The following is a 56,209-nucleotide window of genomic DNA, read 5'->3' as shown; positions in this document are numbered from 1 at the left end:
ACGCGGTCGTCGCGGGTCGAGGTGGTAAACAGCGCGCGCGGATAGTTGCGACCCGCCTTCACGTTGTGGTACGGCGAGTATTTGCCGATGTAGGCCCATTGCGCCGGGTCGTCCGGGTCGCCGTATTCGTCCATCCACGAGGCGCCGGCCAGCAGCTTGCTGTAGCGCCGCATGTCGAGCAGTGGCACCTGGCACACCACGGCGTTGAACAAGTCGGGCCGCTGCACCATCACGGCGCCGACCAGCAGGCCGCCGTTGCTGCCGCCCATGATGCCGAGGTGGCGGGGACTGGAGAGCCGGCGCGCGATCAGGTCCTGCGCCACCGCGATGAAGTCGTCGTAGGCGCGCTGGCGCTGCTCCTTCAACGCCGCCTGGTGCCAGCGCGGGCCGAATTCGCCGCCGCCGCGGATGTTGGCCAGCACGTAGACGCCGCCGTTGTTCAGCCAGGCTTCGCCGGTAACGCCGCTATAGAACGGCTTCATCGACACCTCGAAGCCGCCGTAGCCGTACAGCACGGTTGGGTTCTTGCCGTCGAGCTTGGTATCCCTGGCCATGATGACGAAGTAGGGCACGCCGACGCCGTCCGCCGAGCGCGCTTCGAACTGCTGCACCGTGTAGGGCCGGGCGTCGAAGAACGCCGGCAGCGCCTTCAGACTGGCGCGCGCGTCGTCGCCGGCTTGCGCCAGGTACATCGTGGTCGGGTTGAGGAAGTCCGTCACCGTCAGGAAGTATTGGTCCGAGTCGATCGGGTCGAGCGCGCTCAGCTCCAGCGTGCCGAAGGCCGGCGCATCGACCGCGCGGCGTTGCCACCGGCCATCGATCCGGCGCAGTTCGACGATGCGGTTCCTGACGTTTTCCAGTTCGTTCAGCAGCAGCGCGCCGCGGGTGGCGGTAAGGCCGTCGAGCGACTTGGTCGGCGTCGGCGTAAACAGCTGCTCGAAGTCGCGCCCGCCCGCCAGGAAGTCGACGAAGTCGGTCGCCAGCAGCGCGCCCTGCGGATAGGTCTTGCCGCCGACCTGCCAGTCCGAGCGCAGGTCAATAATCAACTGGTCGCGCACCGTGTAGGCGTTGGCGTCGTCGGGCTTGGCGATCCGGGTCAGCGTGTCGCCGCTGCGCAGGAACAGTTCGCTGCTGTAGAAGCCGCTTTGGCGCTCGATGAACTGGCGCTCGTAGCCGGGCGTGAAGTCGCGGTAGGCGCCCACGCCGAGGTCGTCGGGCGTGGCCTCGTACAGCGTACGCGCCTGCGCCAGCGGGGTGCCGCGGCGCCATTCCTTGACCATGCGCGGGTAGCCGGAGTTGGTCAGCGAGCCGGCGCCGAAGTCGGTCGACACCAGCAGCGTGTCCAGGTCGATCCAGGACGCGCCGCCCTTGGCCTCGGCCAGCATGAAGCCGTCCTCGACGAAGGCGCGCCGCTCGATGTCGTATTCGCGCACGACGTGGGCGTCGCCGCCGCCGCGCGAGAGCGAGACCAGGCAGCGCTGGCCCAGCGGGTAGAGGCAGGACGCGCCGCCCCAGACCCAGTTTTCGCGTTCGGCCTCGGCCAGCTGGTCGAGGTCGATCACGGTTTCCCAGTCCGGCTGCGCCAGCTGGAACTGCGCCAGCGTGGTGCGGCGCCAGATGCCGCGCACATGCCCGGCGTCGCGCCAGAAATTGTAGTAGTGCGCGCCGTTCTTGCTGACGTAGGGGATGCGCTCGCTGGAATTGAGCACCGTTTTCAGGCGCGCGTGCATGGGCGCGAACTGGGCCCGGCCCTCGATTTCATGCCGGGTCGCGGCGTTGTGCCGGCGCACCCAGGCCAGCGGCTTGTCGCCGGTGACATCTTCCAGCCACTGGTAGGGGTCGGCGTCCGCGCCGGCGTGCCCGCCGCCGACGGCGGCCTGTGCCCGCGGGGCGTCGCCAGCCAGTTTTCGATATGCTCGCATTCGGATGTCTCTCATGTGTGGCCAAGCCGCGCGGAGTGGGCGACAGTAAGCACACTGTGACATGAATTGCTCCAGAGCACCAGCGCGCGTGGTTGGCGGGCGCACATCGACGTCGCCATGTTCATTTGGAAAAGTAGCGGGCGGTAAGAATCGACGCCAAGGGCGTAGCCCTGGGGCCGGACCGGGGTGGGGGGCGAGTCCCGCCGCAGCGGCGTCTGCTATTCGCAGCCGCGCTGGTTGACCCACACCGGCGCCGACCACAACACGTTGCCGTCGTCCTGCGTTACTTTGGCGTAATAGTAATGCTCGCCGTCGGCCGGCGTGATGGTGGTGGCGGCCTCGCGGGAGAGTTGCGTGACCGCCCCGTTGCGCCCGGGAACGCCTTCGAAGACGGCGACCGTGGCCACGCCGCGCCCCGCCGAGTTGGCGTGGTTGACGAGCAAATGCAGCGGGCCGCTGTTGCTGAAGCGTTCGCCCATCAGGTGGCCGTTGGCGGTCAGCACCAGTTGCGACGCCTTGTCCATCGTCGCGAACACGCGCCGCGCCTTCAGCGCCTCGAACACGCTGGCCTGCGACAGCGCGACGCCGTTGGGGATTAGGATGCCGGTGCGGTTGGTGTAGGACGCGCCCCAGTTGGCGCAGTGGTTGTCCTGGTTGCTGCTGAAGGCGACGTGGTAGCCCGCTTCGAGCGCCTTGTTGCAGGCCAGTTCGTAATTGCTGCGGTGGCTCTCGGTCTCCGTGAGGTTGGTCGAGAAGGCCGAGCTGTTCATGATTTCGCACAGGGCCATGGCCTCGTCGCCGTCGGGGCTGTAGCCGAACGGCACGCCGCCGACACGGAACTGGCCGCTTAGCGCCGGGTGGTTGAATTGGCCGATCCAACCGCGCTCGCGCATCAGCGCGTACAGGGCGGCGTACTCGTTCTTGGGCGTCAGCGTGTCGGCCAGCAGTTGCTGGCGGTCGTTGCGTTCCCAGCCCAGCAGTTCCTGGCTGTTGAAAATGTTCAGGTGGCCGCCGTTGTTGATGACGCCCCATTCCTGGCCGTAGATGGCGGCGAAGTCGGGATGGCCGGTGTTGAATTCGCGCGCCTGCGCCAGGCCGGCGCGGTACAGCGCTTGCGCGCTGACCGGATCGGCGTTGCCGTTGGTGCCGTCGGAGCCGTCGTACATGTGGTTGTGCTCGGACGTGACCAGGATGTCGAGTCCGCGCCCGCGGGCGAACGCGTAGGCGTCGCCCGGACCGAACGCGCCGCTTTGCGGATGCTGGGCGCCGGCGCAGTGCGCCACGTCGGCGCCGCCGTCGCTGTGGTTGGTCTGGCTGTGCAGATTGCCATAGTAGACGGTGAAGGGCAGGGCGGCCGGCGCCGGTGCGGCCGCGGCGCCGGCTGCGACGTCGGCGCGCCCGGGCAGCGCCCGGAAGGCGGGCATGGCGCGCGGCGCCGGGTTGCCGACGATAATGTCCCAGCGTTGCTCGATCAGGTCGGGCTGGTCGCCGGCCAGCGTGCGTTCGACCGCCGCCAGGGCGGCGTCGGCCGCCGGCCCGGCGCGCCGCGACGCCATCCGCGCCGGTGCGCCCGCGGCGCGGTCGCGCGACAGCGCGCGCAGGCGCAATTGATAGACGCCGTCGGGCAGGGCCGCGGCATTGGCCCGGCCGGCCCACGGGATGCGCAGGGTGACGGGACCCTCGAGCAGGCGTTCGACGCCGAACCAGCGCTGCACCGGCCGCCCGGATGGACCGAGCAGCTCCAAGCGCCAGGTGACGGCCTGTTCGCGCGGCGCGCCCGGATAGTTGAAGTGCAGCGCGAAGCTGCGCCCGCCGCCCGGCGCCGCGCGGTACGCCGCCTCCAGGGTGGCGTCGAACTCGCGGTGCTCGAACGGGGCTTGCGCGCGCGCGTTCCCGGCCGCCATCGCCGCCAGCATGCCCAACAGCACCGTTGCCGCCGCTTTCGTGCGCATAGATCCTCCCGCCAAGCCGTGTTAGCTCGACAGTTAGACACCGCGCCGCGCCGGAAAGTTCGGCCGGCGCGGCTTGCCGCTTGATGCCAGCGGAGTGGCGCCATGGCGCCGCGCGAAACGTGTCATTTCCGCAGGGAAATGAAATTGTGTTGTTTTCCGTCCACTTGTTTCTGTACGATGTTTGCGTTGCATCAAAAACATGAAAGATTCTATTTTTATATTGCCATCCGAGTATTTTGTGTTACATTAGCGGCATGAAACAACGTTAACGGAAATAAAACTTGTAGTTGAGTTTAAAACGTTGATACAGAGCATGTTTTTACCTCCCAATTTAAGCACAACAATAGGAAATATCTTAATGAACACATCTTTTTTCGCTAAAGTAGCCGGCTCCGCACTGATCGCCGTATCCATGTTCGCAGCCGCTTCGGCCAGCGCCGCTACCACCGTGCTGAACTTCAACGGCGAAAGCGCCAGCTTCAGCGCGACCTACGGTCCAGGCGTGGCGAGCTTCTCGGACGACTTCCTGTTCAACGTGCCAGCGGCGAGCACCAGCGATCCAGTTGGCACCATCACCCTGAGCGCCACCAAAGTCGGCAAATTCCTGGTTCCTACGATCAACAACACCTCGTTGTCGTTCTTCAAAATCAACGCCGACAACAGCCACACCGCGCTGGACACGACCTACGACGCTAACGGTTTCTACCTGGCGTCGGTCCTGCCAACCGGCATGTACGGCTTCAACTTCGCCGGTAACATCAAAAACGTCGCCAAGGGCGGTTCGTACGGCGGCACGCTGACCATGAACGTGTCGGCAGTACCAGAGCCAGGCACCTACGCCATGCTGGTTGCCGGTCTGGGCCTGTTGGCTTTCACCGCTCGCCGCAAAGCCAGCAAATAAGTCGGCTACCCGCCTTCTTGTTGTGGAAAACCCGCCGCGTGCGGGTTTTTTTACGTCCGCCGCGCGGCGCCGCCGCCGCGCGCCGCCTTTGACGCGCGTCCGCGCGAAGGGGTGGTCGTCCACCGCCTTTGATAGTATCCTGCTGGAATGAAGTCTCCTGGCAACGCGATCGGCTGCCGGTTCCACCGGCGCTGCATGGCAAGACGATAAAGCGATTGACGATGCGGATTTTTGGCAAGTTTGGCAAGGGTTGGATGGTTTCAAAATTGCCGCTGTGGGGCGCCGGCCTGTCGCTGGCGCTGCTGATCGGCGCGGCCCTGTACGCGGCGGCGGCCAAGACGGTCGAAGACGACGCGCGCCAGCGCTTCGACAACGTTGCCCGCAGCACCCAGTACGGCTTGTCGGCGCGGGTCAAGGCCTATTCCGACCTGGTGCGCGGGCTGGTGGCGCTGTTTCGCACCGCCGACTCGCTGAGCCGCGGCCAATTCCACGAATACGTCACCGGCCTGGACCTGCCGCGGCATTTTCCGGCCATCGAGGCGCTGACGTACGCGCAGTCGCTCGACGACGCCCAGCGCGACGCCTTCGAAAAGGAGGTGCGCGCCGACACCAGCCTCCAGCCGGGCGGCTATCCCGACTTCGCCATCAGGCCGGCCGGGCGGCGTTCGTGGTATTCGGTGCTGACCTATATGGAACCGATGGCGACGCTGAAGGAGAAGTTCGGCGTCGATATCGCCGCCACGCCGGCGGTGCGGCGCGTGCTCGAGCATTCGCGCGACTCCGGCCTGGTCAGCTCGTCGGGCCAGCCGATTATCGTCCAGGGGCCGCCGCGCCACATCGCGCTGGGCATGCGCCTGCCGGTGTACCGCCGCGGCATGCCGCTGCTCGACACGGCGACGCGCCGCGCCGCCTACCTGGGCGCGGTCGGTATCGGTTTCAGTATTCCCAAGCTGGTGCAGGGCGCGCTCGACGAGATGGCGCTGCGCCAGGTGCGCCTGTCGCTGTTCGCCGACAACGCCACCGAGCCGGAGCTGCGCCGCCTGGTGCTGGAGAAAACCGACCGCCTGTTGTTCAACGACAACGGCAGCACCGAGGCCGACCCGACCCCGGCCGCCGAGGCCGCCGACTTCTTCGAGACGGTGCTGCCGATCGACTTCAACGGCAGCCTGTGGAAGGCCCAGTTCCGCGTCCGCAAGACCGACCTGTACACCGGCTTCGACCGCCTGTTCCCGTGGCTGGCGCTGTTTACCGGCTTCGCCGGCAGCATGCTGATCTATGGTTACTTTTTCACGCTGTACTCGTCGCGCCGCAACGCCATCGAGCAGCGCGTGCTGCTCGACACGGTGCTCAACAACATCGACGCCCACGTTTACATGAAAGACCAGGACCGCCGCTACATTTACGCCAACGCCAAGATGGCCGAGGTGCTGGGGCGGCCGGTGGCGGACATTATCGGCAAGCTCGACCGCGAGCTGATGCCGGCCGCGCGCGCCGACGCCGCCTGGGAGTTCGACAAGCAGGTGTTCGAGGATTGCGTCAAGCACACCACCGAGGAGCAGTACGTCGACCGCGACGGCGAGGCGCGCCACCTGTGGACGGTCAAGGTGCCGTTGCTGCACGAGGAGCGCATCGACGCCGTCATCGGCCTGTCGACCGACGTCACCGAGCTGCACAACCTGAAGGTGCAGGCCGACGCCGCCAACCAGGCCAAGAGCGACTTCCTGTCCAACATGAGCCACGAGATCCGCACGCCGATGAACAGCATCATCGGCATGGCCCACCTGGCGTTGAAGTCGGTGGCCGACCCGAAGCAGCGCGACTACCTGCAAAAGATCTACCACTCCGGCCAGCACCTGCTGGGGCTGATCAACGACATCCTCGACTTTTCCAAGATCGAGGCCGGCAAGCTGGAACTGGAGGAACTCGACTTCACGCTCGACACGCTGCTGGCGAACATTTCAAGCCAGCTTGGCCAGAGCGCCGCGGCCAAGGGCTTGACCTTGGTGTTCGAGATCTGGCCGGGCCTGGCGCACCAGTTGCGCGGCGACCCGCTGCGGCTCGAACAGGTGCTGTTGAACCTGACCAGCAACGCCATCAAGTTCTCCGGGAACGGCCAGATCTTCATCCGCGCCCGCCCGCTTGAAGACCTCGAGCGGCACACCATGGTGCGCTTCGAGGTGCAGGATCCTGGCATCGGCATGAGCGCCGAGCAGGTCTCGCAGCTGTTCCAATCCTTCCACCAGGGCGACCCGTCGACCACGCGCAAATACGGCGGCACCGGGCTGGGGCTGGTGATCAGCAAGCAACTGGCCGAACTGATGGGCGGCGGCGTCGGCGTCGAAAGCGCGCCCGGCGCCGGCAGCACCTTCTGGTTCGCCGCGCGGCTGGAGAAGGGCACCGAGTTCTTCGCCGTCAGCGAGGAACTGGTGCGCGCCGACGTGCTCGACATCATCAAGGGCGCGGCCATCCTGCTGGTCGAGGACAACATCTTCAGCCAGCAGGTCGGCCAGGAATTGCTGGAGGACGCCGGCGCCACCGTCTGCGTCGCCAACAACGGCAAGGAGGCGATCGACCTGATGCTCAAGGAACGCTTCGACTGCGTGCTGATGGACGTGCAGATGCCGCTGATGGACGGCTTCGAGACCACCCGCATGATCCGCGCCCATCCAAAGCTGAGCGGCGCGCTGGTGGTGGCGATGACGGCCAACGCCGGCAGCGAGGACAAGGCGCGCTGCCTGGCCGCCGGCATGGATGAGTTCATCACCAAACCGATCGCGCCGAAGCTGCTGTTTACCGTGCTGGCGAAATGGATGGCGCAGCGCGGCAGCGGCCGCGCGCGGGCGCCACTGCCGGCGCCGGCGGTCGCGCTGGCCACGCACGCGCCGGCGCCCGAGGACGACGACGAGGACGCGCCGCTGATGGGCGAGGCGGCCCTGCTCGACATCGCCGCGCTGGGGCAAACCTTCGGCAACCGGCCCGACAAGATGCGCAAGTTCGCGCTGATGTTCCTGGACGCGGCGCGCGACGCCCTGGTTGAAATGAACCAGGCGATGGCGCAGGGCGACCTGGTGCGCCTGTCGGAGCTGGGGCACCGCACCAAATCGTCGGCGCGGGCGGTCGGCGCGATGAGCTTTGCCGCGCTGTGCCGCACCATCGAGGCGATCCAGGCCGACGGCGACCCGGTCCAGGCCCGCCGCGTCCTCGACCAGATGCAGCCGCTGCTGGAGCGCCTGAAACTGCAAATCGGCCGGGACCTGATGGCGGAAGACGCCGGTTAACAGCGTTGAGGGGGCGCCGGCGCGGGGGCAGGCCCGCGGCGCCAAGGCGAGCGGGTCTGGCCCCAGCCTTTCGCCCTTGCTTTTGATGCGACAACATCAACCCTCCGCATGTTCGACCCCGCTTTCCCGCATTTTTTCCGTCGCACAAGCTTGCCACAGGCGATAATATCGGATTGTCCGCGCGCGCTTTTCCCTCTTGCAACAACGACAGCGCCGCCGCGCGTTTCCCCCTTATCGGAGCAGCATGCTTTCACCCGTCACGCCAGGCCTGCTCATCTTGCATGGCAACCAGCTCGAACAACTGCGCGCCGCCGTCTTCCAGTGGCTGCGCAACAACCCGCTGGCGCCGCTCGAGTCGGACATCTTCCTGGTGCAGTCGAACGGCGTGGCCGAATGGCTGAAGATCGCGCTGGCCGAGGAAATGGGCGTGTGCGCCGCCACCCGCATCGCGCTGCCGGCGCGGCTGCTGTGGGAGGGCTACCGCGGCATGCTGGGACGCGAGCGGGTGCCGAGCCGCTCGCCGTTCGACAAGGGGCCGCTGACCTGGCGCCTGATGCGCCTGCTGCCGACGCTGCTGGCCGAGCCGGCCTTCGCGCCGCTGCGCTACTTCCTCGCCGACGGCGAGGCCGAACGGCGATTGCAACTGGCCGAGCGCCTGGCCGACTTGTTCGACCAATATCAGGTGTACCGGGCCGACTGGCTGGAAGACTGGGCGCTCGGGCGCGACCAGCTGCGCAACGCCGCCGGCCAAGCCGCGCCGATGGCCGCCGACCAGCGCTGGCAGGCGCAACTGTGGCGCGCCGTCACGGCCAGCGTGCCGGAGCAGCAGCGCGCCTCCGGCCGCGCCACCATCCACCAGCAATTCCTCGACGCCATCGCCCGCGGCGACGCGCCCGCCGGGCGGCTGCCGCGGCGCATCGTGCTGTTCGGCGTCTCGGCCTTGCCCTACCAAAGCCTGCAGGCGCTGGCGGCGCTGGCGCAGCACACCCAGGTACTGCTGGCGGTGCCCAACCCCTGCCAATACTACTGGGGCGACATCATCGAGGGCCGCGACCTGCTGCGCAGCGCGCACAAGCGCCAACAGGCGCGCGGCGGCCGCGACCTCGGCGACCTGCCGATGGAAGAGCTGCACGCCTTCAGCCACCCGCTGCTGGCCAGTTGGGGCCGGCAGGGCCGCGACTTCATCCGCCTGCTCGACGAATTCGACGCCCACCGCGCCGCCTGGCTGCCGGAAAGCATGCGCGTCGACCTCTTCAGCGAAGAGGACGGCGACAGCCTGCTGGCCCAGGTGCAGGGCGCCATCCGCGAACTGCGCCCGCTCAGCGAGCACGCGCAGGCGGCGCCGCCGGCGGCGGACCGCTCGGTCGAATTCCACCTGGCCCACAGCGTCCAGCGCGAAGTCGAGGTGCTGCACGACCAGCTGCTGGCGATGCTCGGCGCCGGCAACGGCCTGCGCCCGCGCGAAGTGGTGGTGATGGTGCCCGACATCGACACCTTCACCGCCGCCATCCACGCGGTGTTCGGCCAGCACAAGCGCGGCGACCCGCGCTTCATCCCGTTTGAAATCGGCGACGTCAACGAGCGCAGCGTCAACCCGCTGCTGGTGGCGCTGGAATGGCTGCTGCGCCTGCCGCAGCAGCGCTGCCGCCAGAGCGAGGTGCGCGACTTGCTCGACGTGCCGGCGCTGGCCGCGCGCTTCGGCCTGGACGGTGAAGACCTGGCCACGCTGGGCGCGTGGATCGACGGCGCCGGCGTGCGCTGGGGCTTGGACCAGGCCCACCGCGACGGCCTCGGCCTGGGCGCCGCGCGCGAGCAAAACAGCTGGATCTTCGGCGTGCGGCGCATGCTGCTGGGCTACGCCAGCGGCAACGGCGCCAGTTTCGCCGGCATCGAACCGTACGCCGAAGTGGGCGGGCTGGACGCCGCGCTGGCCGGCTCGCTGGCGCAGCTGGTGGAGGCGCTGCTGCACTGGCGCGCCGCGCTGGCGCAGCCGCGCACCCCGGCCGAGTGGGGCGCGCAGGCGCGCGCGCTGCTGGCGGCCTTCTTCAAGGCCGGCGAGGAGGGCGACCGCCTGACGCTGGCGCTGCTGGAACAGGCGCTGCAAGGCTGGCTGGAAACCTGCGACGGCGCCGAATTCACCGAGTCGGTGCCGCTGGCGGTGCTGCGCGAAGCCTGGCTGGGCCTGCTCGACGAACCGACCCTGAACCACCAGTTCGTCTCCGGCGGCGTGACCTTCTGCACCCTGATGCCGATGCGCGCGGTGCCGTTTCGCGTGGTCTGCCTGCTGGGCATGAACGACGGCGACTTCCCGCGCCGCGCGCCGAAGGCCGACTTCGACCTGCTGACGCTGCCCGGCATGGCGCGCCCGGGCGACCGCTCGCGCCGCGACGACGACCGCTACCTGATGCTGGAGGCGCTGCTGGCCGCGCGCGACAAGCTATATATTAGTTGGGTCGGCCGCAACGTGCGCGACAACAGCGAACAGCCGCCGTCGGTGCTGGTGTCGCAACTGCGCGACTACCTGGAGGCCGGTTGGGGTTTAAACCCGGCCAGCCTGACCACCGAACACGCGCTGCAACCGTTCAGCCGCAAATACTTCGAGAGCGGCGGCCTGCTGACCTACGCAGGCGAATGGCGCGCCGCCCACGGCGCGGCGGCGGCGCCGGACGACGAGCGCGCCGCCGAACGCCTGCCGCCGTTCGAGCTGGACCCGAACTTCCGCCTGAAGCTCAACGACCTGGCCAACTTCATGCGCCAGCCGGTCAAATACTTCTTCCGGCGCCGCCTCAGCGTGGCCTTCGCCGACGCCGACCTGATCGGCGACGACGAGGAACCGTTCGCGCTGAACGCGCTGGAACGCTATCTGTTGGAAGACACGCTGCTGGACGACGCCGACGCCCCCGAGCCGCAGTCCGAGGTGCGCGCCAGCCTGACGCTGCGCGCCAAACGGCTGGAGCGCGAGGGCGTGCTGCCGATCGGCCTGATCGGCGAACAGTGGCAGCGCCAGCTGGTCGACGCGCTGGTGCCGGTGCGCAGCGCCTGGCTGGCGCTGTGCCAGCGCTTCCCGCGCCCGGCCGACAAGCTGGCCATCGACCTGCGCTACGGTGAGCTGCGCATCGACGACTGGCTCGACCGGCTGCGCCGCCAGGACGAGTCGGCCGGCGGTAAGACCGCCTGGCTGATGCAAATCTCCTCGAAAGTGCTGGACAAGGGCGGCAAGGCGCGCGGCGACAAACTCATCGCCATGTGGTTGCGCCAGCTGGCGGCGGCCGCGCAAAACGTGCCGGTGACCGGCTACCTGCTGGCGCGCGACGCCGTCGTGACGATGGCGCCGCTGGAGCCGGCCGCGGCGCGCGACGCGCTGGCGGCGCTGCTGGCGCTGTGGCGCGAAAACATGAACCACCCGCTGCCGACCGCCTGCAAGACCGCGCTGGCGCTGGCCCAGGACGGCGACCCGCGCGCGGTCTACGACGGCGGCTTCGACATGGCCGGCGAGCGCGCCGACCTGTGCCTGGCGCGACTATGGCCCGACTTCGCCGCGCTGGCGGCCGAGGAGGCCTGGGCCGACTGCTCGCTGGAGCTGTACGGGCCGCTGGCGGCCTGGCTGGACAACCACATCACCATCGCCGCCATCGACGCCGGCGCGGACGGCACGGAAGCCCCATGAGCAGCCAACTGTTACAACCCTTGACCTTCCCGCTGCACGGCACCCGCCTGATCGAGGCCAGCGCCGGCACCGGCAAAACCTGGACCATCGCCGCGCTGTACGTGCGCCTGGTGCTGGGCCACGGCGGCGCGGCCGGCTTCGGCCGCGCGCTGCAACCGGCCGACATCCTGGTGATGACTTTTACCCGCGCCGCCACGCGCGAACTGTCGAACCGCGTGCGCGAGCGCTTGATCGAAGCGGCCGCCTACTTCCGCGACCCCGGCGCCGGCCAGCCCGACGCCTACCTCGACGCGCTGCTGGACGACTACCCCGACCACGCCGAGCGGCAGCGCGCCGCGCACCGCCTGACGCTGGCCGCCGAAACCATGGACGAGGCGGCGATTTTCACCATCGACGCCTGGTGCCAGCGCATGCTGCGCGAACACGCCTTCGACAGCGGCAGCCTGTTCGACGAGGAACTGGTCAGCGACGAAAACGCGCTGTTCGAGGACGCCGCCCACGACTACTGGCGCCAGCACATCTATCCGCTGAACGCCGGCGCGCTGGAACCGCTGCTGGAGGCCTGGGGCGACGTGGTGGTGCTGAAAAAAACCGTGCGCGAACTGGTCAAGCGCGCCGGCGCCATCGGCGCGGCGGGCGAGCCGACGCTGGGCGGCCTGATCGCCCGCGTGCAAAAAGAACAGCGGGCGCAACTGGCCGGGCTGAAGCGCGGCTGGGCCGAGCGCGCCGACCGCATGGAGCAATGGATAGGGCGGCAGCGCGACGCCGCGCCGAAGTGCTTCAACGGCAACAAGATGAAACCCGAATCGCTGGTCAAATGGTTCGCCGGCCTGCGCGCCTGGGCGCTCGACGCCGCCGCCGTGCAGCCGGCCGGCGTCAACGACACCGCCTGGCGCCGCCTGACGCCGGACGGCATCGCCGACGCCTTCTCGAAAGGCCACAGCGCCGAGGTGCCGGACGACTTCGACGCCACCGAGGCGCTGGCCGCGGCGCTGGCGCGGATCGCGCCGCTGTCGCACGAACTGTACCGCCACGCCGCCGCCACCATCGCCGCGCGCATGGACGAACTGAAGCGGCGCGCCCGCCAGTTCGGCTTCGCCGACCTGCTGGAACGCCTGCAGGCGGCGCTGGAGGGCGAGAACGGCGCCGCGCTGCGCCAGCGCATCACCGACCAGTACCCGCTGGCGATGGTCGACGAATTCCAGGACACCGCGCCCGGCCAATACCAGATCTTCAACCTGCTGTACCGGGTCGCCGACAGCGACCCGGCGCGCGGCCTGTTCCTGATCGGCGACCCGAAACAATCGATCTACGGCTTCCGCGGCGCCGACATCCACAGCTACCTGTCGGCGCGCGCCGCCACCGAGGGGCGCCACTACCAGCTGGGCACCAACTACCGCTCGACGGGCGCGCTGGTGGACGCCGTCAACCAGCTGTTCCTGCACGCCGAGGGCCACGGCGAAGGCGAGTCACGGCGCGACGGTTTCCCGTCCGGCGCGTTCCGCTTCCGCAAGGGCGGCGCCAACCCGCTGCCGTTCGACGCCGTCGGCGCCATGGGCCGCGCCGAACAACTGGTGCGCGGCGACGGCCCGGAAGCGCCGTTGACGGTGGCCCTGAGCCACGCCGACGGACTGAAGGGCGACGCCTACCGCGAATTCTTCGCGCACCACTGCGCCGAGCACATCGTCGGCCTGCTCAACGACCCCTGCGCCGGTTTCGAAGGCAAAACCGGCTTTAGGCGTTTGCAACCGGCCGACATCGCCATCCTGGTGCGCGACCGCAAGGAGGCGGCGGCGATCCGCAAGGCGCTGCAAAAACGCCAAGTGGCCAGCGTCTACCTGTCCGACAAGGACTCCGTCATTAACAGCGACGAGGCGGCCGACGTGCTGCGCTGGCTGCGCGCGCTGGCCAACCCGCTCGACGGCGCGCTGGCGCGGGCCGCCTTCGCCACCGGCACGGTCGGCATGACGCTGAGCGAACTGGCGCAACTGTCGAACGACGAAATCGAATCGGAAAAACGCGCCGAACAACTCAAGGGCCTGCACCTGGTGTGGCAGCGCCAGGGCGTGCTGGCGATGCTGCGGCGCTTCATCCACGAACTAAAACTGCCGGCGGCGATGCTGCGCCAGGCCGGCGGCGAACGACGCCTGACCAACCTGCTGCACCTGGCCGAACTGCTGCAAACGGCCAGCCGCCAGCTCGACGGCGAACAGGCGCTGATCCGTTGGCTGGCCGAGCAAATCGCCGGCGAGGGCGGCGGCGGCGACGAACGCGTGCTGCGCCTGGAAAGCGACGCCGAACTGGTCAAGGTCGTCACCGTCCACAAGTCGAAGGGCCTGGAATACCCGCTGGTCTACCTGCCGTTCGCCGTCACCGCGCGCAAGGTCGACAAGCGCAACCGCAGCTTCTTCGAATACACCGACGGCGACGGCGTGCGCCACCTCGACATGACGCTGTCGGAGCCGGCGCAGGAAGCGGTGGAGGCGGCGCGCATCGAAGAAGACCTGCGCCTGCTGTACGTGGCGTTGACGCGCGCCTGCCATTTCCTGTGGCTGGGCGTGGCGGCGCTGGCCGGGCGCAAGGCCGGCGAGAATACGCTGCACGACTCGGCGCTGGGCTACCTGCTGACCGGCGGCGAGAAGCTGCCGGCGGAAGACCTGCTGGCGCGCTGGCAGCGGCTGCGCGGCGACTGCGCCGGCATCGCCATCGCCGAACTGGTCCAGCCGGGCCGCGCCACCATGCTCGACCGCGTCGAACTGCTGCCCGAGCTGAGCGACGCCGCCGTGTTCGACGGCAGCTTCGAGCGCGACTGGACCGTCGGCAGCTTCACCTCGCTGACGCGGCAAGTGGGGCCGCTGGTCGCCAGCGTCCACGTGCCGCAGCGGGCCAAGGAGGAAACCCTGCTCGAAGACGAGGACGACGCGCAGGCGTCGGCGCGCGGCGACGACGCGCCGTGGCACCGCTTCCCGCGCGGCTCCGTGCCCGGCAACTTCCTGCACGAGCAACTCGAATGGATCGGCAGCGAAGGCTTCGGCATCGTCGACGACGCCGGCTTCGCCGCCCGCCTGGGCGCGCGCTGCGAACGGGCCGGCTGGGGCCACCGCCAGGAAGACGCGGTGGCCTGGCTGCGCACCGTGGCGACGACGCCGCTGCCGATGCTGGGCGCGCCGCTGGTCGCCATCGAAGCGCTGCTGCCCGAGATGGAATTCTGGTTCCCCAGCGAGCGCCTGGGCACCGACGGGTTGGACCGCCTGTGCTCGCGCCACCTGCTGGGCGACGCGCCGCGCCCGGCGCTGCCGAAACGCCAGCTGCACGGCATGTTGAAAGGCTTCGCCGACCTGGTGTTCGAACACCAGGGGCGCTATTGGGTACTCGACTACAAATCCAACGCGCTCGGCGCCGGCGACGCCGCCTACCACAAGCAGGCGCTGGCGGCCGGCATGGCGGCGCACCGCTACGACATCCAGGGCGCCATCTACATGCTGGCGCTGCACCGCCTGCTGCGCAGCCGCCTGGGCGAACACTACGACCCGGCGCGGCAACTGGGCGGCGCCATTTTCCTGTTCTTGCGCGGCATCGCCAACCCGCACACGCACGGCTGCTACTGGCTGGAGCCGCAGATGGCGCTGCTCGACGGCCTCGACACGCTACTCGACGCAACGCCACAGATGGAACACCACCATGAAGACTGACCCGCGCAGCGCCGCCACCACCACCGCCGCGCTGCTGGCGCACGTCGACGCCCTGACCGAGGACGGCCAGCTGCGGCGCCTGAGCGGCGCCTTCGCCCGCTTCATCGGCTCGGTTGGCGCCGGTTCCGCGCAACTGACGCTGGCCTGCGTGCTGCTGTCCGAACTGGAAGGGCGCGGCCACAGCTGCCTGATGCTTGACGAACTGGTCAACGACCCCGGCCTGCTGATGGGCTGGACCGACGAGCAATGGCGCGCGCTGGTGGCCGCCTCCGGCGCGCTGCCGAAAAGCGTGGCCGCGTGGCGCGCGCTGCTGGCGCAGGCGGACCAGGTGTGGCAAATCGGCGACCTCGACTTCGACCAGCCGCTGGCGCTGGACGGCGACCGCCTGTACCTGCGGCGCTACTGGCGCGACGAAAAACTGGTGGCCGACGCCATCGGCGCGCGCGCCCGCGACAGCGCGCGCACGCCGGACCTGCCGGCGGTGCGGCGTTGGCTCGACATCCTGTTCGACCAGCCGACCCCGGACGGCGGCCCGGACTGGCAAAAAATCGCCTGCGCGGTGGCGCTGCGCGGCAGCGTCGCCATCATCACCGGCGGCCCCGGCACCGGTAAAACCTACACCGTCGCCAGCCTGCTGACGCTGCTGTTCGCCGTCTCCGAGCACCCCGAGCGGCTGCGGATCGCCCTGGCGGCGCCGACCGGCAAAGCGGCGGCGCGGCTGAAACAATCGATCGACAAAGCCCTCGACAGCCTGGCCGCCAAAGTGGGCGGCGAGCTGCCGGAACTGAAGGAACTGGCGCAGCGCATGGGCGCGGCGCGCACCCTGCACAGCCTGCTGGGCGCGCGCCCCGACACGCGCGCCTTCCAGCACCACGCCGGCAACCCGCTCGACGTCGACGTGCTGATCGTCGACGAAGCCTCGATGGTCCACCTGGAGATGATGGCGTCGCTGCTGGACGCGTTGCCGCCGGGCGCCATCCTGGTCCTGCTGGGCGACAAAGACCAGCTGGCGTCGGTCGAGGCGGGCGCCGTGCTGGGCGACCTGTGCCACGACGCCCAGGCCGGCGGCTACACGGCCGCCACGCTGGCGTACGCGCAGGCGGCCACGGGGGAGCGCATCGGCGCCGAATTCCAGGGCGGCGCCGGCGCGCTGGCGCAGCAAACCGTGATGCTGCGCCACAGCCACCGCTTCAGCGGCCCGATCGGCGCGCTGGCGCTGGCCGTCAACGCCGGCATGAGCAAGGAGGCGCTGGCCTGCCTGGGCGGCGACCGCGGCGGCAAAGTCGCCTGGATCGAACCGGCGCAGCAGAGCGACGTGCTGCAACTGGCGTTGGCCGGGCGCGCCGGCGCCGGCGGCGGCTATCAGCCCTATTTGACCATGGTGCGCGACGGCGCCGACGGCCGCGAACACGAAGCCTGGGTGCGCGACGTGTTGCACAGCTTCGAAGCCTTCCGCATCCTGTGCGCGGTGCGCGACGGCGAGTGGGGCGTGAGCGGGCTGAACGCCGCCATCGAACAACGCCTCGAGCGGGCGGGCCTGATCAAACGCAGCGAGTGGTATGTCGGCCGGCCGGTCATGGTGACGCGCAACGACTACGGCACCGGCGTCTTCAACGGCGACATCGGCCTGACGCTGCGCGACCCGGCGCGGCCAACCTCGCTGCGCGTGTATTTTCTGGAAGGCGAAACCGTGCGCAGCGTACTGGCGACGCGCCTGCGCCACGTCGACACCGCGTTCGCCATGACGGTGCACAAATCGCAGGGTTCGGAGTTCCGCCACACCGTGCTGGTGCTGCCGAAGGAGGGCGGGGCGATGCTGGCGCGCGAGCTGATCTACACCGGCATCACGCGGGCGCGCGATTACTTCACGCTGGTGTCGCCGACGCAGACGGTGCTGCTGGACGCGATTATGCGGCGCACGCAGCGGGCCAGCGGGTTGCGGGGCTTGATTGGCGGGTAGCTCGCCCCAGTGCCAATAAGGCGTCAACGATGTGGCGCGTAACGGCAACGACGCCGGCCGCGAGAAGAACCGCCGCGTGGAATTTCGTCAGCTAGCCTTACAGTTCCACGCGGTTGCGCCCGGAATGCTTGGCCTTGTACAAGGCCGTGTCGGCCGACGAGAGCATGGTTTCGATGGGTGTACCGCTGCCCGGCAAACAGCACACGCCGATGCTGACGGTGGAATTGAGCGACTGGCTGTCGCCCACCGCCACCGCGTGCCGCGCGAACGCGTCGCAGATGCGCTGCGCGATGAGGCGCGCGTCCTCCGCGCCGCAGCCGGGTAGCAGCACGGCGAATTCCTCGCCGCCCAGCCGTCCCAGCAGGTCGCCGCTGCGCAGGCCCGCTTCGGCAACGCGTGCGAAGTTGGTCAACACCACGTCGCCGGCGGCGTGGCCGTAGCTGTCGTTGACCTTCTTGAAGAAATCGATATCCATCATCATCACCGCCACCGGCCGGCGATGCAGTTGCGGCGTGGCGAGGAGCGCTTCGGCGCATGTCAAGAAGCCGCCCCGGTTCAGCACCTGCGTCAGCACGTCGTGCGACGCGGCGTATTTCAGGCGCGCCAGCAGTTCGTCGCGCGCCACCATCACGCTGGCCACCGTCAGCGGCGCCAGCGCCGTCAATGTCACGCCGACGCGCAAGGACATGATGGCTTGCTGGCTGTCGAAATTGGCGCCGATCACCAACGTGCCGCTGGAGATGGCCAGTAGCGTCCACAGGGAAAAGAACAGCGTGATGCCGGCCGTCGCGAACAGGCTGTACGTCAGCGCGCACCACAGCATGGCGGGGATGGGGTAGGGGATCACGCCCGGCCCGCCCAGCTGCGTACCCAGCCACAGGCTGGCGGCGAAGGCGGCCAGCGGCGCCAGTTGCTCCACGCGCCAGCTGGACCAGTCGGCGCGGCGCTTGTGCTCCGTCAACCAGCGCCGCACGTCGGGCATGGTCAGCATCACCGGGAGTATCGCGATGTAGTTCACCAGTTCGGTCGAAAACCAGAATGCGAAGCCGTGGGAGGGGCTGCCGCCGAACAGCACCGGATGGATGAAGATGCCCACCGCGCCGGCCGCGGCCGCGCCGCTGACCACCACCAGCACGAAACGCAGCATGGAGCGCGGGTGGCGTAGGCTCTGGTACTCCGGGTTCATGCGCGACAGCAGGAAATAGCAGACCGATACACCCATCAGGTTGGTGGCGGTGAGCATGGCGCTCTTGGGCCAGCCGTGTTGCATGTAGAGGTCGGCCAGCATGTAGGCGCCGGCGGCCACCAGCCAGTGCAGCGGTGTTGGCGGATGGCGGGGGCGCAGCATTAGGCCGACCAGCACCGCGTTGGCGGGCCAGAAAGCGGCAAGCACGCCCGGCGGCGCGGTGTAGATGCCGAAAATGGAGCAGGCGAAGACGATTACGCCGATAAACAGCACGTCTTGCAGGTCGAAGCCGTCGACTGGCCGCGCGTCGTCGGCGGCCTGGTTGATGCCCATGAAGGCCCTCCACCTAAATCAATCAGTCCATTGTGCGCAAGTCGGTAGCTCAAGTCAATCGGCGTGGCAAGGATGTGGCGGCGGGGCGCGGCGCCTCAGTCGTCTTTTCCGCCCTTGCCATGATTGAACTCACCAGCCACTGCCAGGTCGACCGCGGCGTGCCCGCCCAGCTTCCGCTTGGCGTTAAACGTGTATTATCCGTATTTTAACAAGGACATAACAATACAATGAAGGCAACAATAAAGACCGTCAGCCTCTGCTTGGGCGTCGTCTTCGCTCTTAGTGGGTGCAGGCATTTTTCACCATTCGTGTATGTCGGGGGCGACTCATGCACTATCGATCCCAGAAACACGCCTGTAAAACTTTGTGAGGTGGTCGAAACGGAGCGGCAAAAACGAGGATGGGGATATACGGATGCCGAAGCGAAGTTGAAGCGGAAACAGGCTCTGGCGGAATGTAAAGGTATTGACTGGAAAATTCGTGATGGCTTCCACCCCGAAAAGGGCTTGTATTGCGATTGACGGCGTGGTCAAACCGGGGCCGCGTCCCGCATGCGACCCCGATCGGTGCAAGCCCGGCGCGTGTCAGCTTGGACTGCCCAGGCGCGCGATGATGGCGGCCTGCGCCGGGAATTGCGCCTGCAGCGCGCTGATCTGCGCCGCGCTCGGACGCGACGAGTCGCGCTTGTCCCAGGCCGGGGCCAGGCTGCAACTGACCAGCGCGTACCCGGGGCCCAGCAGTTCGGCGCCAAACCACTGCTGGCCGCGCGCGACGCCGTGAAACGACTGGCCCTGCTCGAGATCGGCGCCGATATCGCAACTGGTGTAGAGCCCGGTGTCGGCAAACGCGTGCAGCCGGATGGCGCTACCCTGGTGGAAGAACCACTGCTCGTCCTGGTTGAGGCCGTGCAGTTGGAGCACCGTGCTGGCTTTGAGCAGGAAGTAGTTGCTCGAGTAAATCGGGCGGTCGCCGTCGAAGCGCTCGGGCAGGGTCGCGCGCAGTAGCGTGGCCGCGCCGCCCGGTCCCGGCGCCACGTAGCCGCCGATGCCGGTCGGCTGCAGTCGCAGTCGCGCGATCAGCCGGTCGGCCGGGTCGCCGGTGGCGGCAAAGGACTCGGCGCCGCCGATGTTGTTGGCGTTGCTGGCGCCGCCGTCGGCGGCGCAAAAGGTGTTGGGCGTGTGCATCCGGGCGTCCTCAGGCGCGCGGGCCGGTTGGTTCAAGCAGTTGGTCGGCCAAGTCCTGGGCCAGCGCCACCATGGTCATGGTCGGGTTCCACGAGCCGCTGGCCGGCCACAGCGCGCCGCCGGTGACGTAGACGTTCTGCACGCCATGGGGGCGGTAGTCGAGGCCGACGACGCCCTCGCCGTTGTCGCCCAGCCACAGGCTGGAGCCTTCGTGCACCAGGCCGCCGACGCGGCGCTGCGCGACGGCGGGGCGCGCGTCCGACCACTCGCCTTGGTTCGGCTCGCCGTGCCAGTACTGGACGCGGCCAGCCTTCGGCGCCAACGCCCGTTCCAGCATTTCAAAGGTGGCGTGGTCCATCGTGTCCCAGGTCGCGCGGTCGGTGTCGTTCGCCAGCACTTGCAGCGTGACGTTGCTGGTCGGATCGTCCTGGCCGTTCAGGCGCAGGTGGTTGTCCGGGTTCCTGAAGTCGGTTTCGCCCAGCACCGCGCAGACGAACACCAGATAGTCCTGCGAGCTTTCCAGCTGGGCCAGCGAGGCGGTGGCGACGACGTCGGGCATGTAACGCGCCGCTTTTGGCGCGTTCTCGGCGGGATTGAGGTCGGACAGCACCGACAGCTGGACGTGGTATTGCATGCCGCTGTCGGGATTTTTCCCGGCCAGGTAGATCGCCGCCAGCTCGAGTTCGGCCAGTTTGTCGGCGAACGGGTAGTCGCTGCGCGGGATGCGCGCCACGATCGAGGTGATGAAGTGGGCGGTGAAGCGCGCGCCGGCGTTCTTTACTTGCGGGAAGGAGTTCATCAGCAGGGTCGCCGGCGGCAGCGTGCCCATGGCCAGCACCAGTTTGGCGCTGCCGATGCTGACCGTGCCGCGCGAGGTGTCGAGCGCGGTGGCGACGCCGTCCTGTTCGAAGATTTGCTTGACGACGCAGTTGGTGACGATTTTCAGCGGCGCGCCCTGGTTGGCGGCGCTCAGCCGGGCCTGTTTGGCGGCCAGCTCGAGCATCACCGACGGGGTGGAGAATTTGGCGAAATCGAGGCCTTTCTGCTGGCCCGCGCCGGCCGCCAACGGCGCGGCCATGCAGCGGGTCGCCGTTTCGATTTTATGCAGGTTGTCCTGCAACATGGTTTGCAGGCTCAGTTGCAGCGTGCCGTAGACGGGGCGTTGCTGCGCGACGTGGGCCAGTACGGCGGGCGGCAGGCCGGCGTCGATCTGGTCGGCCGGCACCACGTTGAGCAGTTTTTCAGCCGACTCGAAGTTTTTTTGCGCGGCCGCGATCGCCTGTTTCGGCCAGTACTGCATTTCGTCGGCGGTCGGCCGCGGGCACCAGGCGCTCCACATGATGCTGCGGCCGCCGAAGAACGGCACCATGCCGTGCTGGAAGTTGATGTTGCCCGCCGGCTGTTGCGCGGTGCTGCGCGCCAGCGTCCACGGGAACGTTTCCGACAGGCCGCCCAAGGTGCTCTGGTAAGGCAGCGGCAGGTTCTGGAAATGCTCGGGCAGGAAGAACGGGCCGCGCTCGACGATCAGGATCTTGCTGTGCGGTTTGGCGCCGAGGATGCGCTCGGCGAACGCCAGCGAGCAAAAGCCGCTGCCGACAATGATGTAGTCAAACTGGTCTTGCTCGCGCGCCTCCTTCCAGCCGCCTTCGGAGAGGAAGAAGACGTGGTCCATGACGTTTTGCGGGGTCGGATGCTGCGGCCCGGGAGTGGGGTAGCCATTGGCGAACTGCTTGCTGGACGAGTATGTTTTCATTGTAGTTTTAGCCAGAAGAAAAGAACGTTGAATGGCACGGCAGCGTAAGCCCCATTCGGTAACGACAAGGCTCGGGGCCTGCAACATACCGTGGCTGAGATGGATAGTATTTCAATAAATTTTCGCAACTCTATTCAATTGTCACGTTTGCCGCACGGTAGAGGGCGCCCGGCGCCGCCTCCCGCCGGTCGCGCCGGTTGCGCGCGCCGACTATTCTCGCCAGGAAATTCTGTTTGCTGCTGTTCAAGTCACAATCTTGTCATTTTTCATCTCTAGAATGAGCGCGGTCAGTTCCCTTACCCCTCACTAGAAAAGCTCATGAACAGCAAAGACCGCGTACCAGCAGCCATTGATCCGGATGACATCGGCTACAACGACACCCCGAATGAACACTTCAGCGACATCCTCGACAAGCGGGTGAGCCGGCGCAATCTGCTGCGCGGCGGCGCCGCGTCGGCCGCCAGCGTCATGTTGGGTTCGTTGGGACTGAGCGCCTGCGGCGGCGACAGCACCGCCGCGCCGGTGGCGCCGGTGGTGCCGCCGGTGGTCGTGCCGGTCGAGAAACTGCTCAGCTTTACCGCCGTCGGCAAGAGCCTGGCCGACGCCGTCGTGGTGCCGGCCGGTTACACTGCCAGCATTATTTATGCGCTGGGCGATCCGCTTAACGCCGCCACGCCGGCCTACAAGAACGACGGCACTGACACCGATTTCGAGAACCGCGCCGGCGACCACCACGACGGTATGGAGTTCTTCGGGCTGGGCGCCGACGGCAAAGCGTCGAGCAGCAGCGTCGGGCGCGGCCTGCTGGGCGTCAACCACGAGGCCACCACCAACGAGTCGCGCGCGTCGTTCTTCATCCACGCCAACGGCGGCACCAACACGCTGCCGCGCCCGGCCGCCGAAATCGACAAGGAAACCGCGCTGCACGGCGTCTCCTTCGTCGAAGTGCGCAAGGCCGGCGGCAAGTGGGAATACGTCAAGGATTCCAGCTTCAACCGCCGCATCACCTGCCTGACCGAGTGCGAGCTGTCCGGCCCGGTACGCGGCAACGCGCTGGCGGTGACCAAGTATTCGGGCAACGGCACCAAGATCCGCGGCACGCTGAACAACTGCGGCACCGGCAAAACGCCTTGGGGCAGCTTTGTCAGCGGCGAGGAAAACTGGTCCGGCTACTTCACCCGCGGCGCCGCCGACGATGCCGCGCGCGGCAACGATAAGAGCGTGGCCTCGCTCAAGCGCTACGGCCGCAACCAGGGCGCGTCCTCGCGCCACGGCTGGGAAAGCGGCGGCGCCGACGACAAGTACGCGCGCTGGAACATCGGCAAGCTGGGCGCGTCGAGCAACGGCAGCGACGACTACCGCAACGAAATGAACGGCATGGGTTACATCCTCGAAGCCGATCCGTACAACAAGACCAAGGCCGCCAAGAAGCGCACCGCGCTGGGCCGTTACGCGCACGAAAGCGCGGCCTTCGGCAAGCTGGTCGCGGGCCAGCCGCTGGCGGTCTACATGGGCGACGACTCGCGCAACGAATACATCTACAAGTATGTGTCGGGCGCGGTGTGGAACGCGGCCGACGCGACCCCGTCGGACCTGCTGGCAACCGGCGACAAGTACCTCGATTCCGGCAAGCTGTACGTGGCCAAGTTCGCCGCCGACGGCAGCGGTTCGTGGATCGAACTGGCGATCGGCAATCCGAAGATCGCCGCCTACGCCGGTTACGCCTTCGCCGACCAGGCCGACGTGCTGGTCAACGCCCGCCTTGCCGGCGACGCCGTCGGCGCCACCAAGATGGACCGTCCGGAGTGGTGCTCGGTGAATCCGGCCAACGGCGAAGTGTATTTCTCGTTGACCAACAACAGCAACCGCAACGTCAACGCCAGCGGTTCCTCGCAACTGGTGCCGGACAGCGCCAATCCGCGCGCCTACACCGATTTGAAGGGGAGTAGCGAGCAAAAAGGCAATCCGAACGGTCACATTCTGCGCGTCAAGGAAGGCGCCGCCGGCGCCACCGCCCTGGCGTTCACATGGGACGTGTATCTGTTTGGCGCCGAGTCGGGCGCCGCCGCCGACAAGGTCAACCTGTCGAGCCTGACCTCGGACCAGGACTTCTCCAGCCCGGACGGCCTGGCGTTCAGCCCGTCGACCGGCATCATCTGGATCCAGACCGACGACGGCGCCTATACCGACGTGACCAACTGCATGATGTTGGCGGGTTTGCCCGGCCAGGTCGGCGACGGCAAGAAAGTGTCGCTGAGCTACCCGACCACCGCCGGCGCGCCGCTGCTGGTCGATACCTACGTCGGCAAGGCGCCGAGCACCGATACGCTGAAGCGTTTCCTGGTCGGCCCGGTCGACAGCGAAATCACCGGCATTTGCGAAACGCCGGACGGCAAGGCGCTGTTCATCAATATCCAGCATCCGGGCGAAGGAACCAGCCAGGCCAACATCGGCGATACGACGAAGTACAGCAGCTTGTGGCCGAGCAACGCCGGCTATGGCGCCGGCAAGCGTCCGCGTTCGGCCACTATTGTCATTACCAAGAACGACGGCGGCCGCATCGGTAGTTAAGCGGCCTTAGGCGATGCGAAGGGCGGGGTCGGTGGAGAACCGGTCCCGCCCTTTTTTTATGCCGGGTCGCCCCGATATGTCGATGAATAGGAGGTCTATACTATGGATTTGGCACAGCCGAGGCTGCCGCCGCGGTATCGCGGCATCGCTCGCATTGATAGAGAATGCAACTTAGGGAGGTGACATGGGTGCGTTGTTAGCTTTAGCGTTGTTGGTGCTTCCGCTGTGGAAAATCTGCGGGCGCGCCGGCTTTCCTCCGGCTTTGGCGCTCGTTGCCATTGTTCCGGTGCTCGGTTTGCTGGTCGTCGCCGGTATCCTGGCGTTCGCCGAATGGCCGGCGGCGGCGCGGCGGCGTCTGTCGTCGCCGGGGGGCTAAGCCATGGGCATGTTTCCAATGAAGTACTGGCTACTGTTCATGCTGGCGCTGGTGGTGCCGGCGCTGCTGTTTTCACGCATACTGCCGAAGGCTGGGTATCCGTCCTGGTGGGCGCTACTGGCCATGGTGCCGGGCGTGAATCTGATCGCGCTGTATTTGCTTGCCTTCTCGGCCTGGCCGAAGTGCGAGCAAAGTCCGAACTAGAAAAGCGCCCCGGAAGACGTTTAGTTGAGGCCGGCCAGGCGCTGCTGGCGCATCAGCGACGACGCATGGTCCGACGCCTGCATGTTCAGGCGGGCGGCGCGCAGTGTCGCCGCGTCCGCCGACATCGTTGGCATGGCGGCGCGCTTGGCCAATACGACGCGCGGGCGCCCTTGGGTGGTGGCGGCGAAGCGCTCCAGCGTTACCGTTCTGACCGCGCTGGCCGGCGCGACTGGCGCCTCCGCCGCGGCCTCGACCGGCGCCGCCGCCGGCGTCAATGCGATTTGCGTGCCGCCCTGGCATGGTTGGTCGGTCAAGACGACATGGCCGGCCACGTCTACGCATTTAACGATCTCGGAGCCGGCCATTGCGGCCGATGCGGCCATCATGCAGCTCAAAAAAAGTGTGGTGGTGAAGGCGGGGCGGTTCATGGTCGTACTCCTGTTTGGTTGATGAATCCATTTTGCTGGAGTACGGCTACGGCATCCGTTCGGTGGCACACGTTGGCGCTGGCAAATCGACATTAAAGTTAACCAAAACCAACGACGCAAACCGGGGGCGGACCCCGAGGGCCTTTGCTATGTTTTAAGCGCTGCCGGCCGGCTCACTTAACGGCGGGACGCGAACACGAGCGTGGGCGCCACTTCCTTGGCGACGTCGAGGAAGGCGATGGTGGCGGGGCTGTTTTGGCGCCGGTCGCGCACCGCCAGTCCGACCCGGCGCGTGGCGGGCGGGTCGAGCGGCACCTTGACCAGGCCGGGGTAGTTGCCCGCCAGCCGGTCCGGCAGCGCCAGTTCGGCCACGATGCTCACGCCGATGCCGCGCTCGACCATGCCGAGGATGGTGATGACCTGGGCGATCCGGTAGCGCACCTGCGGCGCCAGGCCGGCCGCCGTGAACAAGGGTTCGATCAACGCGGCGCAGCCGGCCTCGGACATGATGAAGGGCGCGTCGCACAGCCGCGCCAGCGCGACCGAGGGCCGGGTCGCCAACGGGTGCGTACGCGGCAGCAACGCCACCAGTTGGTCCTGCGCCAGCGCGACGGTGTGGAAGCGTTCCTGCGGCAGGACGACGAAGCCGACGTCGACGCGCCGCTCGAGTATCCACTGGGTCACTTCGTCGTCGCCGCCCTCGTCGACCCGCACTTCGATGCCGGGGTAGCGGCGCTGGTATTCGTCGAGGATGGCCGGCAGCAGTTTGAGCGAGGAGGTCGGTCCGAACGAGCCGATGCGCAGCGAGCCGCGGCGCTGGCCGCGCGCGTCGGCCACTTCCTGGCGCATGGCCTCGGACAGGCCGAGGATTTCGCGCGCCCGCAGCAGCAGTTGGCGGCCGATGTCGGTGAGTTCGACGCTGGCTTGGTGGCGCACCAGCAGTTCGACGCCGAGTTCGCGTTCGAGCCCCTTGAGCGCGTGCGACACCGCCGACTGGCTGATCGACAGCTTGGCGGCGGCGGCGGTGAAGCCGCGCAGTTCCGCGACCAGCGCGAAGATTTCCAGTTGGGTAAAAGTCATGGGGGGGGTATGAGCTTTCGCTCATTTTTCTATGAGTTGGGATTAGCATTAATATATAGCGACGCGACTCCCCGCGCAAGCCAGCAGCACCGTCCAGGATACCGTATGCCGACACCCGCCTCGCCCGCCACCGCCACCGCCACCGCCACCGCCACCGCCACCGCCACCGCCGCATCGGCGTTCCCGCCGCCCAGCCAGCGCGCCGCCGCCGCGCCGACCGCCGCGCTGGTCTACATCAAGCTGGTGCTGGTGGCGCTGTTCTGGGGCGGCACCTTCATCGCCGGGCGCGTGGTGGCCCAGGCGCTGCCGGCGATGACGGCGGCCACCGGGCGTTTCGCGGTGGCGGTGGCGCTGCTGTTGCTGCTGGCCTGGAAGGTCGAGGGCGGCCTGCCGCGCCTGAACAAGACCCAGCTGGCGACGACGGCGGCGCTCGGCTTCACCGGCATCTTCCTGTACAACCTGTGTTTTCTGGCGGCGCTGGCGCGCATGCCGGCCGGCCGCACCGCGTTGTTCGTGGCGCTGAATCCGATCGTGACGGCGCTGGCCTCGGCCTGGCTGTTGCGCGAACGCCTGGGCGGCATCAAATGGCTGGGCATCGCGGTGGCCTTCGCCGGCACCGCCGTCGTCATCACCCGCGGCGACCCGCTCGGCGCCCTGGACGACCTGGGCCAGTCGATCGGGGCGGGGGAGTTGCTGATGTTCTGCGCCATTTGCAGCTGGGCCGCCTACACGATGATCGGCCGCTCGGCCTTGAAGGGGCTGACGCCGATCGCCGCCACCACTTATGCCGCGATGTGGGGGCTGGCGCTGCTGGCCGGCGGCGCCGCGCTGGAGTTCTCGTCGATCGCCTGGTCGGCGCTGGGCTGGCGGGCGTGGGCATCGATCGCCTATCTCGGCGTGTTCGGCACGGTACTGGGTTTTGTCTGGTACTACGAGGGCGTGAAGGCGATCGGACCGTCGCGCACGGCCGTGTTCAACAATCTGGTGCCGGTGTTCGGCATCGCGCTGGCCGCCGTCTTGCTCGACGAGCCGGTGCTGGTATCGATGCTGGTGGGCGGCGCCATGGCCATCGTCGGGGTGTTCCTGACCAATCGCCCGGGCGGCAGGTAGCGCCGCGCCGGCCCGCCACAGGATCCCTCGTTGGATTAAGTAAACATCTTAGTTTACTTAATCAACACTCATCGGTATATTCGTGGCTATCCCGACTCTTGAAGATGTCCATGAAAACCGCGCTGTTGATTACCGCCGCCTGCCTGCTGGCCCTGCTGTCGACGACCGGGGCATCGCTGCCGTTCCCTATCCTGCCGCCGCTGTTCGCCGCCGGCGCCGCCAACGACTTCAATCATTTCCTCGGGCTGCCACCGAAGTTCCTGTTTGGCCTGGCGCTGATGATCAACCCGCTCGGCCTGCTGATCGGTTCGGCGCTGCTGGGGCCGCTGTCGGACCGTTACGGCCGCGGTCCCGTGCTGCTGGTCACGGCGTTTGGCGCCGCCGCCGGCCACGCCATCACGGCGCTGGCGCTGATGCTGCAATCGTATCCCTTGTTCATCGTCGCGCGCTTCGTGACGGGTCTGCTCGAAGGCAACGGCTCGGTGGCGCGCGCCCTCCTGGCCGACCGCCTGCAGGGACCGCTGCGGCTGCGCGCAATGTCGTGGCTGAACGGCGCCTTCTATATGGGCTGGCTGGTCGGCCCGCTACTGGCCGGCTTTACGCTGGACTGGGGCTTGACGACGCCGTTCTGGATCGCTGTCGGCGCGCTGTTGCTGGCGGCGCTGCTGGTGCTGGTGGCGCTGCCGCGCGAGGCGTCGTCGCTGGCGACGACGTCGTGGTGGCAGGTGGCGCGCGAGCGCCACTCGCTGAACCTGCTGCGCCACACGGAGCTGCGCAAGTTGTTCGGCGTGCAACTGGCCTACACCTGCGGCGTCACCGCGTTCTACGAGTTTTACCCGCTGTGGCTGGTGGAGGTGGCGCGCTACGACAGCCGCGGCATCGCCTGGGTCAACATGGCGCTGTGCGGCCTGATGACGCTGGCGTCGCTGTTCGGCGGCGGCCCGAGCGCGGCCGAACCGCTGCGCCGCGCGGCCCGCTTCGCCTTCGGCGGCGCGCTGGCGGTGGCGCTGGTGGCGGTCGGCAACGTCTGGATCGGGCTGCTGGCGATCGCCCTGTTCGGCATCCCGAACGCGCTCTACAACTCGGTGGTGCAGGGCTGGTGCGCCGAACGCTTCGGCGGCTACGGCCAGGGCGCGGTGATGGGCTTGCTGTCGACGACGTTCTGCGTGGCGAATATTTTGATGGCCTTGATCGGCGCCGTGCTGACGCTGATCGACACGCGCCTGATCCTGCTGCTGGGGGCGGCGCTGAGCGCCTGGGCCGGCTGGCGCATGCTGGGCTGGCGGGTGGCGCCGGCGGCGGTGGGCGGGGTGGCGCCATGAACACCGCCGAACGCATGCTGTACCTGCTCAAGACGCGCGGCCCGCAAACCGCGCAGCAACTGGCGCAATTGCTGGAACTGACGTCGATGGGCGCGCGGCGCCAGCTCGAGGCGGCCGGGGAAAAGGGCCTGGTCGGCTTCGAGGAAGTGGCCGACAAGGTGGGCCGGCCGTCGCGGCGCTGGATGTTGAGCGACGCCGGCCACGCGCGCTTCCCCGACCGCCACGCCGAGCTGACGCTGCAATTGATCGTGCAGGCGCGCGAACTGTTCGGCGAGGAGGGGCTGGAGCGGCTGATCGTCGCGCGCGAGCGCAGCAGCGAAGCGCACTACCGCGCCAGCGTTGACGCGCACGCCGCCTTGCCGGCGCGCGTGGCGGCGCTGGCCCGGGCGCGCGACGCCGAGGGCTACCTGGCCAACGCCGAGCCGCAGGCCGACGGCAGCGTGCTACTGGTCGAAAACCACTGTCCGATTTGCGCGGCGGCGCGCGAGTGCCAGAATTTTTGCCGCTCCGAACTCAACGTATTCCAGCGTGTGCTCGGCGCCGGCTGCACGGTCGCGCGCAGCGAGCACCTGCTGGCGGGCCAGCGGCGCTGCGTCTACGTCATCAAAGCGGTGGCGGCGTAAAGCGTTCGGCGACGCTAAAAAAACAAGGGCGTCCCGGCACTTTGCCTTTGGTGTGTTTCAGCGTTGCCGGCCCGCTAACCAGGCCCCGCCTAGTGGGCGACGCGGTGAACGCGGCGGCTTGGCGCCTTGGCGATGCGCGTTTTCTTGCGCGGCGACGCCTTCAGCACCACCGGCTTGGCGCTGCCGCCGGCCGAGATCAGGCGTTGCTTGCGCAGCGAGACCTTCATCACCTTCGGCTCGGCTTCGTCGCCGGCGATGAAGCGGCGGATGTTCAGCGCGTCCATCACGCGGGCCGAATTGGCGCGGGCGTTGAGCAGCACCAGCGTGGCGTTCCTGCCGGCCGATTTGAAGCGCATGATCAGGCAGCGGCCGGCTTCTTCCGTGTAGCCGGTTTTCGACAGCCCGATTTCCCAGCCTTTGGCGCCGACCAGGCGGTTCGAGTTGTGGTACTGGACCTGGCGGCCGTTGATGTTGATGACGTCCTCGGAATCGGTGGTGATGCGGCGGATGTCGGCGTAGGTGGAGGCGGCCACGGCCATCTTGATCAGGTCGGCGGCGGTCGAGCGGTTGTTCGGCGACAGGCCGGTCGGCTCCTCGATCACGGTCTGGGTCATGCCCAGCGCCTTGATCTTGGCGTTGACGGCGAGGGCGAACGCGGTCGGGCCGCCCGGGTAGGTGCGGCCCAGCGCGGCCGCCGCGCGGTTGTCGGACGACATGAGCGCCAGTTGCAGCATGTCCTGGCGGCTCAGGGTGGCGCCGACCGGCACGCGCGACGTGCTGTGCTTGAGCATGTCGACGTCGTTCTTGTCGATGCTGATCGGGGCGTTCATGTCGGGTTTCGAATCGAGCACGACCATGGCGGTCATCAGCTTGGTGAGCGAGGCGATCGGCACGACGACGTTGGAGTTTTTCTCCACCAGGATCTTGCCGGTGCCGTCTTCCACCACCAGCACGGATTGCGAACCGAGCGGAACGGCGAGGGCGACGGACGTCAGCGACGCCAGTACAACTGCGATAATTTTTTTAAACATGGGCTTTTTATGGGCTGGGACAGGGTGGGGCACCAGAAGAGGGTGCCACGCTAATATTTTGTGGGTCTGCGGCAATATTCTTGCCAAGAATAGACCATACCATTAAACCTTGATGTAGACCATGTTTTTCAGGAATTTTCTGCCTGTTTTTACGTCGCGGGGTCGTCATCTCCGCTTAATTTCAGTTAATAAGTTGCTAATTGTTGGAATAGATGGGCGCGGCGTCGACGAAAAAAAGCCCTGCGCGCTGGCAGGGCTGGTGTTGGGTGGCGGAGGGGCGGGGCGGGGGCCATTACTGGATCTTGGCGATCGATACCTCCGTTGATTTGACCAGGGCGATGACTTCGCTGCCGACCTTCAGGTCCAGGTCCTTGATCGAGCGCGTGGTGATGACCGAGGTGACGATGCCGTGCTCGGTTTCGACGTCGACTTCCGAGACCACCGAACCCAAGATGATTTCCTTGATCTTGCCCCTGAACTGATTGCGTACATTGATTTCTGAAATGGCCATCGTGTTTCCTATTCTTGAGTGAGGGGGCTGATCACGCTATGGCGCTTGAGTTCAGATTAACGTCGCGCCGCTGTTTTGGGAACGAAGCGATTCGCATATTCATATGCGTCATATGCGCACATGAAAAAACCGGGGCGCGGCCCCGGTTTTTTTGTCGTGTGCGCCGGGCCCCCCTGGCGCTTACTTGCTCTGGTAGATCTTGTCGAATTCGCCGCCATCGTCGAAGTGCTTCTTTTGCGCCTGCTGCCAACCGCCGAAGACCTCGTCGACGGTGAACAGCTTGATCGGCTTGAAGGTGGCGGCGTACTTCTTGGCCACCGCCGGCGAGCGCGGCCGCAGGAAGTGCTTGGCGGCGATTTCCTGGCCCGGCTCGGAGTACAGGTATTGCAGGTAGGCCGTGGCCTGCTTGCGGATGCCGCGCCGGTCGACGACCTTGTCGACCACGGCCACCGGCGATTCGGCCAGGATCGAGGCCGGCGGGTAGACCACCTCGAAGTTATCGCCGAACTCGGTGCGCACCAGTTGCACCTCGTTTTCAAACGTCACCAGCACGTCGCCGATCTCGCGCTGCGTGAAGGTGGTGGTGGCCGCGCGCCCGCCGGTGTCGAGCACCGGCACGTTTTTGAACAGCTTGCCGACCAGCTCGCGCGCCTGCGCCTCGCTGCCGCCTTGCTTGATCACATGGCCCCAGGCCGCCAGATAGGTGTAGCGGCCGTTGCCCGAGGTTTTCGGATTGGGCACCACCACCTTGACGCCGGGCTTGGCCAGGTCGTCCCAGTTCTTGATCTGCTTCGGATTGCCCTTGCGTACCAGGTACACCATGGTCGAATAGAACGGCGCGGCGTTGTTCGGGAAGCGCTTGGCCCAGTCCGGCGCGACCAGGCCGCGCTCGACCAGCAGGTCGATGTCGTTGGCCTGGTTCATCGTCACCACCGACGCCTCCAGGCCGTCGGCGACCGAGCGCGCCTGCTTGCTGGAGCCGCCGTGCGACTGGTTGACGCTGACCGTTTCGCCTGTGTTCTTTTTCCACTCGGCGATGAAGGCCGGGTTGATTTCCTTAAACAGTTCGCGCATGACGTCGTAGGAGACGTTCAGCAGCGCCGGTTCGGCCGCCAGCGCGGGGCTCAACGGCAGCGCCAGGGCCGCGACGGCGGCGGCGAGGAACCAGCGGCGCGGCTGGGCGGCAAGTTTTAAGGAGGCAAATTTGATGGTCATAATCAACTCATATTGTGAAGACAGACGGTCATAGTCTAAAATCCGCCCCGAAAAAGCCAAGAACTTTTCGTAATATGCTTAGATGTGCCTGACGCATAGCTTGCCGTGCGGGTCGCCGGGCGCGCCGAAAACGCATATGTTTTTTTGAAATGATTCGTGGGAAAAAGGCCGCGCCGACGCTAGGCTGTGTGCTGCAGCGTTCGCGTGAAAGCACGGTTTTTGCTGCTTGGTGTATAGTCGAAAGTGCGTATTGAGGGGCAGTTTGGGAGTCCATGTCGGCTTGATTTCGCTATTGGTATTATTTTGTGAGTGCACATGAGTCTTGAAATTCGTATTGCAACGTCGACTGACGCGTTCGAGGCGTGCGGTGTCTTGCGCCGCTCGATTACCGAATGCTGCCGCCTGGATCATCAGGACGATCCGGCCATCCTCGAGGCTTGGCTGGGCAACAAAACGCCGCAGATGGTGGCCGGCTGGTTCGCGTCGCCAACCAATTTTTCGCTCGTCGCGGTCGAGTCCGGCGCGGTCGTCGGCGTGGCCCTGTTGACGCGCGCCGGCAAGTTGGCGCTGTGCTATTTGTTGCCCGAGGCGCGGCGCCAGGGCGTCGGCCGGGCCTTGCTCGCGCGCACAGAAGCGCAGGCCAGGGAGTGGGGCATCAAGGCGCTGCAGTTGCACAGCACCGCCACCGCCGAGTCCTTTTACGCGGGCCAAGGGTATAGCGCCGGCGGCAGCGTCAAGTCGTCCTATGGCGTGGAAACGATATTTTTCTGGAAGCAACTCGACGCCGGCGCGGCCGGCGTCGACGCGAAACGCAAGCGTTTTTGTAATTGCAATAACGTCTGATTGGCTAGGCGGGCGGCCGGTTCCGGCCGCGCATCAGCAAATGCGCCATTGCGGCGTGCGCGCCGCGGCGCCGTCCGCCCCCGGCGCCAGCACTTTTCCCCCGCTGAACATTTTCAACTCGCCCGGCGCGAACGCGGTCCATTGCTCGTTCGAGGTCAGCGGTTCGGTGGCGATGACGGCGATGCGGTCGTCCAAGTGGTTGTGGCGGCGGAAGTCGATGCTCAGGTCGCAGTCGATCAGCGTCGCCCGGGCGAACGGATAGGCGCGCTCGACATAGTGCAGCGAGGTCGAGCAGCGGGCGAACAGGGTTTCGCCGTCGCACAGCAGGAAGTTGAAGGTGCCGTGTTGGGCGATCGGCGCGCTCAGCGCGTCAATGGCGGCGAACAGGGCGGCGCGCGCCGGCCGGCCGTACGGGAAACGTTGGCGCAGGCTTGCCAGCAGGTGGCAGAAGGCGCGCTCGCTGTCGGTTTCGCCGGCGGCGCGGTACTCGGCGTCGGCCGGCGCCTGCCAGGCCTTGAGGTCGCCGTTGTGGGCGAACGACCAGGTCGCGCCCCACAGGTCGCGGGTGAACGGGTGGGTGTTTTCCAGCGCGACGCGGCCCTGGGTGGCCTTGCGGATATGCGCGACGATGTTCCTGGCCTTGACCGGGTGTTGCTTGATCGACGCCGCCAGCGGCGAGTCGATCGACGCCAGCTCGTCGGTGTAGAGCTGGCAGCCGTCGCCGCAGTGGAAGGCGATGCCCCAGCCGTCCTTGTGCTCGCCGGTGCGGCCGCCGCGTTCGGCGAAACCCTCGAAGGAGAATCCCAGTGCGGCCGGTTTGCTGCTGTTCATTGCGAGTAGCTGGCACATGTGCGTTCCTGTCCGTGTCGAGTTTACTGGTGCCAAGCTTGAGAGTAAGCGGCGCCGCTGCCGGCGTGAAGGAATGTTTTTTTATATGCATATGCGGGGCGCCCTTATGCGCCGCGCGCATAAGCAACGCTGAAACGATTCGTGTTGCTTTGTGGCTTGCCGGCCTATCCTGCATGCTTTGGCGCCGGCGGTGATCCCGGGCGCCGCCATGCGAAGGAGTGTGATGCCGTTCCCCGTCTTGAAACACTATCTTGCCCGCCTGTCCGATCCGAGCCAGCCGGCCACCAGCGTCCGCCTTGATGCCGAGGGCAGGGCGCAGGGGCGTTTTTTCAATTGCACGATGACCAGCGCGTTCCAGCCGCTGCGCCAACTCGACTCCGGCGCGGTGATCGGCTTCGAGGGGCTGGCGCGCAGCGTGTCGGCGGCCGACGCCGGGCTATCGTTGTGGAAGCTGCTGGACCACGCCGCCAGCGACGACGAGTCGGTCGAACTCGACCGCCTGTGCCGGATGCTGCACGCGATTAATTTCTTCCGCCAGCAAGACGCCCAGCAGGCCGACTTGTACCTGAACGTGCACGATCGCCTGTTGAGCGCCGTCAGCAGCAACCACGGCTACGCCTTCCAGCGCATCCTCGACGCGCTGGGCTTGCCGATCGACCGTATCGTCTTGCAGTTGCCGGCGGTGACGCCGAACCAGGGCTGGTTGCTGAATTATGTCGCCGACAATTATCGCCGCAACGGCTTCCGTTTCGCCGTCAACGCCAGCGGTCCGCGCGAGGCCGCCGCCCTGCTCGAGCGGCTGCGTCCCGACGCCTTCAAGCTCGACTCCCGCGATCTCGCCGACGAGGCCGCGGTCGTCGACCTGCTGAAGGTGTGTGACGCGGCGCGCGTCAAGGTGGTTTTCAAGCGGCTGGAGTCGCGCAAGGAGTTCGAGACGCTGCTGCGGATCGGCGAGGCGGCCGGCTTGCCGGTGCTGGCGCAGGGTTATTTGCTGGATACGCCGGCGCCGCTGCTGCGGCCCGGCGCGCTGGAACTGCTGGCGCCGGCCTGAAGAGCGGCCGCGCACGCCGTCGTCAGCCCGCGCGATTGCCTGCGGGCTTTTTGTTTCCCCCTGCTATGCGCTATAGTAAACACCTTGTTTCAATGGGTAGAATATGGCATCGCGTAGAGATTTTCTTCAACAGGGGATGGGCGTGGCGGCCCTGGGCGTTATCACCAGTCCGATGATCGGCTGCGCCGCCCGCACGGTAACGCCGGCGCCGGTGGCAAGCGGGCGTCCGAAAGCGCTGGCCGCGGCCGCCAAGCCGGCCTCCGGCGCGGCCCGCTCCGCCGTCGCGCCGAGCCAGGGCGGCGCCGCCGAGATGGAGCCGCCGCCGGATATTTTCGACGCCCAGGCCTTGGACCTGGAATTCTGGTTGCGGCCGCGGGTGCTGGAAGTGACGCGCCCGGCCAGCAACGAACACGCCAAATTGCTGTACTGGAAAGACGGCGAGGTCATCGACTCCGCCTACCAACAGTTGTGCCATTTGCTGCGCGACGTGAACGGCAAGGAAACCGCGCCCATCGATCCGAAATTGCTGGAAACGTTGTGGGGCACGCAGGCCTTCGTGGCGCGTTACGGCATCGAGCATCCGCTGGAGATCCTGTCCGGCTACCGCACGCCGAATTCGAACAAGCGCCTGATCGAGGCCGGCGTGCCGGCCGCGCGCCAGTCGCTGCACATCTCGGGGCGCGCCGCCGATATCCGTATCCCGAATTTGAACGCCGAAGTGTTGGGCTCGCTGGTGAAAAGCTTCCGCAAGGGCGGGGTCGGGTTTTATTACCGCGCCGGTGCCAGGGGCGGCTGGATTCACGCCGACACCGGCTTGGCGCGGACGTGGAAGGGCTAGGCGGCCAAAACCAGGGGGCGCATCCCCGCTCTGCGCCTTAGTGCAATTTTCCTAGGCCGGCTTAGCTTAGCCCGCAATCCCTTGCGCGGCGTGGATAAGCCGACCGGTGGCGCCAGCGGCGTGCTAGTCGTAGGAATACGGCTTGGCCGGGACGTTGTCGCGCTTTTGCCGCTCCAGCTCGCTCAAGTCGATGTTGTGGTCCCAGTAGATGTACCAGCCGTGCCGTTGGCTCTGTTGCACTTCCGGATGCCCGTCGATGAAGTCGTCGATAAAGCGGGTGAATTCCGACACGTATCCAGCGTGGCCGGGTCGATAGCGGATGTCTTTTTTTCGCATGGCGCTTGGCTCCCTTATATTCCTATTTGACCGGCGCGGCGCGGCGCCGTTCCATCGCGCGGCGGTTATTTCGCCACGTTGCCGGCGAACAGGGGATAATATCGTCTTGGCTGGCCGCAGCAGGCCATCGCAACCAGATTCAGGATCATCATGCAAGGCGTCACAGAGAACGACAGCGATTCAACGGCGGAGCGGCCACGCTTTCGCCCCTGCCCGTGGCAGCCCCTGGAGTCGGCGTACGACGTCGAGCTGTGGATCGAGGAACACAACCGCAGCTTGCAGGAAAACATACGCCCGAACGAGAGCGGCTACGGCGTCTGCTTCACGCTGGCCGAGGGCGGCGACATTTTCATGCAGACCAGCGCCGACGGCGCCGTCGTCCTCGACGTGACCGCCGACGCCGAGTGGGTGGCGCCGCTGATCAGCGCCGCCACCCGCACCGAGGCGCCCGGCACGTCGCTGTGGATTTTGCCGGACGATAAGCTGATCCAACTGATCTTCGGCCTGAGCAGCCTGGTGGCGAGCACCACGCTGGTGGTCGGCCACCGGTTCGGCGCGAAACGCCGTTCCATCGGCGTTGGCCGCTGAGCGGCGCCCGATCTTTGCGCTGGGTCAGCCCGGCACCACTGGCGCCGCCGCCCGCCATCCTTTATGATTGCCTCGCGGCATAAGAATCGGCTCCGGTTTGCCCGGAGTTTCCTTGCTTGCATGCTCCAGCTTACAGTGTCATGATAGCCATCAGCGGGCGCGTCGACGGCGCTGCGATCCCATCGGTTTGTGCGCGGAGGAACGATATGGACAGAGACCAGCAGGCGCCGCCGGCGTTCCATCCGCACCACGCCGTGATCGCCGCGATGGGCGGCACGCCCGAGTACGGGGGGCCGCCGGACGCCTTCGACGACGCCGTGCTGAGCCCCGAGCGGCTGCGCTTCGAGCGCGAACAAGCCTATTTCAACGACATCTATCTGCTGGCGCCGGTCGGCTATTTCGTGCTGGCCTTCGACACCGCGATCCTGCAGGTCAACCTGGTCGGCGCCGACCTGCTCGGCGTGCCCCGCGACCACGCCGCCAAGTACCATTTCCGCCATTTCGTCGGCGAGCCCTTCCTGCCCGACTTCGACAGTTTCGTGCATCTCGCCCTCAACAGCAGCCAGCCCGAACGCATACAGCTGCAACTCAAACGCGGGCGCCACGACCAGGGCGTCGCCGTGACGCTGCTGGCCAGCGCCGACGGCAGCGGCCAGGCCTTCCGCGTGGTGCTCGAGCTGGCCGAGGGCAAGCTGGCCGCGCTCGAACGCAGCGAGGAGCGCTTCCGGCGCATCGTCCACAGCGCCGAGGAGGGCATCTGGGAGATCGACGCCTCGGCCCGCACCAGCTTTGTGAATCCGAAGATGGCGCAGATGCTGCGCTACCGTATCGAGGACATGCTCGACAAGCCGCTGGTGGCCTTCATGGACGACGAGGGCCGCGCCATGCTCGAACGCAATATCGCGCGGCGCCAGCAGGGTATCGCCGAGCGCCACGAATTCAAGTTCATCCGCCGCGACGGCGCCGAACTGTGGGCCACGCTGGCGACCAACCCGATCTTCGACGGCGAGGGCGCCTATCTGGGCGCGCTGGCGCTGGTGACCGACATCACCGAGCGCAAGGAGTCGTCGGCGCGCATCTGGCAGCAAGCCAATTTCGACGAGTTGACGGCGCTGCCGAACCGCCACATGTTCCTCGACCGCTTGAAAAACGAGGTGAAGAAGGCCGGCCGCCAGGGCCGCTTCGTGGCGCTGCTGTTTATCGACCTGGACAATTTCAAGGAGGTCAACGACCGCCTCGGCCACGACCGCGGCGACCTGTTGCTGGCCGGCGCCGCGCGCCGCATCGTCGAGTGCGTGCGCGCCACCGACACCGTGGCGCGCCTGGGCGGCGACGAGTTTACGGTGATCCTGGCCGGCTTCGAGCAACTCGCCGGCGTGGAACGGGTGGCCCAGCAGATGGTCAACCGGCTGGCGCTGCCGTTCGAGCTCAACGGCGAGTCGGCGCTGGTGTCGGCCAGCATCGGCATCGCGCTGTATCCGACCGACGCGCCGGATATCGAGGAGTTGATACGCCACGCCGACCAGGCCATGTACGCGGCCAAGAACGCCGGGCGCAACCGCTACAGCTACTTCACCGCCGACCTGCAAGCGGCGGCGCAACTGCGCCTGCAAACCGTGCTCGACCTGCGCGCCGCGCTGGCGGCGCAGCAGTTCGAGATCCACTACCAGCCCATCGTCGGCCTGCGCGACGGCGCCATCCGCCGCGCCGAGGCGCTGCTGCGCTGGCGCCACCCGCTGCGTGGCCTGCTCGGCCCGGCTGAATTCCTGCCCTTCGCCGAATCGGCCGGCCTGACCGTCGAGATCGGCGACTGGGTGTTCCGCCAAGCGGTGCGGCAGGTCAAAATTTGGCAGACCGAGCTGGACCCGGCGTTCCAGGTCAGCGTCAACAAGTCGCCGCTGGAATTTCGCTGCGACGCCACGTTTTACCAGGGCTGGCTCGACTACCTGGGCGAGCAGGGCCTGCCGCCGCGGGCGATCGTCATCGACATCACCGAGGGCGTGCTGGCCGACGAGGCGCGCCAGGTCGTCGAGCGCCTGCGGCAGTTCCGCGCGATGGGCTTGCAGCTGGCGCTGGACGACTTCGGCAGCGGCTATTTTTCACTGTCGTGCCTGCGCAAGTTCGACATCGACTGCCTGAAGCTCGACCCCTCGCTGGTCAGCCAGCTCAAGGCCGGCTCCAGCGACCTGGCGCTGTGCGAGGCGATCATCGCGATGGCCCACAAGCTGGGGCTGGAAGTGGTGGCGGAAGGGGTGGAGACGCTGGAGCAGCGCGATTTACTGCTGGCGGCGGGGTGCGACTACGCGCAGGGTTATGTGTTTGCCGCCGCGCTGCCGGCCGAACAGGTGGCGGCGATGGCCAGGGCGGCGCGGCCTTGACGCCGCCGGCCGCGTCAGCGCAGGCCGAGCAGGGACAGCACGCGTTCGCGGCTGATGCCCACCAGCGCCGAGGTGATCGCCAGTAGCGAGCCGTAGCCCGGGTCGTTGGCGGTGCTGGTGAAGTTTTGCGCCATCTGGTCGATGCCGGCCAGCTCGACCGGCTGCGCCGTTTCCACCCGCGACGAGGCCAGCGACAGCGCCAGGCTGACCGAGTCGCGCGCCTGCTGCATGTGGGCCAGCGCCTGCACCACCTGGTGCAGCGTCTGGCGCAGCGCCTCGGTGTCGGCGGTGCTCCAGCCTTCCGGCGCGATCAGCGGCGGCTCTTCGTCGGCCTTGACCCGGCTCATTTGTCCGGTCGGGTAGCGGATCCCGCTGCCGCGCACGGCCAGGCTGTCGCGCACGCCCGGCCAGGCCGCCTCGGGCGTGCTGAACACCAGCGCGCCCTCGCTGCCGGCGCTCACGCGGATGTTCGACGGCGCCAGCGCCTGGTCGAAGCGCATCACGATCTCGGCTTCGCTCATGCCCGGTTCGATGTTTACCGAGCGCAGCGCCTGGCTGGCGCCGCCGATGGAAAAGGCCAGCACTTCGCGCGGGCCGTTTTGCAGCGCCGCCATGTTCAGGCCGCGCACGCTGAAGTTTTGCACGGCGGGCGCCGGGCTGCTGTAGTTGAGCTGGCTGTTCAGGGTGCCGCCGGAGGCGCTCTGGCGCGCGCGCCAGGTGTTGTTGAACTGGCGCACGCGCGCCTCGACCTGGCCGTCGCGGCCCAGGTGCGCCGCCAGCTTGGCGGCCAGTTCGCTTTTCAGCGCCTGCAACTGGCTGGTGCTTTGTTCGAGGAAGTCGAGCGCCTGCTGGGCGCTGGAGATTTCGCCCTGCAACTGGTGGTCCCAGTTGCTCAGGCCGCGGCGCAGCGGCGCCGCCCGGGCGGGCGGCGCGGCGCCCGGCTCGGCGGCCGCCTTGGGCGCAGCCTTGGCGCCGTTGAGCTTGACCGCGGCCTCGTCGACGCCGCGGCTGGCGCCGCTGCCGACGCCCGGGGTGGGGTTCGATTGCGCGATGTGCATGATGTTCAGATGACGTCGAACAGGGACAGGCTACCGACCTTGGCGTAGGCCTTATAGGTCGCCTGCAGCGCCAGTTGGTAGCCGTTCAACTCCGTCATCGTCTCGGCCAGATCGGTGCTTTCCAGGTCCGTCAGCGCCATCTTGTTCGACAGCGACACGTTGCCGTGGTTGTCGAGCAGCGTGCTGAGGATGTTTTGCGCGCCGCCGAACGTGGCGATGCGGCCCGAGAGCAGGCCCATCGCGTCGTCGGTGCCGTCCAGCCCGGCCGCCAGCGTCAGCCGCACCGCCGGATCGTTGACGTTGACGCCCGGCGCCTGCAAGGTGCTGATGACGCTGTTCAACTTGTTGAGGATCACCTCGACGTCGCTGACGTCGACGTTGGCGACCTGGTTGACGCCGTTGCCGACGACCACGGTTTGCTGCTGCGTGTTGCCGGCGAAGGAATACACGCCGGCGCTCAGCGCCAGCGGCGCGACGTCGGTGGCGGTGCCGGAGAACATGTAGCGGCCCTCCTGGTCCTTCAGGTTGGCGGTGAAGAAAATACTGTCGCGCAGCGCCGTCAGCGACGAGGTCATGGCGTTCAGGTCGGCCGAGGTGTTGCTGGTGTCGGGCGCCGTGACCAGCAGGTCGCGCGCCTGGCCGAGGTCGGCGACCATGCTCGACAGGTAGTTTTCGTTCTTGAGCAGGCGCGTCTTGACGGAGGTGATGTTACTCTCGTATTGCGTGATGATGGATTGCTCGCGCTTCAGGCGCGAAATCTGCACGTTGCCGATCGGATCGTCCGACGGCAGCAGGATGCGCTGCCCCGACGCCGCCTGCTGGGTCAGCGCGGTGATGCGCTCCTGGTTCATCTGGACCGCGCTGTTGATCGTGGACTGGAATTGGTTGCTGGCGACTCGCATCGTCTTCTCCTTAACGCATCATCGCCAAAGTGGCATCGAACATTTCATTGGCTACCGAAATAACTTTCATATTCGCCTGGAACATGTTTTGGAATTCCAACAGGTTGACCGCTTCCTCGTCCTTGTTGACGCCGCTGGTGGCGTTCCAGTCGGCCACGGCCTGGTTGCGCACCGTGTCGGCGGTCGACAGCAGCGCCTTGTTTTTCTGGCTGTCGATGGCCAGCTTGCCGACCAGCTGGGTGTCGGCGTCGCTCAGCAGCACGTTGCCGATCGAGGTCACCGGGATGGCCTGGTTCTTGATGTCGATCAGCAATTGCAGGTTGTTGTTGTTGCCGGGCGTGCCGTCGGAGGAAAACGCCAGGTCGCCGGCGCCGAAGCCGGCGCTGACCTTCAAGATGCCGGCGCCGCCGCTGACGCCGAAGACGAACAAGGGCGTGCCGGCCGCGCCGGCCATGGTCTGGCCGAGCGCCAGCTGGGCGTTGATCTTGTCCGAGACGGCGCTGGCGATATCGCGCACCGATTGTTGCAGCGGCGCCAGCACGTCGCGCTCGAACGCGCCCAGGCCGCCCATCTGGCCGCCGATGCCGACGTTGTCGACCTTGAAATTGGCGTTGGTGAACTGCAGGCTGATGATCTGGGTGCCGCTGGCGTCCAGCGCGCTGCCCAGGGTGCCGGCGATGTTGCCGATCACCAGCGGTTCGCCGCTGCGCAGGGAGACGTTGCGGCTGCCGTCGGGCTGGTCGACCACTTCCAGCGCCATTTGCGTGGCCAGGCCGTCGATGGCCAGGTCGCGCGCGTCGATCAGCGCCGAGGGGTTGGCGCCGCTGGCGCCGGCGGCGCTGATCTTGGCGTTCAGCTCGGCGATGCCGGCCAGCGCCGTGTTGGCCTGCGGCAGGATCGCGCTGCGCTGCTGGTGCACCGACAGCAACTGGTTGTTCATCACGTTGTTGATGCTGTTGAAATGCTGGGCCATGGCGTCGGCGGCCGTCACCACTTGCTGGCGCAGCGGCGTCGAGGTCGGGTCGGCGCCGGCGGCGTTGAGGGCGCGGAAGAAATTGTCGACGCCGTTGCTGATGCTCGAGGCGTTGTCGCCCATGATGCGTTCGAGTTGCGTCAGGTAGGGCTGGGTTTGCGAGCGCGCGCCCTGGTCGGAGGCGGCGCGCCACATTTGTTGGTTCTTGTAGGCGTCGCTGAAACGCAGCAGGCTTTGCACCTCGACGCCGCTGCCCGGCGCGAGCCGGCCGCCGTTGCCGGACAGGGAGCCGAGCAGCACGCCCTGGCGGGTGTAGCCGCGGGTTTGCAGGTTGGCGATGTTCTGGCTGGCCGCGTTGACCGCGGCCTGGGCCGCCAGCGAGCCGCTGAGCGCGTTATTCAGGATACCCATTTTGCAATGTTCTTTCGGAGTAAGATTTTTCGCGTTGGCGGCATGGTACGGCCCATACTTCCGTTAAAGGTAACAGGCGACCGTTTACGCCGGGCGATTAAGCGGCGCCGGCAAACTTTCCGCGGCGGCGGCGGCGGCGGGCTTGGCCGGCGGCGCCGCCGGCGGCAGCAACTGCCGCAAAATCGCGTCGGCGATGCCGAAGGCGCGCTGGCCGGCCATCTTGTCGGCCACCAGGGTGTCGGCCAGGTCGAGCATGTCGCTGTTGACCGGGTCCTTGAAAACGCTGTCCTCGCCGGCCATGGCGCGCGTGCCGGCGCGCATCTGGTGCAGCATGTGGGCGATGAAAAAGCCCTCGAACTGCAGCGCCGCCTTGGTGGCCTTGGCGATATAGCCCGGGTCGGCGGCGGCCACCGGGGCGGCGCCGTCGTCGTGCGGGGCGGTGGCGGCCGCGCCGCGGTTGTCGATAGGGTTCATGCGCATTGCTCCTTAAATGACCACCAGCTCGCCCTCGATCGCGCCGGCCTGGTCGAGCGCCTGCAGGATCGCCATGATATCGTCGGGCGAGGCGCCCAGGCTGTTGACGACGTCGATGATGGTTTGCAGCTTGGCGCCGGCCGGCCAGCGGAACATCTGGCCCGATCCCTGGTCGACGCTGACCTTCGACTGCGGCGTGACGGTGGTCTGGCCGCGGCCGAACGGGGCCGGCTGGCTGACGTTGGAACTTTCCGAAATGACCACCTTGAGCGAGCCGTGCGTGACCGCGGCGGCGCGCACGCGCAGGCCGTCGGCGATGACCACGGTGCCGGTGCGCGAATTGAACACCACTTTCGGGCTGTCGGCGCCGATGTCGATCGCCAGCGCCTGCAGCTTGGCCATGAAGGCGACGCGGGCGGTCGGGTTGTCGGGCGCGACGACGTCGACGCTGGTGGCGTCGCTGGTGGTGGCGACCTGGCCGAAGCGGCGGTTGACGACGTCGACGATGTTGGTGGCGGTCTGGAAATTCGGGTGGCGCAGGTTCAGCGTGATGCTCGGCTTGGTGGCGAAGTCGGTGGCGATTTCGCGCTCGATGCTGGCGCCGTTCGGAATGCGCCCGGTGGTCGGGGTGTTGACGGTGACGCTGGAGCCGCTCTTGCCGGCCGCGGCCAGGCCGCCGACCACCAGGTTGCCCTGCGCCAGCGCGTAGGTTTCGTTGTCGGCCGCGCGCAGCGGCGTCAGCAGCAGGGTGCCGCCGCGCAGGCTCTTCGAATCGCCCAGCGAGGAGACGGTGACGTCGATCGCCTGGCCGCGCCGGTAGCCGGGCGGGAACACCGCGCTGACCATGACGGTGGCGACGTTCTTGCTCTTCGACTCGGCGCCGTCGGGCAGCTTGACGCCGAATTGCTTGAGCATGTTGACCACCGACTGGCTGGAGAACTTGACCTGGGTGGTGTCGCCGCTGCCGTTCAGGCCGACCACCAGGCCGTAGCCGACCAGCGGGTTGTCGCGCACCCCCTCGATGCTGACCAGGTCGCGCAGCGCCTGGGCGGCGTGGGCCGGCGCGCAGTGGCCGGCCAGCAGGGCCAACGCGACGAGGGCGGAGTAGGGCACTTTCATATCATTCACCTAATTAAGCTTGAAAACGGCGGAACGGCGCCGGCGGCGCCGCCCCAGCCTAAAACGGCATCCACGGGCCGGTGAAAAAGCGCATCAGCCAGCCCGGCGCGTTCGATTCGGCCAAGGTGCCCTGGCCCGAGTAGGCGATGCGGGCGTTGGCGATGCGCAGCGACGAGACGTTGTTGTTGGAATCGATGTCGGCGGCGCGCAGGTAGCCGCGCAGGCGCACGAATTCCTCGCCCTGGTTCAAGGTCAGCACCTTTTCGCCGCTGACCTTGAGCAGGCCGTTCGGCAGCACTTCCTGCACCACCACGGTGATCGCGCCGCTCAGCGCGTTTTGCTGGGTGCTGGTGGCGTCGCCGGCGAAGCCGCGGTCGGCCGCCAGGTCGATGCCGGTCTTCGGCAACACCTTGCCGAGCAGGCCCAGCGGCGAGACGCCGACGGTGGAACCCTTGTTGAAGGTGGTGCCCGCCTTCTTGCTCGACTGGGTGGTTTCCTGCAGGGACACGGTGACCAGGTCGCCGACGCGGAAGGCGCGGCTGTCCGAGGTCAGCGACAGGCCGGCGTCGGCGTTGAAGACGCCGCCGGAGACGCCGCCGCGCGGCGCGCTGCGCGCCAGCGGCGGCGCCTCGTCGTCCGGGCTGGGGCCGGGCCGCACCGGCGCCGGCGCGAGCGCCGCGCAGCCGGCCAGCGCCGCGGCCGCGGCCAGCGCCAGCGCGGCGCTCAGTGCGGCTTTCATCAGCGTGCCACTTGCGCCAGGTACTGCAGCATATTGTCGGCCGCCGACAGCACCTTGGTGTTCATCTCGTAGGTGCGCTGGGCAGCGATCATGTCGACCATTTCCTCGACCACCTGGACGTTCGAGCCTTCCAGCGCGCCCTGTTTCAGCTTGCCCAGCGCGCCCTCGCCGGGGCGGCCCTCGGTCGGCGTGCCGCTGGCGGCGGTTTCCTGGAACAGGTTCTCGCCCAGCGCCAGCAGGCCGGTCGGGTTGACAAAGCTGGTCAAGGTCAGCTGGCCCAGCTCGACGCCGGCGGCGGTGCCGGGAATGGTCGCCGAGACCATGCCGTTGTCGCCGATGGTGACGGCGGTGGCGTTGTTGGGCACGGTGATCTGCGGCACCAGCGGCAAGCCGTGGGCGTTGATCAGGATGCCGTTGGCGTCGACCGACAACTGGCCGGCGCGGGTATAGCCCGATTCGCCGTTGGGCCGGCGCACCTGCAGGAAGCCGTTGCCGGTGATGGCGACGTCGAGCGGCTGGCTGGTGGTTTGCAGGCTGCCGGTGGTAAACACCTTCTGTGTGCCGACCATGTGCGTGCCGTTGCCCAGCTGCACGCCCGACGGCGACAGCGTGTTGTCGGCGCGCTGGGTGCCGGGTTGCTGGTCGACCTGGTAGAACAGGTCTTCGAAGACCACGCGGTCGCGCTTGAAGCCGACGGTGTTGACGTTGGCCAGGTTGTTGGCGATCGCCTGCAGCTTGGCGTCTTGCGCCTGGACGCCGGTCTTGCTGATCCACATTGCTGGATTCATGGGGTGCTCCTAGAGTGTGCGGTGAAAAAGGGCGGGGCGCTTAGGCGCCCAGCAGGCGGTTGCCGGACTCGGCCATCGAGTCGCTGGCCTTGAACAGCTTCATCTGGATCTCGAAACTGCGGGTCAGGCTCATCGTCGCGACCATTTCCTCGACGGCCGAGACGTTGCTGCCCTCGAGGTGGCGGTCGCGCACCTTGACGGCCGGGTCGGCCTCGAGCGGCTCGCCGCCGCGCGAGACGATCAGGCCGGCCTCGTTCTTGGTCAGCGTGCCGGCTTCGGCGTTGACCAGCTTGAGCTTGTCGACGGTCTGCATCTGCGCCGCGCCCGGCACCTGCACCGAGATGGTGCCGTCGCCGCCGATGGCCATGCTGGTGTACAGCGGCAGCACGATCGGTCCGCCCTCGCCGAGTACCGCGTGGCCGTTGATCGACAGCGCGCCGTCGGCGTCGATGTCCATCGCCCCGGCGCGGGTGTAGGCCTCGCCGTTTTGCCACTGCACCGTGAGGTAGCCCGGGCCGGTGACGGCGACGTCGAGTTCGCGCCCGGTTTCCTTGACGGCGCCGGAGCGGGTGGCGATCGCGCTGGCCTGCAACTGCGTCATGTGGCGGTCGTCGTAGCCGTAGCCGGACAACTGCTGTTGGCTGGAGACCTCCAGGTTGGCGCGGAAGCCCCCGGTTTCCATGTTCGCCAGATTGTTGGCGTGTACCTGCTGTGCCCGCAGAGCCCGGTCGGCTCCGCTCATGGCGGTATAAATCAGCGCGTCCATCGTGCTTGGCCCCGGCTAGGTTAAACGGCTTGCATCAGCGACTGCAGCATCGTGCTCTCGGTCGAGATGACCTTCGAGTTGGCCTGGTAGTTGCGCTGCGACGTCATCAGGCCGACCAGCTCGGAGGTGATGTCGACGTTCGACTGTTCCAGCGAGGCCACCGTCAGCTTGCCGGTCATGCCGGTGCCCGGGCGGTCGTACAGCGGCGTGCCGGAGGTGGTCGAGGCGACCCAGCTGGTGTCGTTGACGGCGCTCAGCGCGCCCTCGTTGGCGAAGGTGCCCAGCGCCAGCGCGCCGACGTTTTGCTTCTGGCCGTTGGTGTAGGCGGCCAGCAGCGAGCCGTTCTCGCTGAGCTCGACGCCGGTGTAGGTGCCCGACGCGTAGCCGTCGACGATCACCGACGACGTGGTCGCCTCGCCGGCGTACTGGGTGGTGCCGGTGTAGTTGAGGGCGACGGCGATCGGGCTGACCGAGCCGTTGCTGGTGGGCACGGTGACGTTGACCGCCGGCGGCGACGTCAAGACGCCGTTGGCGTTGAACTGCAAAGTCGTCTGCTGGGTCGGCGCGGCGCCGTCCATGCCGTAGTGCACCGTGACCTGGTTGGTCGCCGGGCCCTTGACGAAATATTGCGTCACGTTGTGCTTGGCGCCGAGCGAGTCGTACACCACCGACAGCTTGGACATGTTGTACGAGGTCGGCTCGTTCATGTTGAACGTCGCCATGGCCGGCGCCGGCCAGTCCAGCGACATGTTGGCGACGTAGCCGAGCTTGGTGGTGGCGACCGCCGGGATTTGCCCGGTCGGCACCTTCAGGTCGCCCATCGGGCCGAGCGCGCCGGTGCCGACGGCCGCCGCGTAACCCTGCACCTTGTTGCCGGAGGCGTTGATCAGGTAGCCCTCGTCGCTGGCGTTGAAGATGCCGACGCGGCTGTACATCATGGTGTTCTGGTTGTCGCGGGTGACGAAAAAGCCGCGTCCGTTGATCGAGGCGTCCAGGCCGCGGCCGGTGTTCAGCACGCCGCCGCCCAGGCCGATGTTCTGGGTCAGCGAACCGATTTCGGTGCCGGTGGCCTTGCTGCCGGCGTACATCGACGAGAAGTTGGCGCGGCTGCTCTTGAAGCCGTAGGTGCCGGCGTTGGCGATGTTGTTCGAGACGGTGTTCAGTTGTTCGTTGATGGCCTGGATGCCGGACAAAGCGATGTCGAAACTCATGGTGGAATTCCCTTCAGTGAAATGGGTTAGTTTGCCGAGGCCAAGGTGTTTTTGCCGTTGAAACCGGTCACCGCCGCCGGTGCCACTTCGCCGACGTTGGCGACGTTGAGCACCATCGCGCCGCCGGCCGACAGGCGCACGCTGTTGAGTTTGCCGACGATGTCGACCGGCGCCGGCGTCGCCGCGCTGGTGCGCACCGTAATCTTGTAGGTGCCGGCGGGCAGGTGCAGCGCGGCCGGGTCGAGCGTGAAGTTGACGACGCCGGCCCCCTGCGAACCGAGTTGCACCTCGTGGGCGGCGCCGTCGGCGCCGGTCAGCACCACGGTGTTCTTGTTGCTGGCCTGGTCCAGCGCGAAGCTGCCGGCGACCTTGTCGGTGCCCAGCTTGACGCTGTCGGTGTTGACCATCACGTCCGAACCGACCTGGGCGCCGAGCGCCAGCACCTGCATGCTTTGCAGCACGCCGGCGTTGCCGGTGGTCAGCTTGGCCAGGTTTTGCAGCGCCTCGGTCTGGCTCAGTTGCGACAACTGGTTGACGAACTGGCTCGGGTCGCTCGGCGCCAGCGGGTCCTGGTTGCGGATTTGCGCCACCAGCAGCTTGGTGAACATGTCGGACGTCTTGCTGGCCTGGTCCATCGCCGGCGTGACGCCGTTGTTGGCGTTGGCGGTGTTGGCGCCGCTGGTGTTATTGAACAGATTCGTTTGCATGGCTTAACCTTCACCTAGTTTGAGCAGCGACTGCTGCATGGCCTTGATACGGCCCAGCACTTCGACATTGGTTTCAAAGGCGCGCGAGGCCGACATCATGTCGGTCATCTCGGCCACCTGGTTGACGTTTGGATAAAACACCATGCCGTCGGCGTTGGCCATTGGATGGCCGGGCTCGTAGACCTTGCGCAGCGGCTCGTCGCTTTCGACGACGTCGAGCACCTGCACCCGCGCCGAGGAGCCGTCGGCGGCGCCAAGGCCCTGCTGCATGACGGCGGCGAAGACCGGCTTGCGGGCGCGGTAGGCCTCGCCCTCGGAGCCGGCCACCGAGTCGGCGTTGGCCAGGTTGCTGGCGATGGTATTCAGGCGCACGGTCTGCGCCGCCATGGCCGAGCCGGCGATTTGCGAAATGTCTTTGAAGGTCATAATTATTGTCCGGCGATGGCTTTGGCCAGGCCGCGCAGCTTCATGTTGGTGAAGGTCAGGCTGGTCTGGAAATCGGAGGCGTTTTGCGAAAACGCCGCTTGCTCGACGCCGATCTCGACGGTGTTGCCGTCGCGGCTGGGGTGGTAGGGCACCCGGTACAGCGACCCGGCGTCGGTGTCGAGCGACAGTTCGCCGTTGGCGCCGTCCTGCATCTGCTGCATGACGGCGCCGAAATCCATGTCCTTGGCCTGGAAGCCGGGAGTATTCTCGTTGGCGATGTTCGACGCCAGCACGCGCGTGCGCTCGGCGCGCAGGTGCAGCGCGTCGGCGTGCACCCCCAGCGCTTCGGTGAAATTAATACTCATGGCCATCCTTTGTCGTTGGGCGCCGTTATTGCGCGGCGCGGCTTGCTGATAAACGCGGCGGGCGCTGTAGAATGCCGCACATACGGATCTTAACGGCATACCGCGTGAAAACTTTTGTTCAAGGTAAAACAATGACCCATTCCAGCCATTTCGCCGACTCCCGCCGCGGCGCGCGGCCCGTTGCGGGCGCTATCGGGCGGCGCCGGCCGATAGCGCCGGCCTGGCTACTCGCGCTGGCCAGCCTATATAGTAGTGCAGGAAGCGTTGAATTGCCAGCCGACAATATAATATCGCACATTGAGAAAGCGGCGCGCACGCAATTGGCGCAGCAGGCGGCGGCGGCCGGGCTGGTCGAGCCGCAGTTCGAGGTGGTGGTGGCGCGCACCGGCCGGGTACTGCCGGCGTGTGGCCAAACGGTCACAATCGAGGCGTTGGATGTGCGGCAAAGCAACAGGATGCGCTTCGCCGCCGTGTGCGCCGGGGCCGCCGGCTGGAAATACGACTTCGTCGCGCGCGCGCAGGTCACGGCGCGCGTGGCGGTCGCCGCCGCCGCGCTGCCGGCCGGGCGGGCGCTGGCGGCCGACGAGGTGGCGCTGGAGCGGCGCGACGTGTCGATGGTGGCCGACAGCGTGGCCGACCCGGCCGCGGTCGTCGGCCTGGCCAGCCGGCGCTCGCTGCGCGCCGGCGAGCTGCTGCGCAGCGGCCAGATGGCGGCGCCGGCGCTGGTCAAGCGCGGCGAGGCGGTGCAAATCGTCGCGCGCCGCGGCGCGATTGAAGTGAGCATGGCCGGCGAGGCGCTCGACGGCGGCGCGCAGGACGCGGTGGTGCGGGTGCGCAACGCCAACAGCGGCGCGGTGATACGCGCCAGGGTGGTGGCAGCCGGGACGGTTGAACCGCTCGATCTGCCGGGGCGCATTCAGTCGTCCGACTGAAGCGCCGGCGCGGCGCCCTGTTGCAGCCGCTGCGCCAGGCGCGTCAGCTTGTCGGCGTAGGCCGGGTCGGTGGCGTAGCCGCCGCGCGCCAGGCCCTGGGCGAAGGCGCCGGCGTCGGCGCCGGCGCCGAGCGCGGCGCGGTAGCGTGGATTGTCGAGCAAGACCTGGGCGTAGTCGCGGAAGGCGCTGGCCTGGTCCGGATAGCTGCGGAAGCGCTCGGTCTTTTTCAACGCCGCGCCGCCCTCGAATTCGGTGGTCGTGGCGGCGGCCACGTCGCCGCGCCACTGGCCGCCGGCTTTCAGGCCGAACAGGTTGTTGGTGTCGGCGCCGGCGCTCTGGCGCAGCGGGCGCTGGCCCCAGCCCGACTCCAGCGCGGCGTGGGCGGCGACGATCTCCGGCGCCACGCCGAGTTTCTGGCCGGCCTCTTCGGCCCAGGGTTTGATCGATTCCAGGAATTGTTGTTGCAGCAAGCTGGTGGCGCCAGCGGGGCGGCCGCCGGCGGCAACGCCGTCGATGGCGGCGCTGGGCAGGCTGCGTCCGAGCAGGGCGCGGCCCTCGGGGCTGAGCGCCGGCGCGGCGGCCGGGCCGCCCTGGCTGATAAAGCTGTCGACGTCGCGCCGCACCTGTTGGAATACGCTGGCGAAGCCGGCGTTGGCGGCCGCGCCGGCGGGCAGGCTGGCGCGCGCCGGCGCGGCCGTCGGCGCGGTGGCGGCGGTGGGGCGGGTGGCGGCGGTAAACATAGTGGACTGCGTATCAGAGTGGCGCATAGATTTGGTCCTCCTCGCCGTTGAGCACCCTTTGCATGATGCTGTATTGCTCGCTCAGCAGGGCGCTGGTGCGGATGTTGCGGCGCTTACATTCTAGCACCATCTGCTCGAGCTCGATCCAATTGCGTTCCAGTCCCTGGCGGGTGGCGCCGCGTAGCAGCTCGGCGGCGCCGGCCAGCGTGCCGCCCGGCCCCAGCAGGGTGGCGACCAGCGCCACCCGTTCGCGGCGGCGCGCCTCGATGGTGTCGACGGCGGCGCCGATGTGTTCGGCCAGCGTCGCCAGGCGCGCGCTCTGGTGGCGCAGCGCGGCGTCGAATTGTTCGTCGAGCAATAGCAGCAGCGCCTGGTAGGCGGGCACGTCGTCGGCGACCCCGCGCAGCAGGCGCGTCATGGCGTCGCGCCGTTCGCCCGGGGCTGGCGTCACGACTCGCCGCCGTGGAAGCGCTGGATCAGGCCGGCCAGCTTGGCCGGGTCGAACGGCAGCTCGCCCTTGGCCAGCGCGTCGCGCAGCTGGGCGACGCGTTCGTGGTCGATTTCGGGCATGGCGCGCAGCGACTCCAGCGCCGGTTGCAGCACGGCCGATTGCAGCGGCGCGGCCGCGGCGGCGCCGGCGCCGGCCGCTTCGGCGGCGCCGTCGGCGGCGTCGACGGCGGCGCCGCGTTGCAGCGGCGCGGTGTCGGCCGTGCCATTTCCGGAAGAGATTCTCATACGCTGGCCTCGTGCTTTAGTGTTAATGGTCATGACTGCTCTGCTGGGTTAATGGTCCTGCTCGGAGAGCGGCTTGCGCGTCGCCGGGGCCAGTTTCTGGCGTAGTTTTTTCAGCGCCGCCGATTCGGCTTCGACCGTGTCGACGTCCCCGACCAGCGCGTCGCCCGACTTCGGCACGCCGAACATCGCCGCCACGCCGTTGGCCTGGCCGCGGGTCAGCACCAGCAGCTCGATGCGCCGGTTCACGCCGGCGGTGGCGTTGTTCGAGTCGACCGGCGCGCGGTCGGCCATGCCGACCACTTGCAACACGCTGTCGCTGTTCATGCCGCCGGCCAGCAGGTTGGCGCGCGCCGACATGGCGCGGTTGCTCGACAGCGTCCAGTTGGAGAACGATTCGTTGTCGGTGACGGCGTATTGGACCGAATCGGTGTGGCCGACGATGAGCATCTGGTTGTCCATCTGGGCGAACAGCGGCCCCATGTCGCGCAGCAGGCGGCGGAAGCGGCCGGTGGGTATCGCGCTGCCGCGCACGAACATGCCCTGGTGGTCGGTGTCGTGCAACATCACCCGCAGGCCGTACGGCGTCACCACCGCCTGCAAATTGCTGGTCAGACCGGCTTCGGCGCTCAGTTTGGAGAGTTCCTTGGCCAGTTTGGTCAAGTCCTCGGGCGACTGGTAGCTCACTTTCTGCTGGGTTTTGGCGTCGGGCGAGCCCTGGCCGGCGCCCATCATCTTGCCGTCGTTGCTGCTGTTGCCGCTGCCGTTGCGCGGCATCGGGTGGCGCTCGATCAGGCTGCCGCGCGGGCCGCCTTTCTGCTCGGGCAGCACGCCGGCGCCGTCGCTCTGCTTGCCGCCCTTCGATTCGAGCATGATTTCCTTCATCGCCTGCTGCTCGCGCGCGGCCATCAGCCACAACACCAGGAACAGGCACAGCAGGGCCAGGCAAAAGTCGGCGAAGGCTACCTTCCAGGCGCCGCCGTGCTCTTCGTGCGCGTGCTTGCGCCCGGCGCGCTTGATGACCGCCTGTTCATGTTTGTCATGCGGCTTTAGCACGACGGTCTCCTGTGCGGCGCGGTGGTTCGTCGGCGGCGTCGGCGCCCTCGAGGGCGTTGATCCAGCTCTCGAGCTGGGCGAAGCTTGGCTTGATGTTCAGTTGCACCAGGCGCCGCCCGGCATCGATGGCCAGCAGCGGCGGCTTGCCGGCGACGTGGGTCACCAGCACCACCTTGACGCATTCCATGGTCGAGCCTTCCTCGCTGACGAGCTGCTTCATCATGTTGCACAGCGGGTCGAGCACGCCGTAGCAAAAGAAAATACCGATGAAGGTGCCGACCATCGCGGCGCCCACCTTGGTCGAGATTTCGCCGGCGTCGGCGCCGCCGGCCACCGAGTTCATCGCCATGACGATGCCCAGCACGGCGGCCATGATGCCGAAGCCGGGCATGGCCTCGGCGATCTTGTGCAGCGACTTCGACGGCTGCAGCAACTCTTCGTGGATGGCTTCGAGCTCCTGTTCCAGCACGCCTTCCAACTCGTGCGCGTTGATCTTGCCCATCGCCATCAGGCGGAAGTTGTCGACGATGAAGGCGAGCAGCTTCGACTCTTCCAGCACCAGCGGGTAGCGCTGGAACAGCGGACTCTCGCGCGGCGCCTCGACGTGGGCGTCGAGCGCCTTCAGGCCGCCGGCGGCCGTCTGCAGCAGCTCGTACATCAGCAGCAGCAACTGGCGCTGGAATTCCGAGCCCTGTTTCTTGTGCGTGACGACCTTGCGGATCTGCCCGAGCATTTCCATCAGCACGTGCTTGGGGTTGCCCAGCACCACCGCGCCGGCGCCGGCGCCGAGGATGATGACCAGCTCGATCGGGTGCCAGATGGCGCTGACGCTGCCGCCCATCAGCGCGAAGCCGCCGAAGACGCAGCCCAATACAATTAAAATACCGATAATCACCATCTTGTTTTGCCTTTTAGTTGCATGTGTCTCGTTGTGCCGTCGCGCCGCGCTCAAGCGCTCTGCAGGACCGCCTTCATCTTGCCCAGCGCGCCCTTGTTGAGCTGGCAGACGCGGGCGTCGGTCAGGTCGAGCACGGCGGCGATTTCCTTGTAGCTCAGTTCGAACTCGTAATACATTTGCACCACCCGCTGTTCGCGTTCGTCGAGTCCGCGCAGGGCCTGTTCCAGGCTGCGCCGCACCATCAACTGGTCCTCCGGGCTGGGCGCGCTCTCGCCCTGGCCGACGGTTTCCTGCAGCACCTCGTCGAAACTGCCGATCGACTCGGCGTTCTGCGCCATCTGGTAGTCGCGGTAGGCCTCGGCCGTGATGCCCAGCCCGGCGATGATGTCCTGCTCGGCCGGCTCGCGCCCGAGCTTGCGGGTGAGGGCGCGCACGCCGTCGCGCAGCTTGTGGCTTTCCTGGCGCACCGCGCGCGGGCGCCAGTCCTGGCGGCGCAGCTCGTCGAGGATGGCGCCGCGCACGCGCAGGCCGGCGTAGCTGCCGAAGGCGGCGTCCGGCTCGCCGTAGCGGCGCAGCGCTTCAAGCAGGCCCATCAGACCGATTTGCTCCATGTCGTCGCGGTCGATGGCGCCGCTCACCTGCGAGTTCAGCTGGCGCACGATGCGCTTGACCAGCGGCGCGTAGGCCAGCAGGTGGCGCTGCTCCTGGGCCGGGCTGAGCAGCGGCGCGGCCGCGTTCGCGCCGTAGTCCTCGCCGTACGCCGCGCCCGGCTCCAGATACGCCAGATCGTCGCCCATGTGTGCTCCCGCGCGTGTCATGGCTTATTCAATGATGAGCTTGCCAATCATGGCCTCGGAAAACGGCTTTTCCGCCTTTTCCTTGGCATAACTGGCATCGAACGCGGTATTGATCTGCTCGGCGAACTGCTCCACCGTCATCGCCTGCGCCTTCTCCATCGGATAGCTTGCCAGCGCCTTGACGGCGATGCTGCGCATCAGCGGCAAGTGGTCCTTGGCCTGCTTTTCCTGTTCCACGGTGGTGGTGATGACCAGGTCGGCCGACAGGTAGTGCGACTCGACGTCGCCGGGGTTGCGGCGCAGCATGACGATCACTTTTTCCAGCGTCAGGTATTTGCGCGCGTGCTTGCCGGTGGCCGGCTGCGGCTCGGCCTCTTCGGCATGCGCGTCGGCGCGGGCCGACGGCGCCGAATGGGCCGGCTTTTTCAAATACAACCACCACAGCGCGCCGCCGGCGGCACCGGCGCCGATGACGGCGACCAGGACGAAGCCGACGATTAGTTTTAGATTCTTTTTCATCTACCGTTTACTCCCGTTCATGCATGGCGTAGGTGGCGCCGGCCGCGCCGGAGTCGTACAGGGCGCGGCCGGGTTCGGCCTCGTCCCGCTGGCGGCCGGGCTGGCGCCCGCGGCTGTCGCCGTCGGACTGGCCCTGGCCTTGCGCGCCGGCGCCGCGCGGGGTCGCGCTGACGCTGACGGCGACGTCGCCGGTGTTGCGCTGCGCCAGGTCCTGGCGCATGCTTTCGCCGACGTGCTGCAACTGGCGCAGTACTTCGGCGTTGCTGGCGCTCAGGTTGATCTGCAGCGCGCCGCCGCTGTGGACGATGGAAATGTCGATGCGGCCCAGGTTGGGCGGATCGAGGCGGATCACCGCGTGTTCGGCGTGGCGCCCGATCTGTACTTGCAGGCGCTCGCCCAGCGCCTCGCGCAGGGTCTGCTGCCATTGCGGCGCCGGGCCGGCCAGCTTGACGCTGTCGGCGGCCGGCGCGGCGATGGCGCCGGCAACGGCGGCGCTGGCGGCGCTGGCGGCTATGGCGGGCGCGGGCGCGCCGGTGCCGGCGCGCTCGGGTTCGGCCGCCGCCGCCGCGCCTGCCGCGTTGGCGGCGGCGGCTACGACGGCGTAGTCGGCCGGCTTGGCCGCCGCGCTCGCCAGCTGGGACGGCGGCGGCAAGACCGACGCCGGGCGCACCGGAGCGGCGACGGCGGCGGCCGCGGCGTTTGGCGCCGGGGCGGCGGCGCCCGGCTTGGCGTGGCCGGCGACCGGGGCGACGGCCGGGCCGGCGGGCGCGGCGCTGGTGCCGCGCGCCGGCAGTTGGGCGGCCTGGGCGGCCTGGGCGTTGAAGGCGATCGGCGTCGGATTCATTGTCAGCGTCAGCGCCACGCTGGCCTGGTTGGCGCCGGCCAGCTCGGGCGCGCCGGCGGCGGTGGCGGTCGGCGCGCCGGTGGCCGTCGCGGCGGCGCTGTCGGCGCCGTTGTCGCTGGCGGCGTCGGGCGCGGCGGCGCCGCGGTTGTCCAGATAAACGCCGAGTTGGATCGGCGCCGCCTGCGCCATCGACGGCAGCGGTGCCGGCATCATGGACGCCAGCAGGGTGTCGGCGGCGGCGCCGGCGTCGGCGGCGGCAGGGTCGGTCGCCGCCTCGGCGTCGGCGTCGTCTTGCGCGCCGGCCTCGTGCGGCGTGTCGGCCAAGCCGAGAAATTGCGCGAACAGCGGCGGGACGGTGTTGCCGGCCCCGGCCGGCGGCGCGGGCGCGGCCCTGGCAGCGCTGGTTGCGGCGTCGGCGGCGTTAGCGTTGGCGTTGGCGGGCGCCTTGGCTGGGTTGGCTGGGTTGGCGGCGCCGGCCGGGGGGGGGGGGACCGGGGGCGCAGGGGAGTGGGGGGGGATGGGATGGAGGGGCGGAGGGGGGGGGGTAGTGTGGTGGAGGGGGGGATGTGG

The 56,209-nt window shown here is 67.6% G+C and carries 49 protein-coding genes (1 of these 49 cut by a window edge); 17 read left to right on the top strand and 32 right to left on the bottom strand.

Going from position 1 to position 56,209, the window contains the following annotated elements:
* Positions 1-1,922, bottom strand: the 5' portion of a protein-coding gene (locus ACFDR9_RS04980) for a prolyl oligopeptidase family protein (protein WP_017875003.1). 166 nt of this gene lie to the left of the window's left edge; 1,922 of the gene's 2,088 nt are visible here — the first part of the coding sequence; its start codon is at positions 1,920-1,922; its stop codon lies beyond the left edge, outside the window.
* A 218-nt stretch (positions 1,923-2,140) separates the two neighbouring features.
* Entirely contained in the window at positions 2,141-3,874 is a 1,734-nt protein-coding gene (locus tag ACFDR9_RS04975; RefSeq protein WP_017875004.1) for a CehA/McbA family metallohydrolase, read from the bottom strand.
* A gap of 358 nt (positions 3,875-4,232) precedes the next feature.
* Here ACFDR9_RS04975 and ACFDR9_RS04970 point away from each other — a divergent pair, with 358 nt between their 5' ends.
* The 5 genes from ACFDR9_RS04970 to recD all read left to right on the top strand — a co-directional run bounded on the left by ACFDR9_RS04970 (position 4,233) and on the right by recD (position 17,372).
* Complete coding sequence (locus tag ACFDR9_RS04970; RefSeq protein WP_198291979.1) at positions 4,233-4,775, top strand: FxDxF family PEP-CTERM protein; 543 nt, start codon at positions 4,233-4,235, stop codon at positions 4,773-4,775.
* 254 nt (positions 4,776-5,029) lie between these two features.
* Positions 5,030-8,053, top strand: coding sequence for a CHASE domain-containing protein (locus ACFDR9_RS04965; RefSeq protein WP_157406428.1), 3,024 nt, complete (start codon positions 5,030-5,032; stop codon positions 8,051-8,053).
* A 244-nt stretch (positions 8,054-8,297) separates the two neighbouring features.
* Positions 8,298-11,720 (top strand): exodeoxyribonuclease V subunit gamma, encoded by a 3,423-nt coding sequence (recC, locus tag ACFDR9_RS04960; protein WP_409030257.1) that lies wholly within the window; start codon positions 8,298-8,300, stop codon positions 11,718-11,720.
* The gene (gene recB, locus ACFDR9_RS04955; RefSeq protein ID WP_409030256.1) at positions 11,717-15,412 is read left to right on the top strand and encodes an exodeoxyribonuclease V subunit beta; all 3,696 of its coding nucleotides are present in this window, start codon (positions 11,717-11,719) and stop codon (positions 15,410-15,412) included. Before recC ends, recB begins: the two co-directional genes overlap by 4 nt.
* Positions 15,402-17,372: an exodeoxyribonuclease V subunit alpha gene (gene recD, locus ACFDR9_RS04950; protein ID WP_409030255.1), complete on the top strand. Its 1,971-nt coding sequence runs from the start codon at positions 15,402-15,404 to the stop codon at positions 17,370-17,372. The genes recB and recD overlap by 11 nt, the downstream gene beginning before the upstream one ends.
* A gap of 97 nt (positions 17,373-17,469) precedes the next feature.
* Here the strand turns inward: recD and ACFDR9_RS04945 are convergent, their stop codons facing one another.
* The 3 genes from ACFDR9_RS04945 to ACFDR9_RS04935 form a co-directional block, all read right to left on the bottom strand.
* A complete protein-coding gene (locus ACFDR9_RS04945; protein WP_409030254.1) occupies positions 17,470-18,891 on the bottom strand; it encodes a diguanylate cyclase in 1,422 nt (473 codons plus the stop codon).
* 584 nt (positions 18,892-19,475) lie between these two features.
* The gene (locus tag ACFDR9_RS04940) at positions 19,476-20,075 is read right to left on the bottom strand and encodes a cupin domain-containing protein (protein WP_051068204.1); all 600 of its coding nucleotides are present in this window, start codon (positions 20,073-20,075) and stop codon (positions 19,476-19,478) included.
* 10 nt (positions 20,076-20,085) lie between these two features.
* The gene (locus ACFDR9_RS04935; RefSeq protein WP_017875017.1) at positions 20,086-21,828 is read right to left on the bottom strand and encodes a GMC oxidoreductase; all 1,743 of its coding nucleotides are present in this window, start codon (positions 21,826-21,828) and stop codon (positions 20,086-20,088) included.
* 318 nt (positions 21,829-22,146) lie between these two features.
* Between ACFDR9_RS04935 and ACFDR9_RS04930 the strand changes: the two genes are divergently transcribed.
* The 3 genes from ACFDR9_RS04930 (at position 22,147) to ACFDR9_RS04920 (ending at position 24,979) form a co-directional block, all read left to right on the top strand.
* Positions 22,147-24,399: a PhoX family phosphatase gene (locus tag ACFDR9_RS04930; RefSeq protein ID WP_017875018.1), complete on the top strand. Its 2,253-nt coding sequence runs from the start codon at positions 22,147-22,149 to the stop codon at positions 24,397-24,399.
* A gap of 184 nt (positions 24,400-24,583) precedes the next feature.
* Complete coding sequence (locus tag ACFDR9_RS04925) at positions 24,584-24,775, top strand: hypothetical protein (RefSeq protein WP_198291981.1); 192 nt, start codon at positions 24,584-24,586, stop codon at positions 24,773-24,775.
* A 3-nt stretch (positions 24,776-24,778) separates the two neighbouring features.
* Positions 24,779-24,979 carry a hypothetical protein gene (locus ACFDR9_RS04920; protein ID WP_409030253.1) on the top strand — a complete coding sequence of 67 codons (201 nt, stop codon included), beginning with the start codon at positions 24,779-24,781 and terminating at the stop codon, positions 24,977-24,979.
* A 20-nt stretch (positions 24,980-24,999) separates the two neighbouring features.
* On the opposite strand, the gene ACFDR9_RS04915 is transcribed toward ACFDR9_RS04920, so the two are convergent.
* Both ACFDR9_RS04915 and ACFDR9_RS04910 read right to left on the bottom strand, forming a co-directional pair.
* Positions 25,000-25,407, bottom strand: coding sequence for a DUF4124 domain-containing protein (locus ACFDR9_RS04915; protein WP_409030252.1), 408 nt, complete (start codon positions 25,405-25,407; stop codon positions 25,000-25,002).
* Between the two features lie 177 nt (positions 25,408-25,584).
* Entirely contained in the window at positions 25,585-26,487 is a 903-nt protein-coding gene (locus ACFDR9_RS04910; RefSeq protein WP_017875022.1) for a LysR family transcriptional regulator, read from the bottom strand.
* A 105-nt stretch (positions 26,488-26,592) separates the two neighbouring features.
* Here ACFDR9_RS04910 and ACFDR9_RS04905 point away from each other — a divergent pair, with 105 nt between their 5' ends.
* The 3 genes from ACFDR9_RS04905 (at position 26,593) to ACFDR9_RS04895 (ending at position 29,542) form a co-directional block, all read left to right on the top strand.
* A complete protein-coding gene (locus ACFDR9_RS04905) occupies positions 26,593-27,597 on the top strand; it encodes a DMT family transporter (RefSeq protein ID WP_409030251.1) in 1,005 nt (334 codons plus the stop codon).
* Positions 27,598-27,707: 110 nt separating this feature from the next.
* Positions 27,708-28,919, top strand: a complete 1,212-nt coding sequence (locus tag ACFDR9_RS04900) for an MFS transporter (RefSeq protein WP_035788115.1) — start codon at positions 27,708-27,710, stop codon at positions 28,917-28,919.
* Positions 28,916-29,542: a metalloregulator ArsR/SmtB family transcription factor gene (locus tag ACFDR9_RS04895; RefSeq protein WP_017875025.1), complete on the top strand. Its 627-nt coding sequence runs from the start codon at positions 28,916-28,918 to the stop codon at positions 29,540-29,542. The genes ACFDR9_RS04900 and ACFDR9_RS04895 overlap by 4 nt, the downstream gene beginning before the upstream one ends.
* Positions 29,543-29,631: 89 nt before the next feature.
* Here ACFDR9_RS04895 and ACFDR9_RS04890 read toward each other — a convergent pair whose 3' ends face one another.
* From ACFDR9_RS04890 to ACFDR9_RS04880, 3 genes are all read right to left on the bottom strand, one after another.
* Positions 29,632-30,573: a serine hydrolase gene (locus ACFDR9_RS04890; RefSeq protein ID WP_017875026.1), complete on the bottom strand. Its 942-nt coding sequence runs from the start codon at positions 30,571-30,573 to the stop codon at positions 29,632-29,634.
* A 292-nt stretch (positions 30,574-30,865) separates the two neighbouring features.
* Entirely contained in the window at positions 30,866-31,084 is a 219-nt protein-coding gene (locus ACFDR9_RS04885) for a molybdopterin-binding protein (protein ID WP_017875027.1), read from the bottom strand.
* A gap of 180 nt (positions 31,085-31,264) precedes the next feature.
* Positions 31,265-32,299, bottom strand: coding sequence for a sulfate ABC transporter substrate-binding protein (locus tag ACFDR9_RS04880; RefSeq protein ID WP_035788121.1), 1,035 nt, complete (start codon positions 32,297-32,299; stop codon positions 31,265-31,267).
* Positions 32,300-32,614: 315 nt separating this feature from the next.
* Between ACFDR9_RS04880 and ACFDR9_RS04875 the strand changes: the two genes are divergently transcribed.
* Entirely contained in the window at positions 32,615-33,142 is a 528-nt protein-coding gene (locus ACFDR9_RS04875) for a GNAT family N-acetyltransferase (RefSeq protein WP_026132472.1), read from the top strand.
* A 33-nt stretch (positions 33,143-33,175) separates the two neighbouring features.
* On the opposite strand, the gene ACFDR9_RS04870 is transcribed toward ACFDR9_RS04875, so the two are convergent.
* Entirely contained in the window at positions 33,176-33,991 is an 816-nt protein-coding gene (locus ACFDR9_RS04870; RefSeq protein WP_081611743.1) for a class II glutamine amidotransferase, read from the bottom strand.
* 223 nt (positions 33,992-34,214) lie between these two features.
* Between ACFDR9_RS04870 and ACFDR9_RS04865 the strand changes: the two genes are divergently transcribed.
* Entirely contained in the window at positions 34,215-35,042 is an 828-nt protein-coding gene (locus tag ACFDR9_RS04865; RefSeq protein ID WP_051068208.1) for an EAL domain-containing protein, read from the top strand.
* A gap of 103 nt (positions 35,043-35,145) precedes the next feature.
* Positions 35,146-35,880, top strand: coding sequence for a DUF882 domain-containing protein (locus tag ACFDR9_RS04860; RefSeq protein ID WP_026132473.1), 735 nt, complete (start codon positions 35,146-35,148; stop codon positions 35,878-35,880).
* A 123-nt stretch (positions 35,881-36,003) separates the two neighbouring features.
* On the opposite strand, the gene ACFDR9_RS04855 is transcribed toward ACFDR9_RS04860, so the two are convergent.
* Positions 36,004-36,216, bottom strand: coding sequence for a DUF3460 family protein (locus ACFDR9_RS04855; protein WP_035787526.1), 213 nt, complete (start codon positions 36,214-36,216; stop codon positions 36,004-36,006).
* Between the two features lie 150 nt (positions 36,217-36,366).
* Between ACFDR9_RS04855 and ACFDR9_RS04850 the strand changes: the two genes are divergently transcribed.
* Complete coding sequence (locus ACFDR9_RS04850) at positions 36,367-36,804, top strand: hypothetical protein (RefSeq protein WP_017875034.1); 438 nt, start codon at positions 36,367-36,369, stop codon at positions 36,802-36,804.
* Positions 36,805-37,010: 206 nt separating this feature from the next.
* The gene (locus tag ACFDR9_RS04845; protein ID WP_017875035.1) at positions 37,011-39,182 is read left to right on the top strand and encodes a bifunctional diguanylate cyclase/phosphodiesterase; all 2,172 of its coding nucleotides are present in this window, start codon (positions 37,011-37,013) and stop codon (positions 39,180-39,182) included.
* Between the two features lie 14 nt (positions 39,183-39,196).
* On the opposite strand, the gene ACFDR9_RS04840 is transcribed toward ACFDR9_RS04845, so the two are convergent.
* The 12 genes from ACFDR9_RS04840 to flgB form a co-directional block, all read right to left on the bottom strand.
* A complete protein-coding gene (locus ACFDR9_RS04840; RefSeq protein ID WP_017875036.1) occupies positions 39,197-40,240 on the bottom strand; it encodes a hypothetical protein in 1,044 nt (347 codons plus the stop codon).
* 5 nt (positions 40,241-40,245) lie between these two features.
* Positions 40,246-41,142, bottom strand: coding sequence for a flagellar hook-associated protein FlgL (gene flgL / locus ACFDR9_RS04835; RefSeq protein ID WP_017875037.1), 897 nt, complete (start codon positions 41,140-41,142; stop codon positions 40,246-40,248).
* 10 nt (positions 41,143-41,152) lie between these two features.
* Positions 41,153-42,526 carry a flagellar hook-associated protein FlgK gene (gene flgK / locus ACFDR9_RS04830; protein WP_017875038.1) on the bottom strand — a complete coding sequence of 458 codons (1,374 nt, stop codon included), beginning with the start codon at positions 42,524-42,526 and terminating at the stop codon, positions 41,153-41,155.
* Positions 42,527-42,610: 84 nt separating this feature from the next.
* Positions 42,611-43,000, bottom strand: coding sequence for a rod-binding protein (locus ACFDR9_RS04825; protein ID WP_232429645.1), 390 nt, complete (start codon positions 42,998-43,000; stop codon positions 42,611-42,613).
* A 12-nt stretch (positions 43,001-43,012) separates the two neighbouring features.
* Positions 43,013-44,119, bottom strand: a complete 1,107-nt coding sequence (locus ACFDR9_RS04820) for a flagellar basal body P-ring protein FlgI (RefSeq protein WP_017875040.1) — start codon at positions 44,117-44,119, stop codon at positions 43,013-43,015.
* Positions 44,120-44,177: 58 nt separating this feature from the next.
* Positions 44,178-44,858, bottom strand: a complete 681-nt coding sequence (gene flgH, locus ACFDR9_RS04815; protein ID WP_017875041.1) for a flagellar basal body L-ring protein FlgH — start codon at positions 44,856-44,858, stop codon at positions 44,178-44,180.
* Positions 44,858-45,646: a flagellar basal-body rod protein FlgG gene (gene flgG / locus ACFDR9_RS04810; RefSeq protein WP_026132475.1), complete on the bottom strand. Its 789-nt coding sequence runs from the start codon at positions 45,644-45,646 to the stop codon at positions 44,858-44,860. Before flgG ends, flgH begins: the two co-directional genes overlap by 1 nt.
* Positions 45,647-45,686: 40 nt before the next feature.
* Positions 45,687-46,412, bottom strand: a complete 726-nt coding sequence (locus ACFDR9_RS04805) for a flagellar basal body rod protein FlgF (protein ID WP_017875043.1) — start codon at positions 46,410-46,412, stop codon at positions 45,687-45,689.
* Between the two features lie 20 nt (positions 46,413-46,432).
* Entirely contained in the window at positions 46,433-47,623 is a 1,191-nt protein-coding gene (locus tag ACFDR9_RS04800) for a flagellar hook-basal body complex protein (protein WP_017875044.1), read from the bottom strand.
* Between the two features lie 26 nt (positions 47,624-47,649).
* On the bottom strand, positions 47,650-48,330 hold the full coding sequence (locus tag ACFDR9_RS04795) for a flagellar hook capping FlgD N-terminal domain-containing protein (RefSeq protein ID WP_017875045.1): 681 nt from the start codon (positions 48,328-48,330) through the stop codon (positions 47,650-47,652).
* A gap of 3 nt (positions 48,331-48,333) precedes the next feature.
* Positions 48,334-48,756: a flagellar basal body rod protein FlgC gene (flgC, locus tag ACFDR9_RS04790; protein ID WP_017875046.1), complete on the bottom strand. Its 423-nt coding sequence runs from the start codon at positions 48,754-48,756 to the stop codon at positions 48,334-48,336.
* 2 nt (positions 48,757-48,758) lie between these two features.
* Positions 48,759-49,121 (bottom strand): flagellar basal body rod protein FlgB, encoded by a 363-nt coding sequence (flgB, locus tag ACFDR9_RS04785; RefSeq protein ID WP_026132476.1) that lies wholly within the window; start codon positions 49,119-49,121, stop codon positions 48,759-48,761.
* Positions 49,122-49,390: 269 nt separating this feature from the next.
* Between flgB and flgA the strand changes: the two genes are divergently transcribed.
* A complete protein-coding gene (flgA, locus tag ACFDR9_RS04780; protein ID WP_232429646.1) occupies positions 49,391-50,053 on the top strand; it encodes a flagellar basal body P-ring formation chaperone FlgA in 663 nt (220 codons plus the stop codon).
* On the opposite strand, the gene ACFDR9_RS04775 is transcribed toward flgA, so the two are convergent.
* From ACFDR9_RS04775 to ACFDR9_RS04740, 8 genes are all read right to left on the bottom strand, one after another.
* Positions 50,038-50,820: a glycoside hydrolase family 73 protein gene (locus ACFDR9_RS04775; protein ID WP_051068210.1), complete on the bottom strand. Its 783-nt coding sequence runs from the start codon at positions 50,818-50,820 to the stop codon at positions 50,038-50,040. The two genes, flgA and ACFDR9_RS04775, sit on opposite strands and share 16 nt — an antisense overlap.
* Entirely contained in the window at positions 50,807-51,244 is a 438-nt protein-coding gene (flgN, locus tag ACFDR9_RS04770) for a flagellar export chaperone FlgN (protein WP_017875050.1), read from the bottom strand. Before flgN ends, ACFDR9_RS04775 begins: the two co-directional genes overlap by 14 nt.
* Positions 51,241-51,528: a flagellar biosynthesis anti-sigma factor FlgM gene (gene flgM, locus ACFDR9_RS04765; RefSeq protein ID WP_017875051.1), complete on the bottom strand. Its 288-nt coding sequence runs from the start codon at positions 51,526-51,528 to the stop codon at positions 51,241-51,243. The genes flgN and flgM overlap by 4 nt, the downstream gene beginning before the upstream one ends.
* 48 nt (positions 51,529-51,576) lie before the next feature.
* Positions 51,577-52,581 (bottom strand): flagellar motor protein MotB, encoded by a 1,005-nt coding sequence (locus tag ACFDR9_RS04760; protein ID WP_017875052.1) that lies wholly within the window; start codon positions 52,579-52,581, stop codon positions 51,577-51,579.
* Positions 52,565-53,479: a flagellar motor stator protein MotA gene (gene motA, locus ACFDR9_RS04755; protein WP_035787527.1), complete on the bottom strand. Its 915-nt coding sequence runs from the start codon at positions 53,477-53,479 to the stop codon at positions 52,565-52,567. Before motA ends, ACFDR9_RS04760 begins: the two co-directional genes overlap by 17 nt.
* A 50-nt stretch (positions 53,480-53,529) precedes the next feature.
* Positions 53,530-54,276 (bottom strand): FliA/WhiG family RNA polymerase sigma factor, encoded by a 747-nt coding sequence (locus ACFDR9_RS04750; RefSeq protein ID WP_017875054.1) that lies wholly within the window; start codon positions 54,274-54,276, stop codon positions 53,530-53,532.
* 24 nt (positions 54,277-54,300) lie between these two features.
* On the bottom strand, positions 54,301-54,795 hold the full coding sequence (locus tag ACFDR9_RS04745) for a flagellar basal body-associated FliL family protein (protein WP_017875055.1): 495 nt from the start codon (positions 54,793-54,795) through the stop codon (positions 54,301-54,303).
* A gap of 7 nt (positions 54,796-54,802) precedes the next feature.
* Positions 54,803-56,209: flagellar hook-length control protein FliK (locus tag ACFDR9_RS04740; RefSeq protein WP_409030250.1), on the bottom strand; the 1,407-nt coding region annotated here is incomplete at its 5' end.

The sequence above is a fragment of the Janthinobacterium sp. CG_23.3 genome, assembly GCF_046115965.1.
Lineage (GTDB): Bacteria > Pseudomonadota > Gammaproteobacteria > Burkholderiales > Burkholderiaceae_D > Janthinobacterium.
This window is presented reverse-complemented; position numbering and strand designations above follow the sequence as displayed.

Excerpts from the sequence above, each read along its gene's own strand:
- ACFDR9_RS04840 (WP_017875036.1), bottom strand. The coding sequence starts at position 40,240 with ATGCACATCGCGCAATCGAACCCCACCCCGGGCGTCGGCAGCGGCGCC.
- recB (WP_409030256.1), top strand. The coding sequence starts at position 11,717 with ATGAGCAGCCAACTGTTACAACCCTTGACCTTCCCGCTGCACGGCACC.
- ACFDR9_RS04825 (WP_232429645.1), bottom strand. The coding sequence starts at position 43,000 with ATGAACCCTATCGACAACCGCGGCGCGGCCGCCACCGCCCCGCACGAC.
- recC (WP_409030257.1), top strand. The coding sequence starts at position 8,298 with ATGCTTTCACCCGTCACGCCAGGCCTGCTCATCTTGCATGGCAACCAG.
- flgC (WP_017875046.1), bottom strand. The coding sequence starts at position 48,756 with ATGACCTTCAAAGACATTTCGCAAATCGCCGGCTCGGCCATGGCGGCG.
- ACFDR9_RS04855 (WP_035787526.1), bottom strand. The coding sequence starts at position 36,216 with ATGCGAAAAAAAGACATCCGCTATCGACCCGGCCACGCTGGATACGTG.
- ACFDR9_RS04745 (WP_017875055.1), bottom strand. The coding sequence starts at position 54,795 with ATGAAAAAGAATCTAAAACTAATCGTCGGCTTCGTCCTGGTCGCCGTC.
- ACFDR9_RS04970 (WP_198291979.1), top strand. The coding sequence starts at position 4,233 with ATGAACACATCTTTTTTCGCTAAAGTAGCCGGCTCCGCACTGATCGCC.
- ACFDR9_RS04930 (WP_017875018.1), top strand. The coding sequence starts at position 22,147 with ATGAACAGCAAAGACCGCGTACCAGCAGCCATTGATCCGGATGACATC.
- recD (WP_409030255.1), top strand. The coding sequence starts at position 15,402 with ATGAAGACTGACCCGCGCAGCGCCGCCACCACCACCGCCGCGCTGCTG.
- flgH (WP_017875041.1), bottom strand. The coding sequence starts at position 44,858 with ATGAAAGCCGCACTGAGCGCCGCGCTGGCGCTGGCCGCGGCCGCGGCG.
- ACFDR9_RS04800 (WP_017875044.1), bottom strand. The coding sequence starts at position 47,623 with ATGAGTTTCGACATCGCTTTGTCCGGCATCCAGGCCATCAACGAACAA.
- ACFDR9_RS04915 (WP_409030252.1), bottom strand. The coding sequence starts at position 25,407 with ATGAACCGCCCCGCCTTCACCACCACACTTTTTTTGAGCTGCATGATG.
- ACFDR9_RS04750 (WP_017875054.1), bottom strand. The coding sequence starts at position 54,276 with ATGGGCGACGATCTGGCGTATCTGGAGCCGGGCGCGGCGTACGGCGAG.
- ACFDR9_RS04865 (WP_051068208.1), top strand. The coding sequence starts at position 34,215 with ATGCCGTTCCCCGTCTTGAAACACTATCTTGCCCGCCTGTCCGATCCG.
- ACFDR9_RS04935 (WP_017875017.1), bottom strand. The coding sequence starts at position 21,828 with ATGAAAACATACTCGTCCAGCAAGCAGTTCGCCAATGGCTACCCCACT.
- ACFDR9_RS04875 (WP_026132472.1), top strand. The coding sequence starts at position 32,615 with ATGAGTCTTGAAATTCGTATTGCAACGTCGACTGACGCGTTCGAGGCG.
- ACFDR9_RS04775 (WP_051068210.1), bottom strand. The coding sequence starts at position 50,820 with ATGCGCCACTCTGATACGCAGTCCACTATGTTTACCGCCGCCACCCGC.
- ACFDR9_RS04910 (WP_017875022.1), bottom strand. The coding sequence starts at position 26,487 with ATGACTTTTACCCAACTGGAAATCTTCGCGCTGGTCGCGGAACTGCGC.
- ACFDR9_RS04820 (WP_017875040.1), bottom strand. The coding sequence starts at position 44,119 with ATGAAAGTGCCCTACTCCGCCCTCGTCGCGTTGGCCCTGCTGGCCGGC.
- ACFDR9_RS04845 (WP_017875035.1), top strand. The coding sequence starts at position 37,011 with ATGGACAGAGACCAGCAGGCGCCGCCGGCGTTCCATCCGCACCACGCC.
- ACFDR9_RS04945 (WP_409030254.1), bottom strand. The coding sequence starts at position 18,891 with ATGGGCATCAACCAGGCCGCCGACGACGCGCGGCCAGTCGACGGCTTC.
- ACFDR9_RS04920 (WP_409030253.1), top strand. The coding sequence starts at position 24,779 with ATGGGCATGTTTCCAATGAAGTACTGGCTACTGTTCATGCTGGCGCTG.
- ACFDR9_RS04940 (WP_051068204.1), bottom strand. The coding sequence starts at position 20,075 with ATGCACACGCCCAACACCTTTTGCGCCGCCGACGGCGGCGCCAGCAAC.
- ACFDR9_RS04895 (WP_017875025.1), top strand. The coding sequence starts at position 28,916 with ATGAACACCGCCGAACGCATGCTGTACCTGCTCAAGACGCGCGGCCCG.
- ACFDR9_RS04795 (WP_017875045.1), bottom strand. The coding sequence starts at position 48,330 with ATGCAAACGAATCTGTTCAATAACACCAGCGGCGCCAACACCGCCAAC.
- ACFDR9_RS04900 (WP_035788115.1), top strand. The coding sequence starts at position 27,708 with ATGAAAACCGCGCTGTTGATTACCGCCGCCTGCCTGCTGGCCCTGCTG.
- ACFDR9_RS04885 (WP_017875027.1), bottom strand. The coding sequence starts at position 31,084 with ATGGCCATTTCAGAAATCAATGTACGCAATCAGTTCAGGGGCAAGATC.
- flgG (WP_026132475.1), bottom strand. The coding sequence starts at position 45,646 with ATGAATCCAGCAATGTGGATCAGCAAGACCGGCGTCCAGGCGCAAGAC.
- ACFDR9_RS04975 (WP_017875004.1), bottom strand. The coding sequence starts at position 3,874 with ATGCGCACGAAAGCGGCGGCAACGGTGCTGTTGGGCATGCTGGCGGCG.
- ACFDR9_RS04805 (WP_017875043.1), bottom strand. The coding sequence starts at position 46,412 with ATGGACGCGCTGATTTATACCGCCATGAGCGGAGCCGACCGGGCTCTG.
- flgM (WP_017875051.1), bottom strand. The coding sequence starts at position 51,528 with ATGAGAATCTCTTCCGGAAATGGCACGGCCGACACCGCGCCGCTGCAA.
- ACFDR9_RS04880 (WP_035788121.1), bottom strand. The coding sequence starts at position 32,299 with ATGACCATCAAATTTGCCTCCTTAAAACTTGCCGCCCAGCCGCGCCGC.
- ACFDR9_RS04850 (WP_017875034.1), top strand. The coding sequence starts at position 36,367 with ATGCAAGGCGTCACAGAGAACGACAGCGATTCAACGGCGGAGCGGCCA.
- flgL (WP_017875037.1), bottom strand. The coding sequence starts at position 41,142 with ATGCGAGTCGCCAGCAACCAATTCCAGTCCACGATCAACAGCGCGGTC.
- ACFDR9_RS04870 (WP_081611743.1), bottom strand. The coding sequence starts at position 33,991 with ATGTGCCAGCTACTCGCAATGAACAGCAGCAAACCGGCCGCACTGGGA.
- motA (WP_035787527.1), bottom strand. The coding sequence starts at position 53,479 with ATGGTGATTATCGGTATTTTAATTGTATTGGGCTGCGTCTTCGGCGGC.
- ACFDR9_RS04860 (WP_026132473.1), top strand. The coding sequence starts at position 35,146 with ATGGCATCGCGTAGAGATTTTCTTCAACAGGGGATGGGCGTGGCGGCC.
- ACFDR9_RS04890 (WP_017875026.1), bottom strand. The coding sequence starts at position 30,573 with ATGTTTAAAAAAATTATCGCAGTTGTACTGGCGTCGCTGACGTCCGTC.
- flgB (WP_026132476.1), bottom strand. The coding sequence starts at position 49,121 with ATGAGTATTAATTTCACCGAAGCGCTGGGGGTGCACGCCGACGCGCTG.
- ACFDR9_RS04965 (WP_157406428.1), top strand. The coding sequence starts at position 5,030 with ATGGTTTCAAAATTGCCGCTGTGGGGCGCCGGCCTGTCGCTGGCGCTG.
- flgK (WP_017875038.1), bottom strand. The coding sequence starts at position 42,526 with ATGGGTATCCTGAATAACGCGCTCAGCGGCTCGCTGGCGGCCCAGGCC.
- ACFDR9_RS04905 (WP_409030251.1), top strand. The coding sequence starts at position 26,593 with ATGCCGACACCCGCCTCGCCCGCCACCGCCACCGCCACCGCCACCGCC.
- ACFDR9_RS04925 (WP_198291981.1), top strand. The coding sequence starts at position 24,584 with ATGGGTGCGTTGTTAGCTTTAGCGTTGTTGGTGCTTCCGCTGTGGAAA.